At 63.8% G+C, this 57,533-nt stretch carries 46 protein-coding genes and 1 tRNA gene (1 of these 47 only partly in view); 24 read left to right on the forward strand and 23 right to left on the reverse strand.

Annotated elements, in window-relative coordinates; translation table 11 throughout:
• A protein-coding gene (locus FVD38_RS18405; protein WP_308617034.1) for a cadherin-like domain-containing protein crosses the window boundary here: on the reverse strand, nt 1-543 show its 5' portion. It extends 10,677 nt beyond the left edge of the window; 543 of the gene's 11,220 nt are visible here — the first part of the coding sequence; it begins with the start codon at nt 541-543; the stop codon falls past the left edge of the window.
• Nucleotides 540-2,282, reverse strand: a complete 1,743-nt coding sequence (locus FVD38_RS18410; RefSeq protein ID WP_147936166.1) for a hypothetical protein — start codon at nt 2,280-2,282, stop codon at nt 540-542. Before FVD38_RS18410 ends, FVD38_RS18405 begins: the two co-directional genes overlap by 4 nt.
• A gap of 518 nt (nt 2,283-2,800) precedes the next feature.
• On the opposite strand from FVD38_RS18410, the gene dnaE reads away from it, so the two are divergent.
• Nucleotides 2,801-6,295: a DNA polymerase III subunit alpha gene (gene dnaE / locus FVD38_RS18415; protein ID WP_147936167.1), complete on the forward strand. Its 3,495-nt coding sequence runs from the start codon at nt 2,801-2,803 to the stop codon at nt 6,293-6,295.
• Nucleotides 6,296-6,495: 200 nt separating this feature from the next.
• Here dnaE and FVD38_RS18420 read toward each other — a convergent pair whose 3' ends face one another.
• Nucleotides 6,496-7,329, reverse strand: a complete 834-nt coding sequence (locus FVD38_RS18420) for a glycosyltransferase family 2 protein (protein ID WP_147936168.1) — start codon at nt 7,327-7,329, stop codon at nt 6,496-6,498.
• Between the two features lie 87 nt (nt 7,330-7,416).
• On the opposite strand from FVD38_RS18420, the gene FVD38_RS18425 reads away from it, so the two are divergent.
• Nucleotides 7,417-8,658 (forward strand): O-antigen ligase family protein, encoded by a 1,242-nt coding sequence (locus FVD38_RS18425; RefSeq protein ID WP_229493807.1) that lies wholly within the window; start codon nt 7,417-7,419, stop codon nt 8,656-8,658.
• The gene (gene msbA, locus FVD38_RS18430) at nt 8,648-10,375 is read left to right on the forward strand and encodes a lipid A export permease/ATP-binding protein MsbA (RefSeq protein WP_147936170.1); all 1,728 of its coding nucleotides are present in this window, start codon (nt 8,648-8,650) and stop codon (nt 10,373-10,375) included. The genes FVD38_RS18425 and msbA overlap by 11 nt, the downstream gene beginning before the upstream one ends.
• A 150-nt stretch (nt 10,376-10,525) precedes the next feature.
• Here msbA and FVD38_RS18435 read toward each other — a convergent pair whose 3' ends face one another.
• Nucleotides 10,526-12,787: a family 1 glycosylhydrolase gene (locus FVD38_RS18435; protein WP_147936171.1), complete on the reverse strand. Its 2,262-nt coding sequence runs from the start codon at nt 12,785-12,787 to the stop codon at nt 10,526-10,528.
• Nucleotides 12,788-12,938: 151 nt separating this feature from the next.
• On the opposite strand from FVD38_RS18435, the gene FVD38_RS18440 reads away from it, so the two are divergent.
• A complete protein-coding gene (locus FVD38_RS18440; protein WP_123069351.1) occupies nt 12,939-13,175 on the forward strand; it encodes a hypothetical protein in 237 nt (78 codons plus the stop codon).
• Here the strand turns inward: FVD38_RS18440 and FVD38_RS18445 are convergent.
• Nucleotides 13,135-14,697 carry a class I adenylate-forming enzyme family protein gene (locus tag FVD38_RS18445; RefSeq protein WP_229493810.1) on the reverse strand — a complete coding sequence of 521 codons (1,563 nt, stop codon included), beginning with the start codon at nt 14,695-14,697 and terminating at the stop codon, nt 13,135-13,137. The genes FVD38_RS18440 and FVD38_RS18445 overlap by 41 nt on opposite strands.
• 186 nt (nt 14,698-14,883) lie before the next feature.
• Here FVD38_RS18445 and FVD38_RS18450 point away from each other — a divergent pair, with 186 nt between their 5' ends.
• Genes FVD38_RS18450 through FVD38_RS18465 form a run of 4 tightly spaced genes read left to right on the forward strand, consistent with a single transcriptional unit; the run spans nt 14,884 to nt 17,962 of the window.
• On the forward strand, nt 14,884-15,786 hold the full coding sequence (locus tag FVD38_RS18450; RefSeq protein WP_229493812.1) for a formate dehydrogenase accessory sulfurtransferase FdhD: 903 nt from the start codon (nt 14,884-14,886) through the stop codon (nt 15,784-15,786).
• Complete coding sequence (locus FVD38_RS18455) at nt 15,786-16,493, forward strand: ABC transporter permease (RefSeq protein ID WP_147936172.1); 708 nt, start codon at nt 15,786-15,788, stop codon at nt 16,491-16,493. The genes FVD38_RS18450 and FVD38_RS18455 overlap by 1 nt, the downstream gene beginning before the upstream one ends.
• Complete coding sequence (locus tag FVD38_RS18460) at nt 16,490-17,143, forward strand: energy-coupling factor ABC transporter ATP-binding protein (RefSeq protein ID WP_147936173.1); 654 nt, start codon at nt 16,490-16,492, stop codon at nt 17,141-17,143. The genes FVD38_RS18455 and FVD38_RS18460 overlap by 4 nt, the downstream gene beginning before the upstream one ends.
• Before the next feature lie 15 nt (nt 17,144-17,158).
• Nucleotides 17,159-17,962, forward strand: a complete 804-nt coding sequence (locus FVD38_RS18465) for an ABC transporter substrate-binding protein (protein ID WP_147936174.1) — start codon at nt 17,159-17,161, stop codon at nt 17,960-17,962.
• A 6-nt stretch (nt 17,963-17,968) separates the two neighbouring features.
• On the opposite strand, the gene FVD38_RS18470 is transcribed toward FVD38_RS18465, so the two are convergent.
• The 13 genes from FVD38_RS18470 to FVD38_RS18535 form a co-directional block, all read right to left on the reverse strand.
• Entirely contained in the window at nt 17,969-18,940 is a 972-nt protein-coding gene (locus FVD38_RS18470; protein ID WP_147936175.1) for a zinc ribbon domain-containing protein, read from the reverse strand.
• Nucleotides 18,941-19,058: 118 nt separating this feature from the next.
• Entirely contained in the window at nt 19,059-21,470 is a 2,412-nt protein-coding gene (locus FVD38_RS18475) for a catalase (protein WP_147936176.1), read from the reverse strand.
• Between the two features lie 245 nt (nt 21,471-21,715).
• Complete coding sequence (locus tag FVD38_RS18485; protein WP_147936177.1) at nt 21,716-23,422, reverse strand: LeoA/HP0731 family dynamin-like GTPase; 1,707 nt, start codon at nt 23,420-23,422, stop codon at nt 21,716-21,718.
• A complete protein-coding gene (locus tag FVD38_RS18490) occupies nt 23,422-25,617 on the reverse strand; it encodes a P-loop NTPase family protein (protein ID WP_147936178.1) in 2,196 nt (731 codons plus the stop codon). Before FVD38_RS18490 ends, FVD38_RS18485 begins: the two co-directional genes overlap by 1 nt.
• Nucleotides 25,618-25,735: 118 nt before the next feature.
• The gene (rng, locus tag FVD38_RS18495) at nt 25,736-27,199 is read right to left on the reverse strand and encodes a ribonuclease G (protein ID WP_147936179.1); all 1,464 of its coding nucleotides are present in this window, start codon (nt 27,197-27,199) and stop codon (nt 25,736-25,738) included.
• 87 nt (nt 27,200-27,286) lie between these two features.
• On the reverse strand, nt 27,287-27,904 hold the full coding sequence (locus FVD38_RS18500) for a Maf family protein (RefSeq protein WP_147936180.1): 618 nt from the start codon (nt 27,902-27,904) through the stop codon (nt 27,287-27,289).
• A 28-nt stretch (nt 27,905-27,932) separates the two neighbouring features.
• Nucleotides 27,933-28,403 (reverse strand): 23S rRNA (pseudouridine(1915)-N(3))-methyltransferase RlmH, encoded by a 471-nt coding sequence (rlmH, locus tag FVD38_RS18505; protein WP_071361491.1) that lies wholly within the window; start codon nt 28,401-28,403, stop codon nt 27,933-27,935.
• Between the two features lie 8 nt (nt 28,404-28,411).
• On the reverse strand, nt 28,412-29,134 hold the full coding sequence (gene rsfS, locus FVD38_RS18510; protein ID WP_147936181.1) for a ribosome silencing factor: 723 nt from the start codon (nt 29,132-29,134) through the stop codon (nt 28,412-28,414).
• Nucleotides 29,134-29,820, reverse strand: coding sequence for a nicotinate-nucleotide adenylyltransferase (locus FVD38_RS18515; RefSeq protein WP_147936182.1), 687 nt, complete (start codon nt 29,818-29,820; stop codon nt 29,134-29,136). Before FVD38_RS18515 ends, rsfS begins: the two co-directional genes overlap by 1 nt.
• Nucleotides 29,817-30,728 carry an oxygen-dependent coproporphyrinogen oxidase gene (gene hemF, locus FVD38_RS18520; protein WP_147936183.1) on the reverse strand — a complete coding sequence of 304 codons (912 nt, stop codon included), beginning with the start codon at nt 30,726-30,728 and terminating at the stop codon, nt 29,817-29,819. Before hemF ends, FVD38_RS18515 begins: the two co-directional genes overlap by 4 nt.
• A gap of 113 nt (nt 30,729-30,841) precedes the next feature.
• A complete protein-coding gene (gene purD, locus FVD38_RS18525) occupies nt 30,842-32,107 on the reverse strand; it encodes a phosphoribosylamine--glycine ligase (protein WP_147936184.1) in 1,266 nt (421 codons plus the stop codon).
• A gap of 12 nt (nt 32,108-32,119) precedes the next feature.
• A complete protein-coding gene (locus FVD38_RS18530) occupies nt 32,120-32,845 on the reverse strand; it encodes a YebC/PmpR family DNA-binding transcriptional regulator (protein WP_123069365.1) in 726 nt (241 codons plus the stop codon).
• Nucleotides 32,846-32,935: 90 nt separating this feature from the next.
• A complete protein-coding gene (locus FVD38_RS18535; RefSeq protein ID WP_147936185.1) occupies nt 32,936-33,748 on the reverse strand; it encodes a DUF2182 domain-containing protein in 813 nt (270 codons plus the stop codon).
• A 379-nt stretch (nt 33,749-34,127) separates the two neighbouring features.
• On the opposite strand from FVD38_RS18535, the gene FVD38_RS18540 reads away from it, so the two are divergent.
• The 6 genes from FVD38_RS18540 to FVD38_RS18560 all read left to right on the forward strand — a co-directional run bounded on the left by FVD38_RS18540 (nt 34,128) and on the right by FVD38_RS18560 (nt 39,204).
• Entirely contained in the window at nt 34,128-34,529 is a 402-nt protein-coding gene (locus tag FVD38_RS18540) for a methylglyoxal synthase (RefSeq protein ID WP_147936207.1), read from the forward strand.
• A gap of 22 nt (nt 34,530-34,551) precedes the next feature.
• Complete coding sequence (locus tag FVD38_RS18545) at nt 34,552-35,553, forward strand: quinone oxidoreductase family protein (protein WP_147936186.1); 1,002 nt, start codon at nt 34,552-34,554, stop codon at nt 35,551-35,553.
• A complete protein-coding gene (locus tag FVD38_RS26545; RefSeq protein WP_187271644.1) occupies nt 35,550-35,711 on the forward strand; it encodes a hypothetical protein in 162 nt (53 codons plus the stop codon). The genes FVD38_RS18545 and FVD38_RS26545 overlap by 4 nt, the downstream gene beginning before the upstream one ends.
• Before the next feature lie 4 nt (nt 35,712-35,715).
• The gene (locus FVD38_RS18550) at nt 35,716-36,636 is read left to right on the forward strand and encodes a TIGR03571 family LLM class oxidoreductase (protein ID WP_147936187.1); all 921 of its coding nucleotides are present in this window, start codon (nt 35,716-35,718) and stop codon (nt 36,634-36,636) included.
• A gap of 59 nt (nt 36,637-36,695) precedes the next feature.
• A complete protein-coding gene (locus FVD38_RS18555) occupies nt 36,696-37,757 on the forward strand; it encodes a LacI family DNA-binding transcriptional regulator (RefSeq protein ID WP_147936188.1) in 1,062 nt (353 codons plus the stop codon).
• Nucleotides 37,758-37,854: 97 nt separating this feature from the next.
• Complete coding sequence (locus tag FVD38_RS18560) at nt 37,855-39,204, forward strand: enolase C-terminal domain-like protein (protein WP_147936189.1); 1,350 nt, start codon at nt 37,855-37,857, stop codon at nt 39,202-39,204.
• A gap of 234 nt (nt 39,205-39,438) precedes the next feature.
• Here the strand turns inward: FVD38_RS18560 and FVD38_RS18565 are convergent, their stop codons facing one another.
• Entirely contained in the window at nt 39,439-40,092 is a 654-nt protein-coding gene (locus FVD38_RS18565) for a DUF4136 domain-containing protein (RefSeq protein WP_147936190.1), read from the reverse strand.
• A 185-nt stretch (nt 40,093-40,277) separates the two neighbouring features.
• Between FVD38_RS18565 and pepN the strand changes: the two genes are divergently transcribed.
• The 3 genes from pepN to FVD38_RS18580 all read left to right on the forward strand — a co-directional run bounded on the left by pepN (nt 40,278) and on the right by FVD38_RS18580 (nt 44,183).
• Complete coding sequence (gene pepN / locus FVD38_RS18570; RefSeq protein ID WP_147936191.1) at nt 40,278-42,935, forward strand: aminopeptidase N; 2,658 nt, start codon at nt 40,278-40,280, stop codon at nt 42,933-42,935.
• 31 nt (nt 42,936-42,966) lie between these two features.
• Entirely contained in the window at nt 42,967-43,968 is a 1,002-nt protein-coding gene (locus tag FVD38_RS18575; RefSeq protein ID WP_147936192.1) for a class 1 fructose-bisphosphatase, read from the forward strand.
• Between the two features lie 139 nt (nt 43,969-44,107).
• Nucleotides 44,108-44,183, forward strand: a tRNA-Thr gene (locus FVD38_RS18580).
• Nucleotides 44,184-44,396: 213 nt separating this feature from the next.
• On the opposite strand, the gene FVD38_RS18585 is transcribed toward FVD38_RS18580, so the two are convergent.
• A complete protein-coding gene (locus FVD38_RS18585; protein WP_229493814.1) occupies nt 44,397-44,705 on the reverse strand; it encodes a helix-turn-helix domain-containing protein in 309 nt (102 codons plus the stop codon).
• Between the two features lie 114 nt (nt 44,706-44,819).
• Here FVD38_RS18585 and FVD38_RS18590 point away from each other — a divergent pair, with 114 nt between their 5' ends.
• The 7 genes from FVD38_RS18590 (at nt 44,820) to FVD38_RS18620 (ending at nt 53,819) form a co-directional block, all read left to right on the forward strand.
• Nucleotides 44,820-45,311, forward strand: coding sequence for a hypothetical protein (locus FVD38_RS18590; protein ID WP_147936193.1), 492 nt, complete (start codon nt 44,820-44,822; stop codon nt 45,309-45,311).
• A gap of 13 nt (nt 45,312-45,324) precedes the next feature.
• Nucleotides 45,325-45,594, forward strand: coding sequence for a hypothetical protein (locus tag FVD38_RS18595; RefSeq protein WP_147936194.1), 270 nt, complete (start codon nt 45,325-45,327; stop codon nt 45,592-45,594).
• 408 nt (nt 45,595-46,002) lie between these two features.
• Nucleotides 46,003-46,437 (forward strand): hypothetical protein, encoded by a 435-nt coding sequence (locus tag FVD38_RS18600; protein WP_147936195.1) that lies wholly within the window; start codon nt 46,003-46,005, stop codon nt 46,435-46,437.
• A gap of 246 nt (nt 46,438-46,683) precedes the next feature.
• The gene (locus FVD38_RS18605) at nt 46,684-51,660 is read left to right on the forward strand and encodes a DEAD/DEAH box helicase (protein WP_147936196.1); all 4,977 of its coding nucleotides are present in this window, start codon (nt 46,684-46,686) and stop codon (nt 51,658-51,660) included.
• Nucleotides 51,661-52,082: 422 nt separating this feature from the next.
• Entirely contained in the window at nt 52,083-53,027 is a 945-nt protein-coding gene (locus FVD38_RS18610) for a hypothetical protein (protein WP_147936197.1), read from the forward strand.
• Between the two features lie 135 nt (nt 53,028-53,162).
• Complete coding sequence (locus FVD38_RS18615) at nt 53,163-53,537, forward strand: hypothetical protein (RefSeq protein WP_147936198.1); 375 nt, start codon at nt 53,163-53,165, stop codon at nt 53,535-53,537.
• Between the two features lie 96 nt (nt 53,538-53,633).
• Complete coding sequence (locus FVD38_RS18620; RefSeq protein WP_184237186.1) at nt 53,634-53,819, forward strand: diguanylate cyclase domain-containing protein; 186 nt, start codon at nt 53,634-53,636, stop codon at nt 53,817-53,819.
• A gap of 280 nt (nt 53,820-54,099) precedes the next feature.
• Here the strand turns inward: FVD38_RS18620 and FVD38_RS18625 are convergent, their stop codons facing one another.
• Genes FVD38_RS18625 through FVD38_RS18635 form a run of 3 tightly spaced genes read right to left on the reverse strand, consistent with a single transcriptional unit; the run spans nt 54,100 to nt 57,274 of the window.
• On the reverse strand, nt 54,100-55,476 hold the full coding sequence (locus FVD38_RS18625; RefSeq protein ID WP_147936200.1) for a Dyp-type peroxidase: 1,377 nt from the start codon (nt 55,474-55,476) through the stop codon (nt 54,100-54,102).
• Nucleotide 55,477: 1 nt separating this feature from the next.
• Nucleotides 55,478-56,176, reverse strand: coding sequence for a hypothetical protein (locus FVD38_RS18630; protein ID WP_147936201.1), 699 nt, complete (start codon nt 56,174-56,176; stop codon nt 55,478-55,480).
• A gap of 12 nt (nt 56,177-56,188) precedes the next feature.
• Nucleotides 56,189-57,274, reverse strand: coding sequence for a catalase family protein (locus FVD38_RS18635; RefSeq protein ID WP_184237189.1), 1,086 nt, complete (start codon nt 57,272-57,274; stop codon nt 56,189-56,191).
• Nucleotides 57,275-57,533 lie beyond the last annotated feature (259 nt).

Consider the following 57,533-nt stretch of genomic DNA (forward strand, 5'->3'; position numbering starts at 1 on the left):
GCCGTCGCTGGCAGTGACCTTGATGTACAGCGTGGCGCTGTCTTCGCGCGGATCGCCGCTGAAGGTGCGGCTGGCTTCGTGGAAGTCCAGCCATCCGGGCAGGTCGCCGCCGTTCACAGGCGCGCCTTCGGCGTCGACCAGTTCGACCGTGTAGTCGAGCGGGGTGCCGTCGGCATCGACGAAGGTGTCGGCTGGCAGCTGGTAGGTCCAGCGTCCAGGGCCGGAGAAGCTCTGGTCTGCCAGGGCTGCGTTCAATACCGGCAGGTCATTGGTACCAGTCAGGGTGATGGTCAGCGCCTGAATGCTGAAAGCGCCATTCGGATCGCTGACCTTGAAGTCGAAGGTATCGGTAGCAATCTTGCCTTCGCCGAGGGCATTGATGGCGGTGAAGTTGGTCGGTGCGTAAGTCCATTCGCCGCTTGCCGAATCGAGGACCAGGGTGCCATAGAAGCCGACCTTGGTCACAGTGGTGGCGGTGGTGGTGGCGCCGCGGATGCCAAAGACGAGGTCGGTGGCGTCGTGATCGACGTCGCTTGCGGTCAGCTTGCCATTGAGGGCCCAGAGGCAAGCTCGACCTGGCTTGGCACCAGGGCCGAGTCGAACGCTGCGGTTTCGGTCAGCGACGCCGCGCCGGCATCGCTGGTGAACACCGGCTTGTCGTTGACCGAGATGATTGCGGTGTCGATGTTGACGGGGTGGGAGCCTACGCCCGAGGTCGCTGCATCGGTGGTGCTGTCGAAGGTCACACGGGTATTGCCGTCGCTGAAGCCGCCGCCATAGGCATTGTCCACTGGCAAGACTTCCAGAGGAGCCGGCGTGCCGTGCCAGTCGGCTTCCGCTTCGAAACGCAGTTTGGCGCTGGCGGGAAGCACGAGTCCGGCGACATCGCTGACAGCGCCGACCGCATGCCAGGTGGTGCCATTATCAATGCTGTAGGTCCATTTGCCGTGGGCTGGATCCGCGTCATTGCCGATCACGACGACGCCGCCCAGGCTGGCGCCTGCGTCGACATCGCGGAAGCTTGGCGCCAGCATGGCGTCGATGGTCAAGCCGCGGGCGTCGATCGCGTCTTCAAGTACAGGCGTCAGTGTAGCGCCGGCCTTGAATGCAGGTGTGTCGTTGACCGGCGTAATGGTCACGGTAGCCTGGACCGGGGTCGCCGAGATGGCGCCCTCGGCATCCCTTGCCACGACCGTGAAGGCGTTGAGAACGCCATTGGCGTTCGCTGCCGGGGTCCAGAAGGCGTTGTTGTTGGCGTCGATGACATCGTTGCTGTTGACGGCCCAGGCTTTCGCCGTTTCGATAGTGGCGCCGATCAGGAGGGTGCCGCTGGTGATCGCCTTGACGACGAAGGCCGGCACGCTGCCGGCCGAGTCGTCGGCGTTCTTGTCGGCTTCGTTGCCGCGCGCGAGAAGGTCGGCGTAGGTGATCTTGACCTGGCTGTCTTCGTCGCCGGTGGTCAGCGCTGCATCGAAGGCGGTAAAGGTCGGGGCCGGATTGGAGGCCGGCACGGTGGCGATGACTTCCTTGATCTGGGCCGGGCTGGCGACAAACACGTAGGCGAAGTTGAAGCTCTTCGATTGGCCGGCGGGGATGTTGCCGAGATTGAAGCCGATATTGATGGTGTTGTCGCCCACGCCGTCGTTCTTGCCCGAGAGGGCGTCATCCGGGTCGAGCGACCAGCTGCGGGTGACGCTGGTGTTGTGCGCCATCGGGTCATTGGTGTAAAAGCCGATGATGCGATGACTGATCGGGCCTTCCGACAGGACGAGGTCGTTATTGCTGACGCCAGTCGTACCTTGAGTATTGTTGGTCGACGTGGTGCCCAGTGGCGAATCGACGTCCGGGTCGATGCCGCGCGAGTACTTGACGTTGTTAATAGTGGCGCCGGTCGTGTTCTTCACCGTGACCGACATGTTGATGATGGTGTCATCTGCGTCGACGCTATAGACCTGGGTGATCTCCAGGCCGTTGACGGTCGATACGGCAGTGATGCTGCCATACGTCTTGCCGTCGGCCTTGATCAGCGACTGGGAGACTTTGGTCGGAATCGACGGGTACATGAACGATTCGTTCTGGTTCGAATGCACGGTCGAGCCGATCTTGATACTGAACGATTCACGCGGGGAGCCTGGCGTCAGGAAGTCGGCGTTCTTTGGGTAGTTAAATTTTCCAGTCGCATCGTAGAAGATGCCCGGCGTTTGGTTGCTGCCATAGCCAAGCGTACCTGCATCGCTGAAACCAAATTTAATGAAACCGTTATCGATAATTCCGGAAGCCATTCTCTGTCCTGTGAAGTTTAAATCGGAAATTGGTGAATTTTGCAATTTCTCATGCCGGCAAATGATGTTTGAACAGCATCAAGTAGGCCAAATTCATGTCATGCACCGAGTGAATTTCTCGTGCTGAATAGAAACATCTTGAACAGTGTAGCAAGACAGCTCCTTGCTTCCCAGTAAAAATACTCTGTGGCAAGCCGCAAAGCCGATAAAAACAACAGAAACGATCCAAATCCCCTATTTAATTGTCTAGTAACTATTTTTTTTCACGAAGGGGAAGGGTTGAGGTTGTAGAAATGCCAAAAGTTTAATGGCCGGAGTCCGTTGCTGGTGTGTAATAGTCAAAAAAGTGTACCAATTGTCATGATGGCCTGTCTCCAAGCTTTCTTATTTTCCAGATTTGTCAAATTTGTCAAATTTGCGGATTGTGAATTTTCGTGCCAAGTACTTCGGTGTTGGATAACCTTTTTGAAGCCAACTGCGCCGGCATCGGAAGAGCGCACTCGCGGTAAAATACCCGGATGACTTCCCCGACTTTCACCCACCTGCGCGTCCACTCCGAATACTCCATCGTCGACGGCCTGGTCCGCATCGACGACCTGGTCAAGGCGGCCGTCAAGGACAACCAGCCGGCGCTGGCCGTGACCGACCTGGCCAATACCTTCTGCCTGGTGCGTTTCTATAAAGCGGCGCGCGGCAAGGGCATCAAGCCGATCGTCGGGGTCGACGCCTGGATCACCAACGACGACAACCGCGACAAGCCGCACCGGCTGCTGATCCTGGCCAAGAACCACACCGGCTACCTGCAGCTGTGCGACCTGCTGGCGCGCGCCTGGCTCACCAACCAGCACAAGGGCCGCGCCGAGCTGCGCACCGAGTGGCTGGAAGCGCTGGCCACGTCCGTCTCGACCTTGAACCCCGACGAGCCGCAGGATAACGCCCTGATCGTGCTGTCGGGCGCCCATTTCGGCGACGTCGGCCAGGCGATCGAGAATGGCGACCTGGCGAAGGCCGAGGCCAATGCCGAGCGTTGGGCGAAGATCTTCCCGGGCCACTTCTATATCGAGATCCAGCGCGCCGGCCAGCCCAACCAGGAGCAGCAGGTGCGCCATTCGGTGGCGCTGGCCGGCCGCCTGGGGCTGCCGGTGGTGGCGACGCATCCGGTGCAGTTCCTGGACAAGAGCGAATTCATCGCCCACGAAGCGCGGGTCTGCATCGCCGAGGGCGAGATGCTGGCCAACGCCAAGCGCGTGCGCCGCTTCAACGAGAACATGTGCTTCAAGTCGCAGGCCGAGATGGCCGAGCTGTTCAAGGACTTGCCGGGCGCGCTCGCCAATTCGGTCGAAATCGCCAAGCGCTGCAACGTCACGCTCACGCTGGGCAAGCCACAGCTGCCGAACTTCCCGACCCCGGGCATGACGATCGACGAATTCCTGGTCGCGGAAACGAAGAAAGGCCTCGAGGAGCGCCTGGTCCAGCTGTATCCCGACCCCGTCAAGCGAGAGCAGGAGCGCCCTCGCTACGAGGCGCGCCTCGAGTTCGAGAACAAGACGATCATCAACATGAAGTTCCCGGGCTACTTCCTGATCGTGGCGGAGTTCATCCAGTGGGGCAAGAACAACGGCGTGCCGATCGGCCCGGGCCGCGGCTCGGGCGCGGGTTCCCTCGTCGCGTATGCACTGAAGATCACCGACCTCGATCCACTGAAGTACAACCTGCTGTTCGAGCGTTTCCTGAATCCCGAACGCGTCTCGATGCCCGACTTCGACATCGACTTCTGCCAGGAAAAGCGCGAACTGGTGATCCAGCACGTGAAGGACCTGTACGGCCGCGACGCGGTGTCGCAGATCGCCACCTTCGGCACCATGGCGGCCAAGGGGGCGATCCGCGACGTCGGCCGCGTGCTCGATTTCGGCTACAACTTCTGCGACGGCATCTCCAAGCTGATCCCGTTCAAGCCGGGCAAACCGGTCTCGATCGCCGAGGCGATCGAAGAAGAGCCGCTGCTCAAGGAGCGCCTCGAGAACGAAGAAGAGGTCAAGCAGCTGCTCGACCTGGCGCAGCAGGTCGAGGGCATCACGCGCGGCATCGGCATGCACGCCGGGGGCGTGCTGATCGCGCCGGGCAAGCTCACCGACTTCTGCCCGCTGTACACCCAGGGCGGCGACGCCGGCGTGGTGTCGCAGTACGACAAGGACGACGTGGAGGCCGTGGGCCTGGTCAAGTTCGACTTTTTGGGCCTGACCACGCTCACCATCCTCGACCGCGCCGTCAACTACATCAAGGATCTCGATCCGGAGGAAAGCGAATTCGACCTGGCCAAGCTGCCGCTGGACGACCGCGCCTCTTATAAACTGCTGTCCGACGCCAAGACGGTCGCGATCTTCCAGCTGGAGTCGCGCGGCATGCAGGGCATGCTGAAGGACGCGCGTCCCGACCGCTTCGAGGACATCATCGCGCTGGTGGCGCTGTACCGTCCGGGCCCGATGGACCTGATTCCCGACTTCTGCAAGCGCAAGCACGGCGAGAAGTTCGACTATCCCGATCCGCGCACCGAGTCGATCCTGTCCGAGACCTACGGCATCATGGTCTACCAGGAGCAGGTGATGCAGATGGCGCAGATCGTGGGCGGCTACTCGCTGGGCGGCGCCGACATGCTGCGCCGCGCGATGGGCAAGAAGAAGGCCGAAGAGATGGCCGAGCACCGCGAGATCTTCCGCGCCGGCGCCGCCAAGGATGGCTTGTCGACCGAGAAGGCCGACGAGATCTTCGACTTGATGGAAAAGTTCGCGGGCTACGGCTTCAACAAGTCGCACGCGGCCGCCTATGCGCTGCTGTCGTACCACACGGCGTATTTGAAGGTGCACCACACCGCCGCGTTCATGGCAGCCAATATGTCGCTGGCGATGGAAGACACCGAGAAGATCAAGATCCTGGTCGAGGATGCGAAAGAGGTCTGCAAGCTCACGATCCTGCCGCCGGACGTCAACGAGTCGCAGTTCCGCTTTACGCCCGAGGGCGAGGCCAGGTCGAAGACCGGCAAGCAGGTGACCAATATCCGCTACGGCCTGGGCGGCGTGAAGGGCGCGGGGCAGGGCGCGATCGAGGCCATCATCGCCGCGCGTACCGAGGGCGGCAAGTTCAAGGACCTGTTCGATTTCACCAAGCGCGTGGACCGCAAGCAGATCAACCGCCGCACGATCGAATCGCTGATCCGCGCCGGCGCCATGGACGCGTTTGGCGTGGACCGAGCGATATTGCTGGCATCGGTGGCCTTTGCGATGGAGGCGGCCGGCCAGGCCGCCGCTGCCGCCAACCAGGTCAGCCTGTTCGGCGGCGACGATTCGGATCTTGTGGCGCCGCCCGAGTACGTCAAGGCCACGCCCTGGACCGACCGCCAGAAGCTGTCCGAAGAAAAGATCGCGCTCGGCTACTACCTGTCGGGCCATATGTTCGACTCGTACGCGCAAGAGGTGCGGCGCTTTGCCAAGACCAAGCTGAAAGACCTGGAACCGTCGCGCGACCCGCGCATGATGTGCGGCGTGATCTCGGGCATCCGCACCCAGATGACCCAGCGCGGCAAGATCCTGATCGTGGCGCTGGACGACAAGACCGCCGTGCACGAGGTGACGGTATATAGCGAGGTGTTCGAGGCCAACAAGAACGCCTTCAAGGAAGACGAGTTCCTGCTGGTGGTGGGCAAGGTGTCCGAAGACCGCTTCAATGGCGGCCTGCGCATCACGGCCGAGAAGGTATTCGACCTGGCGACCGCGCGCATCCATTATGGGCACAAGCTCGAGATGGATTTGGCGACCACGGTGGATCCGGCGAAGATCGCCGAGGTGCTGCAGCCGTACCGGGTGGCGGACGGAATGCCGGTGAGCCTGCGCCTGCTGACCAACGGCATTCCCTATGTCGTGCAGCTGGGCGACGACTGGCGCGTCGGGCCATCCGATTCGCTCAAGCAGGCGCTCGAGCTGACGCTGGGGGCGAAGGACGTGGCGGTCGAGTACTGACTATGAGCGGGCCGGCCTTGTCGCCGACCGCTCATAATCAGTACACCACCGCCCCTGAAACCGTCGTTCCCGCGCAGGCGGGAACCTAAGCTTGCGTGCGCAGTGGGCACATTTGACCGTTACGGCGGCGCACAGGACTTAGGTTCCCGCCTGCGCGGGAACGACGTGTTTGCGCTAGTGGCGGGGGCGAGGGACGGGGGCTAGTGTCCCGGATGCGCGTGCTCGTGCAAGCCAATCGTGGCCTGGGTCGTGCCGTTCGCGGCCCGCTCTAGCACCACCTTGCGGTTGCTCGATTCCTGGTCGCGCTGGGCCTCGCGGTGCCACAGGTGCAGCACCTCGGTGGCCAGCGCGCCGTCCTTGCGCAGCACGCCGGCGTGGAACAGCCGCACCACGAGATCCGAATCCTCGTGGCCCCAGCCGGTGAAGCTCTCGTCGAAGCCGTTCACCGTCAGCAGGTCCGACTTCCACACCGCCAGGTTGCAGCTCTTGATGCGGCGCCAGCTGAACTTGCGGCGTACGCGGCCGACATCGGGCCAGCGCAGCATCGTCTGGATCACCTTGTTCATGTCGCCGGCCAGGCGGTAGCGCAGACGCTCGCCCACTTTCATGCCCGCGACGTCGACGTGCTCGCGCAGGACGCGCTCGGTGAGCGCCTGGCTGAGCAGGATGCGGCTGCCCGAGACCAGGAAGCCCGGCTGCGCCAGGCTGCGGTGGCGGCGGATGAAGTCGCGCTGCGGGACGCAATCGCCGTCCAGGAAAATGATATAGTCGCCTGTTGCCGCCAGCGTGCCGCGGTTGCGCGCCATGGCGGCGCGAAAGCCGTCGTCCGGCTGCCATACATGTTTCAGGGGCACTGGCGAGCGCGCCGCCAGGCGCTCGATGCACTCCCGCGTGTTGGCAGTGGAGCCGTCATCGGCGATAATGATTTCGAAATTCTTGTCGTCCTGTAAAAAACAGGCTTCCACCACCGCCTCCAGGGCGTCGGGCCGGTTGTACGTGGTGATCACGACCGAAATTGTCTGTGTTTGCTGCATTGCTGTCCGATTCAATAGCCGACTAGGTCGCAAGAATATCCCACAAGAACCTGAATGAACAATAAGCCGCTGATGTCCCGGGAGCCAATGCAGGTTTGGATCGGCTTCCAGGTGTTCCTGTTTCCCTTCCTTAGCCTGACCACCCCATCCGGCATCGGATTTTCCAGCCTCCTGTTCCTGTTGTCGGCCCTGTGCGTGCCGCGCAAGGCCTGGGCCGCGTTGACGCCGCACTGGAAAGAGATCCGCTGGGTGGTCGCGGCGTTCTGGTTCCAGTTCGCGCTGGCCATTGTCGCCCTCCTGGTCCGGCCCGAGGCCGGCCTCGACTCGCTCGACAAGCCGTCGCGCATGCTGCTCGCGCTGAGCTCTATGGCCTTGGTGCTGCTGGCGCGGCCGTCGCCCGCCACCCTGTGGTGGGGCGTGGTGGCCGGCAGCGTGGCCGCGCTGCCCTTCGTGGCCTGGCAGCGCATCGTGCTGCAGGTCGAGCGGCCGGGTGGCTTCCTGAATGCGATCACCTTCGGCGACCTGGCCCTGGTGCTGGGCCTGGTGGCGCTGACGGCGGCGATCGATTATCGCCACCATACCCGCAAGGCGCTCCTGGCCGGGGTTGGGGCGATCGCCGGGCTGGCGGCCTGCATGCTCACCGGCACCCGCGGCGCGTGGGTGGCGCTGGCGCTGGCCGCGCTGCTGTTCCTCAGCTATGCCCAGCTGCTCAGGAGCCGCAAGGTGCGCCTGCTGCTGGCCGGCAGCTTCGCCCTGGTCGGCGCCGCCTTCTTCGTGCCGGCCACCGGCATGCAGGAACGCGCGCTGCAGGGGGTGGACGACGTCCAGACCTGGGTCGACGGCGGCAACGTCTTCACCAACGTCGGCACCCGCCTCGAATTGTGGAAGGGCGCCGCGATCCTGATCGAGGAACGGCCGCTGTTCGGCCTGGACCGCAACACGGTGCGCGCCGAGATCCGCCACCTGGTGGAGCAGGGCACGCTCGATCCGGCGATCCTGTCGCTCGAACACCTGCATAATGACGCCCTGCAGGCGCTCGCCACCGGCGGCGTGTTCGGGCTGGCGGCCTGGATCGGCATCCTGGCGGCGCCCTTCATCTTCTTCGCGCGCCAGATGGGCCGCGTCAGCGCCGACGCGAAGACCCGCTTCGCGCCGGCGCTGGCCGGCATGCTGGTGGTGCTGTGCTACTTCAGCTTCGGCCTGACCGAAGTCATTTTCTGGTCCCTCAAGGGCAGCATGTTCTATGCGCTGATGGTGTTCCTGCTCATGGGATTCTGCCTGGCCGCCCAGCCGGCAAGGGAAGCAAAGGTTGAACAACGTGGAAACTAACCTCATCATCCGGCGCCTGCTCGCGCTGGTCAAACCGTACCAATCGCGCGCCTGGATGGCGCTGCTGTCGATGGCCATCACGGCCGCCACCCAGCCGCTGCTGGGCGAGGCGCTCAAGGTCCTGCTCGACGACGGCTTCAAGGACAACGTCGGTTTCAGCCTGTGGTGGATCCCGACCATCCTGGTGTCGATCTTCATCCTGCGCGGCGTCGGCACCTTCGGCACCGCCTATTTCAATAACTGGGTGCTGTCCCGGGTCCTGAACGACATGCGTGCCATGGCCTTCGAAAAGGTGTTGCGGCTGCCGGTCGCGCGCTACCAGGACGAATCGACGGGCAAGATCATCAACACCGTGGTCAACGACGTGCGCCAGGTGGTGGACATGATCCAGTCGGTGTTCGTGGCCTGCGTGCGCGACGTGCTGGTGGTGATCGGCCTGCTCGGCACTTTGCTGTACCTGAACTGGAAGCTGACCCTGGTCGCCATCATCGTGATCCCGCTCACCGCCGTCATCGTGCGCACCACCACCAAGCGCCTGCGCAACCTGAACCGCGAGAGCCAGCGGGTCACCGCCGAGATGACCGGCGTGGTCGAAGAAGCCGCGCGCGGCCACCAGGTGATCCGCGTGTTCGCCGGCGAAAGGTACGAGCGCCAGCGCTTCCACCAGCGCAGCGAAGCCCTGCGCGGCTTCTCGCAGCGCATGACGGTGGCCTTCGCCGCCACCACTCCGGTGACCCAGATCGCCACGTCTCTGGCGCTTTCCCTCGTCATCGTGCTGGCGATCCAGGCCGATATGACGGTGGGCGAATTCACCCAGTTCGTGACCATGATGCTGATGCTGCTCACGCCGCTGAAATCGCTGGCCGAAGTGAACGGCCCGATGCAGCGCGGGATGGCCGCCGCCGAGACCGTGTTCGGGATCATCGACTCGGAACCCGAGGTCGACACCGGCAGCCGCGAACTCGGTCGCGCGCAAGGCCACCTGGTGCTGGAGGACGTGGTGTTCCGCTATCCGAACGCGCTGAGCCCGGCCATGAACGGCGTCTCGCTCGACGTCAAGCCAGGGCAGACGGTGGCGCTGGTGGGCGTGTCGGGCGGCGGCAAGTCGACCTTCGTGAACCTGGTCACGCGCTTCTACGATCCGGAAGCCGGCCGCCTGCTGCTTGACGGCGTGCCATACACCGACATCAAGCTGGCCTCGCTGCGCGGCCAGCTGGCGATGGTGAGCCAGAACGTGGTGCTGTTCGACGATACGCTGGCAGCCAATATCGCCTACGGCGCCGAGCAGGTCGACTACGAGCGCCTGGCGGCGGCGGTGCGCGCCGCGCATCTGACCGACGTGGTGGCGCGCCTGCCGGACGGCATCGACACCCGCATCGGCGAGAACGGCTCGCGCCTGTCGGGCGGCCAGCGCCAGCGGGTGGCGATCGCGCGCGCGATCTACAAGGATGCGCCTGTGTTGATCCTGGACGAGGCCACGTCGGCCCTGGACAACGAGAGCGAACGCGCGGTGCAGGCGGCGCTCGACACCCTGATGGCCGGCCGCACCACGATCGTGATCGCGCACCGCCTGTCGACCATCGAACGCGCCGACCGCATCGTGGTGATGGAGGCCGGGCGCATCGTGGAGCAGGGCACGCATGACGAACTGCTGGCGCTCAAGGGCATGTATGCCAATCTGTATCACCTGCAGTTCACGGCGGCCGAGGCGCAGTAAGACCTTCGGCTCGCGGCCTGAATACGTCGTTCCCGCGCAGGCGGGAACTTAAGTCTTTCGCGCAGCCACTACGTTTTGTGTAAGTGGTGCAGCATGATACTTGGGTTCCCGCCTGCGCGGGAACGACGTGCTGGGGCTGATGGTATTCGCTCAGCGCGCGTAATGCGCCGCCTCCCCCGCATGCTCGTGACCGAGGCTGACGCCATTGGCCCGTTCCTGCACCGCTTCCACATAGCGCTTGAGCGCATCGGCCAGCGACGGCAATAGCAGGCCGCGCTCGCTGCTCATGGCGCTGTAGCCCGGCCGGCGGGCGGCGTAGCCGCAGTCCTCGATCGAGACTTCCTGCAGCCTGTCGCTCGAGACCCCGGCCGCCGCGCAGGCGCGCCGTGCCAGCTCGGCCCAGCTCAGCGCTTCCCCATTCGTCAGGTGCCAGATCCCGCGCTCGCGGTCGATCAGGAGGTCCAGCGACACGTTGACCAGGTCTGGTACATAGGTCGGCGACACGGTCGCGTCGCGCGCCGCCTGGAACGGCATGCCAACGTCGAGCGCGTTCAGGGCCTGGGTCACGAAGTTGTGCTGGTCCCAGGGACCGAAGAAGGCGCTGGTGCGTATCACCAGCGCCTGCGGGTCAGCGTCCAGCGCGCGCTGCTCGGCTTCGAGCTTGCTGCGGCCGTACACGCCGAGCGGGTTGGCGGCGTCGGATTCCACGTAGGGCTGCTCTCTGGCGCCGTCGAACACCAGGTCGCTCGAGAAGGTCATGAAGCGCAGCGCGTGGCGGATAGAGGCCAGCGCCAGCACGGTCGGGCCCAGCGTGTTCTCGCGCATGCAGCGATCGACGTCGGCTTCGGCCTCGTCGACCCGCACGTAGCCGCCGGCATTGACGATCGCCCACGGCTTGAAGCGCACGATCGCCGCTTCCACCGAGGCCGGATCGGTGATGTCCATCTCCTGGCGCGTCAGCACGTGGCAGGCCAGGTTGCGCTTTTCGCAGATGCGCTTGAAGCTCGAGCCCAGCGTGCCGGTGGCGCCCGAGATCAGGATCGGCTGCACGTGGTTCGACTTGAACTGGCTGCGCACGGCGATGTCGGCCACCGCCGTGCGGGTTGCGACCGGTTTGCACAGGAAGCGGCCCGGCCGGCGCCACCAGCCTTCGCCCTGCAGCACCGGATTGGACAGCGGCCGCTTGCTGGCCAGCTCGCGCATCAGGGTGGCGAGCGCGGTCGGCCGCGGCGCCGGGCCGCGCACGTCGAACGGGCCCGGCTCGTAGTAGCCGCGGCATTCGGTCACCAGGCAGTTCCAGTCGAAGGAGCCGAGCAGGGCCCACACCGTGACCGCGCGCACGTCGGCGCCTTGCTGGCGCGCCTTGAGCGCGGCATTCCAGATCTCGAGCAGCCAGCGCATCTGGTCTTCGCGGTTGGCGTCGATATGGGCTTCGGTGACCGCGATCGGCAGGCCATAGCGCTCCCAGGTTTCCATCAGCAGCGGAGCGATGCCCGGCGTCGGCGTGGCCAGCGCGCGCGGCGCCTCGATGTCGGCATGCGGCACGCGGCGAAACACGTGGCGGTGGGTTTCCGGATAGCGTTCGGGACGATGGTCGAGCCAGCGCTCGCTGGTGATGTAGTAGTTCACGCCGATCACGTCGGGCGGGCAGGGATTATCGCGGAACCAGCGCAGCTCCTCCTCGCCGGCGCCCGATTCGCGCAGGTAGGTCCACAGCTGATGGTTCTCGTCGATCATCCCGCACAGCAGGTCCCAGGCCAGCCAGCGGCGCTCGTTGAAGAAGCCGCTGATCTCTTCCATCTCGGGGGTGCCATAGGTCTTTGACAGGTCGTCGGTCTGGACCAGCTTGGCCTCGGGATTGACGGCGCGGATCGCGCGCATCGACAGCACGGTGGCGCGGCACTGCACCAGCAGGGCGCGCACGAAGGTGGCTTCGTCGCCGCCGTGTGGATACCAGACCCCGGCCAGGCCCGAGAAGCGCGCCGTGGTGCAGATCTCGTTGACCGGCGTGTAGTACTCGACCCAGGGGTAGCGCGCCGCCACCGCGCCGGCGTAGTCGGCCAGCAGTTCGGGAAAGGCGTGATCGACCAGGCTGGTGTGGCGCGGGCCGCTGCCGTGGTGGACCAGGCCCACGATCGGATTGATGCCCAGTTCGCGCAGCGCCGGCAAGCGCTCGTCCGGCCAGGACCAGTCGGGTTTGTCGACGCCGTCGGGCGCGGTGCGTTCCCACAGCACCGGATAGCGGATCGCCTCGATGCCGAGCGAAGCGAAGCGTTCGATGTCTTGCAGGCGGCCGGCGTGGCCGTTGCGGTCCATCTGGCTGAAGTAATTGTCGCGTACGCGGTTGACCGTGCATTCGAGACCGCCCCACAGGGCAAGGTCCGGCGTGGAGGCGTCGGTTTGAATATTCATGAAGTCGGTACCTGCGTGATGAACACAGATCCCAGCCTAACGGCCCGATGCAACAGCTTATGTGAAGTGGCCCACATAACCGGCTTTTTTCGGACAAATCCTACTTTCTGTCGGCATTAAAATAGAGGCACGTTGAGCGAGGAGAAAAGCGATGTATATGGTGTACTGGACCGTCGTCGGCGACGCCACGAGCGAGCCCCATGCCCGGCCTTTCGACACCAGCGAGATGGTGCCGGCGATGCAGTTCATGGAAGAGCTGCGCCAGCGCCAGCGCGCCGGCGAAGGCGTGCGCTTCATCACCATGTGCTCGGAGCATCCGGACGTGGTCGGCCATCCCGGCGTCGACGTCACCGGCCCCGGTTACGACTGGAAGAAGCGACGCCGATGATGGAAACTTGGGTCCCCGCCTGCGCGGGGATGACGTAGGGAAGGCGGGACTTGAGGATCTTGCCGCTTGGCGCGGCCGGCAGCGCGTCCATGAACACGATGCGCGCCGGGCGCTTGTAGGGCGCCAGGCGCGGGAGCAGCCAGGCCTGCAGCGCCGCCTCGTCGACCCCATGCGCCTCGACGAAGGCCACCACTTCTTCTTCGGCCGCGGGCAGTGGCCGGCCCACCACGGCCGACTGCACGACCGCCGGATGCGCGTTCAGCGCCGTCTCGACCTCCAGCGGATAGACATTGAAGCCGGAGCGGATGATCAATTCGCGCGTGCGGCCCAGCAGGAACAGGGCGCCGTCGGGATCCTGGCGCGCCAGGTCGCCGGTCGCCAGCCAGCCGCCCGGCTGCAGCGCGGCCGCGGTGGCGGCCGGATCGCGGTAGTAGCCGCGCATGCGTCCCGGGCTGCGTGTCCATAGCTCGCCGGTTTCGCCCGGCGCCACGTCGAGACCATCGCGCGCCACGATGCGCACCTCGACGCCGGGGATCGGCAGGCCGACCGAGGTATCGGTGCGCGGGGTGTCGAGTCGGGTCTGGCTGACGGTCGGCCCGCCCTCGGTCAGGCCGTAACCGTTGTGCAGCGGCAGGCCGAACATGGCTTCGGCCGCGCGTTTCAGGGATGGATCGAGCGGCGAGCCGCCGGCGTAGCAGAAGCGCAGGCGCGACGCCAGCGGCGTATCAGCTTTCTCCATGATCGCCAGCAGGCGTGCATACATCGCCGGTACGCCCTGCACGATGGTCAGTTCGCCGGCGCGGATCGAGGCCAGCAGGGCCCCGGCATCGAAACGCGGCGCCAACTGAAGGCAGGCGCCCGCGTACAGGGTGCCGAGCAGCACCGAGGTCAATCCATAGACGTGCGAGACCGGCAGGCCGCCCCAGGCGCGGTCTTGCGGGGTCAGGCCGCGCAGCCGGCTCGAGGTCGCGGCCACGAACAACAGGCCGGCGTGGCTCAGCATCACGCCCTTGGGCTGGCCGGTGGTGCCGGTGGTGTACATCAGGGCTGCGACCTGGTCGGCGCCGGCCTCGATCGGCTCGGGCACGCAGGCCGTATCCAGGCCGCCGGCCAGCACGCCGTCCACGCCCGCGCAGGGCAGGGCGCCGGCGCGCGCCGCGTGACGGGCGGCGTCCGGTGAATTGCCCGTCACGTAGAGCACGCGCCGCGCGCCGCTGTGCGTGCGGATGGTTTCCAGCTCGCCCTCGCTCAGGCGCGCATTGACGATAACGCTCCAGGCGTCGATGGCGGCGGCGGCGAACAGCAGCGCCACCTGGACCACGCAGTTTTCGGCCACCAGCATCACGCGGTCGCCGGGACGCACGCCGAGTTCGCGCAGCAACGCAGCGTGCGTGTCGGCGACGGCGGCCAGCTGCGCATACGACCAGGTGCGGCCGTCGTCGACGAGGGCCGGGGCGTCCGGGCGCTGGGCGGCGCCGTGGCGCAGGATGTCGCTGATGCGGCGATAGTCAGTGGACTGCATGAGGCGGGCGATGAGTCGACAGGGGCGAACGTTATACCCCCTGGCGCGGTGCATCGCAAGCGAACTTGCATAAAAGTAAATGGTTTCAGCCGTGCGCCACTCTGGAGGTTTATACTGTTTTTGTAAAACCGCCAACAACCGACAGGAGATAGTGTCTTGGCCAGGAAGGACGCAAGCGGCGATAGTATGCACAGCGTGATGCGCCATGGGGAGCCAGCCGGGCGGCCGGTGCTGTCCGAGGCGCGCGCCGTCTTGACCCACGAGGTACTGGCCATCGACGAGCGCGGACGCCGCTCCGCCATTTCCATCCCGGCCGAACGGCCGCTGACGATCTACGTCGACCGGCGCGAGCTGGTTACCCTGATGACCCTGGGCGGTGCGCCCGAGGCGCTGGTGCTGGGCTACCTGCGCAACCAGCGCCTGGTGCGGGCGCTGGACGACATCGTGTCGATCCAGGTCGACTGGTCGGTGGACGCGGTGGCCGTGGTCACCCGCCACGGCATCCAGGACGTCGAGGCGCGCACCGCGAAGAAGGTGGTCACCACCGGCTGCGGCCAGGGCTCGGTGTTCGGCGGCCTGATGGACGAGGTGGACCAGATCGCGCTGCCGGCGGATGCGCGCCTGGCGCAGGCCGGCGTCTACCGCATCGTCGACACCATCCGCACCCAGCAGTCGGTGTACAAGCAGGCCGGCTCGGTGCACGGCTGCGCGCTGTTCACGGGCAACGGAGACTTGCTGTACTTCGTCGAGGACGTCGGCCGCCACAACGCGGTCGACGCCATCGCCGGCCTGATGTGGCTCGACGGCGTCGATGGCGCCGACAAGGTGTTCTATACCACCGGCCGGCTCACGTCCGAGATGGTGATCAAGGGCGCCCAGATGGGCATTCCCTTCCTGCTGTCGCGCTCGGGCACGACGCAGATGGGCCAGATGGTGGCCGAACGGGTCGGCATGTCGCTGCTGGCGCGTTGCAGCGGACGCCATTTCCTGCTGCTGGCCGGGCATGAGCGCCTGGTGTTCGAACCGCAGCTGCTGGACACGCCCTACGTTCGGCCCGACCTGCGCGCCGACACCGAACCCCGCGATTAATGGCCCTGCTGGACGCCACCACGCACGCCTTCGCGCTGCTGTTCAGCGGCGACCCGGCCCTGTGGCACATCGTCTGGGTCTCGATCAAGACCAGCCTGCTGGGCCTGATGCTGGCCACGCCGCCGGCGGTGCTGCTCGGCTACCTGATCGCCATGCACCGCTTTCCGGGGCGCCGCATCGCGGTCTGGCTGGCCCAGGCCGCGCTGTCGCTGCCCACCGTCCTGATCGGCCTGCTGCTCTACCTGATGCTGTCGCGGCGCGGGCCGCTGGGCGGACTCGAATGGCTGTTCTCGCAGCCGGGCATCGTACTGGGCCAGTTCATCATCGGCCTGCCGGTGCTGCTGGCCTTCACGCTGGCGGCGGTGCAGGCGCTCGACCCGCGCTACGCCGAGACCGCGATCGCCCACGGCGCGTCGCGCATGCGCGTGATGTTCACCGTGCTGCACGAGGCGCGCTATGGCGTGATGGCGGCCGTGATCAGCGGCTTCGGTCGCGTGATCTCGGAAGTCGGCTGCGCGCTGATGGTGGGCGGGAATATCGAGGGCGAGACCCGCACCATCACCACCGCGATCGCGCTCGAGACCAGCAAGGGCGAGTTCGCCCAGGGCATCGCGCTGGGCATCGTGCTGGTCACGCTGGCGCTGTTGATGAACGGCGTGCTGGTGCTGCTGCAGGGCGAGGCACACAACCCCGGGGCGCGGCTATGAACGCACTGCTCACGGTGCACGGCTTGCGCAAGGCCTACGGCGAACGCCTGCTGTTCGACGTCGCCCGGCTCGACATTGAAAGGGGCAGTGCCTGCGTGCTGACCGGCGCCAACGGCACCGGGAAAAGCACGCTGCTGCGCATGCTCGGCGGCCTGGAACGGTGCGACGCCTGCACGGTCGAATTCGAAGGCAGCCGCCTGCCACTGTACCCGTATCCGCAGGCGCTGCGGCGCGCCATCGTCTACGTGCACCAGCATCCGATCATGTTCTCGACCAGCGTCGGCCACAACATCGCCTACGGCCTGCTGGTGCGCGGCGTGGACCGGGGCCGGGTGCGCGGCCTGGTCGACGAGGCGATGGCCTGGGCCGGCGTTCTGCACCTGCGCGACAACGATCCGGCGCGCCTGTCGGGCGGCGAGAAGCAGCGCGTGGCGCTGGCGCGCGCGCGCGTGCTGCAACCGCGCCTGCTGCTGCTGGACGAACCCACGGCCAACCTCGACGGCGCAGCGCGCGAGCAGGTGATCGGGCTGATCCCGACCCTGGTCGGGCAGGGCAGCAGCGTGGTGATGGCCTGCCATGACCGCGACCTGATCAACCTGCCCGGCGTGCGGCGGCTCAAGCTGCGCGAAGGACAACTTGAAGTACGATAACCCTAGGAGATCAATATGCAACGCCGTTCACTGCTAGCCATCCTGTTGTGCGCCACATTCGCCTCGCCATTGGCACTGGCGCAGGAAGTGATCAAGCTGTCGACCACCACCAGCACCGAGAACTCGGGCCTGCTCAAGCACCTGCTGCCGGTGTTCGAAGCCAAGACCAATACCAAGGTCCACGTGATCTCGGTCGGCACCGGCAAGGCGCTCGAACTGGCGAAAAACGGCGACGTCGACGTGACCCTGGTCCATGCACGCGAGATGGAAGACAAATTTGTCGAAGAAGGCTGGGGCGTGGACCGGCGCGATGTGATGTACAACGACTTCATCGTGGTCGGCCCGGAATCCGATCCGGCCCGCATCAAGGGCTCGAAGGACGTGGTCGACGCCTTCAAGCGCATCGCGGCGACCAACGTCAAGTTCATCTCGCGCGGCGACAACTCGGGCACCGACGTGATGGAAAAGGGCTACTGGCAGCGCGCCGCCGCCCTACCGCAGGGCGCCAACTACGTGTCGGCCGGCCTGGGCATGGGAGAAGTGCTGAACATGGCCGCCGAAATGCGCGCCTATACGCTGACGGACCGCGCCACCTATGGCGCTTATAAAGCGAAGACGGGACTGGCGATCGTGGTCGAAGGCGACAGGCGCATGTACAACCCCTACGGCATCATCGCCGTCAATCCCGCCAAGCACGCGGGTGTGAACTACAAGGGCGCGAAACAGCTGATCGAGTGGATCACCTCGCCCGAAGGACAGGCGCGCATCGCCTCGTTCAAGCCGGCCGGCGAACAGCTGTTCTTCGCGCCGCTGCGCTGATCCCGCTCAGCGCGACGGATCGTTCATGCCGGTCAGGCTGACCACCTGGCCATCCTCGACCACGACGCCATTTTCGAGCACGATCGTCGAGGCGCCGTTGACGTCCGGTAGTTCGATCTCGATGGCGTCGCCGCGCTGCACGAAGCTGCCGCGCGCGGCGCAGGTGCCGAACATCGGCGTCGGCTTGACGCCGGACGCATCGGCGAGCAAAAAGAAGAACATGGTGTCGCAGCTGGCGCCGCGGCCGCCGCTGCTGGCCATCAGGATCGCCTCCTTGCCGCCCGACAGCGTAAAGCTGCGCAGCGGGAACTGCCAGCCGGCGTCCTCGCCGCTGAACAAGACCCTGCCGCCCAGGGTGACGGCGCGGCTGCCGTCGGCATTCGTGCGGCGGTCGAGGAGGCCAGCGACGGTCGACAGCGAGGCCGGCAGGTTGTCGGCATTGCTGTCGATGATGCCGCGCGCGGTGACGGCGGCGTCGTTCGCGGGCGCCGGCGCTTCGCTGCGCTGCACGGTGACGGTGCGGTCGGCATCCAGATCCATATCAACGACGTCGGGCGCGAACATGGCCGCCAGGATGGCCAGGACGATGGCGGCGATCGTGATGCCGATCCCCCACTGCGACCACTTTCTCTGGACCCGGTTGAAATGCTCCAGGCTGTCCCACTGCTTGTTCTTCCAGGCCATCTCGCGTCCCTTGAAGCCGAGCCAGAACGCGACGATCCAGCCGACGTAGGGAACCATGGCCAGCAGCCCGATCCAGCTGCGGTTGCCGATCGCCCAGATCCAGTTGAGCAGGAAGGCGCCCCAGCTCCAGCCCTTGACGCCATCGGGAATGCCATCGGGGGTGCCGGCATCCGTTTGCGGCGCTGGCGCAGACGGCTTATCCAGGTTGACCGGGCCGGCGCCGGCGGCCTTGCCGCAGACGGAACAATAAGCGGCGTCGGGCGCCATCTGCGCGCCGCAATGGGAACAGAACATCGGTAGTCTTTCCTGCTGGTTGACAAAATAAAGCGGCGCCGCGAACTTCGCGGCGCCGCTGGACGATTATAACGATCGACGCGGGTGGGAAACTAACTCTTTCCCACCGTGGCTGGGATCAGACGGACGGCGGATCGGTTTCGCGCGCGAACACGCGATGGCCGGCCAGCGCGGTCTTGAAGGCGTCGAGCGCCAGGTCCGCGTTGGCCGAGTCGCCCAGGACCAGGCCCGGATCGGCCGAGCCGTCCGGCAGCTTCTGCGGGATCATGGCTTTGGCCAGCAGATCGGAACCGGTGCCGTAGGCCAGGATCGGCTTGCCGTGGCGGTACTGCTCGCGCAGGAATTCCAGCACCTGGGCATTCTTCGCCAGCGCCTCGGCCGCCGGCGCGCCGTCCGGCACGATCACGGCGTCGTACATCACCGACGGCCCGGCCTCGACCGAGATCTCGACGTCGATCGGATCGCCGTCGGCCGCCTTCACCTTGCCCAGCATATTGCCGACCATGCGCGGCACCGCGCCGTCCTTGAGCAGGCTGGCGTACTGCTTCTTGACCGCCTTGTCGTCCACGCCGCTGGCGATCAGGACCGCGACACGGCGGCCCTTGATGCCGGTCTGGCCCGGACGGCTCAGCAGCGACAGCGACGGCGACGGCGGATAGGTCGGGATCGGTGCATCGGTCGCCAGCGGCAGCGGTTGCGGCACTTCCAGGCCCAGGCCCTCGGCCACGCGCGCCACCAGGGTGTCGTCGACGTTGGCCAGCAGGGCCAGCGTGCGGATGCGCACCGCCGGCGTCTGCACCCGGGTCAGCTCGAAGCGGAAGGCGTTGACGATGTGGTTCTGCTCGGCCGGGGTCTGGCTTTGCCAGAACAGGCGCGCCTGCGAGTAGTGGTCGGCGAACAGCTCGGGCTTGCCGCGCACCTTGTCCTCGCTGATGGGCTCGGGGAAGCTGGTGAAGCCCATCTTGCCGGCCTGGAAAGGACAGCCGCCGCCCAGCGAATTGGGCTCGTAGTTCACGCGGCCGCGGTTGATCGCCTGGCGGTGGAAACCGTCGCGCTGGTTGTTCTGGATCTGGACGATCGGCGAGTTGATCGGGATCTCGTGGAAGTTCGGGCCGCCCAGGCGGGTGAGCTGGGTGTCCTGGTAGGAGAAGTTACGGCCTTGCAGCAGCGGATCGTTACTGAAGTCGATGCCCGGCACCACGTGCGAGGTGCAGAACGCGACCTGCTCGGTCTCGGCGAAGAAGTTGTCGGGGTTGCGGTCCAGGACCATCTTGCCCACCGGCGTGAGCGGCACCAGTTCTTCCGGCACGATCTTGGTCGGGTCCAGTACGTCGAAGGGGAAGCCGGCGGCCTGCTCTTCGGTGAAGACCTGCAGGCCCAGTTCCCATTCAGGGAAGTTGCCGGCTTCGATGGCCTCCCACAGGTCGCGCCGGTGGAAGTCGGGATCGGCGCCCGAGATGCGCACCGCCTCGTCCCAGACCAGCGAATGGGTGCCCTGCATCGGGGTCCAATGGAATTTGACGAAGCGCGCTTCGCCCTGGGCGTTGATCAGGCGGAAGGTGTGCACGCCGAAGCCTTGCATGGTGCGGTAGCTGCGCGGGATGGCGCGGTCCGACATCGTCCACATCAGCATGTGCGCGATCTCGGGCGACAGCGAGGCGAAGTCCCAGAAGGTGTCGTGGGCGGTGGCCGCCTGCGGCATCGCGTGATGTGGTTCGGGCTTGGCCGCGTGGACCAGGTCGGGGAACTTCATCGCGTCCTGGATGAAGAACACGGGCATGTTGTTGCCCACCAGGTCCCAGTTCCCTTCTTCGGTATAGAACTTGACCGCGAAGCCGCGCACGTCGCGCGCGGTGTCGGTCGAGCCGCGTTCGCCGGCCACGGTCGAGAAGCGCAGGAACACCGGGGTGCGCTTGCCTTTCTTCGAGAACGGCACCGCGCGGGTCAGGCCGCTGAAGTCGTCATAGGCCTCGAAGTAGCCATGGGCGGCCGAGCCGCGCGCATGCACCACGCGCTCGGGGATGCGCTCGTGGTCGAAGTGGCTGATCTTCTCGCGCAGGATGAAATCTTCGAGCAGGGTCGGGCCGCGCAGGCCGGCCTTGAGCGAATGCTGGTTATCGGCCACCGGCACGCCCTGGTTGGTGGTCAGGTGACGCTTGGCCGGATCGACGCGCACGCGGTCGAGCGGGTCCGTGGTCGGATTCTCGCCTTCCGGCGGATTGCCCGAGCCGACCTTGTCGTTGGCGATGATCTCGCTGGCGGTGCTGCCGGTGGCGGCGTGGGTGGATGGCTTGAAGGTCTCGCCCTCGGTCGGCGTGCGCGCGGCGTCGCCGTATTCGCTGGCCTTGGTGGCGTTGTAGGGGCGGTCGGCCGCCAGCTCTTGCTCGGAAGGGATCTTGTCGAGCAGTCGGTCGGCGACCGGGTTGCTGACACCCAGGCTCTGCGGTGGATTGGCGTCCGAGGGACCGGCAACAGTGCTCAGGATCGAGCCGGCGCCATCGACCGGGCTGGAGTGGTTGGAAGTCGTCATGCTTTTCCTCTCAACTTGTAGGGTTAATTAATAACCTTAACAACATAGCCCAGCAGGAAAGGCGAGCACTGTGGGATGACACACACAGTGCAGTATTGGCATCAAATTATTTCTATCAAAATCATAGGTCAGGGCTATGGCTCATCTATTCGGCGACCTGGCGTACCTCGATCGCGCAAGGCATTCCCCGAGATGCAGCAGCGTATGGTAGTGGCGTTGTGGTTCGCTCTATGCCGCTGCTTGCTTCAGGCGGCGACCTCCCTGAACTGCACATCGATCGCTTCGCCCATCTCGCGCCACTCACGGAAGCGCTGACGTTGGGTGCGTTGCTGTTCCACATTTTCCCGGACGTTTTCCACGTCGGCCTTCAATTCCAGGAAGCCGGCGAAGAATTGTTCGATGAAACGGGGGCCATCGAGTAGTTGAACCAGCTCCTCGCGTTGCTTTTCGAAATTCTCGACCATCTTGGCCATGGCCTTCTGGAATTCCTCGCGACGCTTTGCCTGTTCCCAGCTATCCCACGCTTCCAGCGCCAGGCCGACGACCGCCAGCGCGCCGTTCACGCCCTTGGCGAGATTGGTCGCGCCCCAAGGCTTAAAGTTCAGCATCTTTCCAAGGTCGATGCCCATGTACCTGGCTGCGGTGACGATGCCGTCACGGGTCGCCAGTACGGTGGTGTTGTTGATCACCTTGCTCTTGACCAGATAGTCCAGGCCTTGCTTGCCGAACTGCGTCACGGTGGAATTGAAATGATTGACTTCGGCGTCGAAGCCGATTTTCATATTGCTGATCTCTTGCGTGACGGATTTGAGCTGGCGCTCGAATTCGTTCTGCAGGCGTGTCGACACCATGATGCCATTGCTGCCGACTTCGCGTTCGAAGAAGTCGGAGAAGGTGTCCATATTGACGCCCTTGGCCTGGAGGATCAGGTCAGCGAAGTAATCGATCACGAAGTCGCGCAGGCTCCTGCGCGCATCCGCGATCTGCGAATTGGCGCCGAGCAGTTGCTTTTGCAGCCGTACGCTCATGTTTTCCAGCTTGTCGACTTCGTTCGCGATGCGCTTGTCGTTTTCGATCGCAACCGGCAGCTGCTTGGAGAGTACGTCACGGATGACGCTCTTCTTGGTTTCGTCGACGATGGCCGGCGCACCGCCATTGGCCGCGATCTTTGCCGAAGTCGCGGCTTGCAGCAAGCCGATATGCGACAGCGCCTTGAATTGCTCGAGGTTCGAGAGCCAGTGCTCGGTTCCCAGGTCGAAAGGATTGGCGGCCACGCCGACGATCGACAACTGCGCCGCTTCATCTTGCCGCAGGTCGATCAGTTCGGCCAGGCGGCTGCGCACATTATCCTGCTTTACCGCCAGGTTCTGCATGTACTGGTGTTCGTCCTCGACGTCCGCCACTTCATCGAAACGGCTCAGCACGAATACAGTGCGTGGCAGCAGGTTCAGCGTGCGGAACAACCACATCAGGTCATCCTGATGGCTTTGCTTGATCGGGTTGGTCGGGTCCATGACGTACAGGATCAGGTGCGCCTCACTGACGTACTTCTTGGTGATGTCCTTGTATTTCTCGAGGGCGTGGGTTTCCGCATTTACCTGTTCCTTGAATCCGAACAGGCCCGGTGTATCGATCAGCACGAAGTCCTGCTGAACTTCGTAGACGCGTACCTCGTTCGACGATTCCTGGTGGCTGATCTTCATGGTGGACTTGTCGAGTTTTTCCATCCACGCGGCGGCGATCGACGTCTTGCCATCGGAGAAACCCCCAACCAGCGCCACTTTGAGCTTTTCGCCTGCGACGGCCTTGGCCGCAGTGTCGAGCTTGTGCTGCACGCTGGGGTCGATCTGCACGCCGACTTGCGCGCCCATCTGCAGGAAGTCTCCCAGCTTCTTCAAAATCTCCAGCGATTTCGATTGTTGTGCCTTGAATGCACCCAATGTGTTTTCCATTACAGAGTCCCCGCGGTTTCGATTTTTTTAGAAAGGTTCTTGAGTTGACGTTCGGACTTGCCGAGCATCGTGACGATGCCGGCAATCTGGGCGGCCGGCTTGTCCAGCGCCGCTTTCAGGGCCTCGATTTTCGGTTCGAGCTGCGGCAGGGCAGCACCGAGGCTGTCGCGCAACGACTCGCGCATCTTGTCGGCGATGTCGTCGAGATTCGAATTGGCCGCCTTGCGCTGCTGCGATTTCTTGTAGTCCGAACTGAAGAAGCCCATGACTGACTTGACCAGGCCAGCCAGCACAGTGATCGCGCCAAGCGCCAACACCACCCACCCAGCCGGGTTCCAGATCATGAGGACACCACCGACCACTGCACCGAGCAGTCCGGGAATATTGATGCCATTGTCGATATCGATCTTCAGATCGAGCCTGCTGCCAAGGCCAGTGACGCGAATGTTTCCATAGGCGTCCATCAGGTCGGCGGCGAAGGCCTGGAAGCGCTTGACGATATCGTCGATTTGTTCCTGGAATTTCTCGACTTCCTTTTGCATGAGGCCCGGCAGCTCGGCGACCAGCTTGGCTTGTTCGCGCGCGATGAAGCGTTCGAGCGCATCCTTGAAGTCGTCGTTGCTGATGTCCTTGTCGATCTCGGCGTAGATATTCTTGCGCACGTTGTTGCTGAATCTCGAGATCGCACTCTCGCCCTGCGATTCGAGCCGCGTCTTGAGCGCGTCGAGTGCGGTATCGAGCTGCAACTGCGCCTGCTCGGCATCCTTTTTCAGTTCCTTCCCGAGCGGCTTGAACGATTCGCGCAAGGTCTTCGATACCTCGCCGATGGTGCCGCAGACGACCTGGTTCGCCTTGTTGTAGTTCGACCGCGTAATCTTGCGCTTGAAGTCCTTGACCAGGTCGGTCAGCAGCAGCTCGCGAAAAGCGCTCATGCCCGACCTGTCGAGCAGCTCCGGTTGACTGAGCTTCGCCTGGAACTTGGCCTTGTTGGCCGCGCTCTGCGAGTCGGGCATGAGGCATGACGCCGCAGCCAGGAATGCCGGATAGGCGCTCAGCGCAACCGCGCCGCGATATCGCTCGCCCAGCACTTCATTCATGCGTCGGTCGAGATCCTGCAAACTGGCCATTTCATCATCGCTGGCAAGGCGACCCGATGTCAGCTGGATCGGGTTCGTGACACGCTTGTTATAGACGGTCCATACCTCGGTTTGCGCTCCCAGGTGCTGCTTGATCTTTTCCAGCGTGCCGGGCTGGCGCTCATCGCCTTTTTGCGGCGCAGCGGCTTTGTTGGTGACGTAGAAGACGGCGTGCGCCTTTTGCACGCCGGCCAGGATGGCGTCCATCACCCGGGTTTCCTTGCCTTCGATGCCGGGCACGTCGAGCAGGGCGAATTGCTGTTCGCCGTTCGAGAAATGGTAGGAGGTGGTGTCGAGTGTGAAATCCGAGGTGCCATTACCGATGATGGCGCCGTCGGCGCGGCTTGCAAGAAGCGCCAGCGACGCTTCGGCTTCTTTCAGCGATTGTTCGCGGCCCTCATAGGCCTGCTGTGCTGCGCGTTGCTGCTGTCCCAGGACGGCGGCTTCCTGTTGCTTGCCGGTTTCGGCATCCTGCAGTTCCCTGTCCAGGATCGCGGCTTCTTTTTGCTCCGGCCGTTTGATGAAGAGATCGAGCATCTTTTGCCATACCGACGCCGTTTCTTTATGCTCGGCGATTTGCTGCCGTAAGGCCTCGACACGCTCGCGTTGGACGCGGGTCTGGCGCAAGAACTTGTCGTCCAAGGCGTCCAGGCTAGCCTGGCATGCCGTACAGGCTTGCGAGGCCTGTTCGACGGCATGGCGCATTTGCGCCAGATGTTCTGCACTGATGCCGTATTTTTTCTCTAAATCCTTGAACTCTTGCTGCTGCGCCAGTTTTACGGGTTCGCTCAGCAGCATCCGCATGGTTTCGATAATCGTGGATTTGCCAGCATTCGTTTCGCCGTAGAAGGCGATCGTGAATGTATCCCATTCGGCGTTCTTGCTCAGCGACTCGATATTGCTGCGTAATTCCTTGCTGAGTTCGCTAAAAATCTGGACCGCTCTATCTTTGGCTTGCGAAGTGTCCTTATCTGCGGATAAGTCTTTCAAGCTTTGTAAAACAGTATTAACCTCTGATAAGACACTAATGTAAATATCTTTAGGCAACTGCAAATCCATCGTGCATATCCATTCAAACGGCCTGATTGAATGGATATTTTATTTCCAAATCAGAAAAAATGCTAATTGGAAATTTAATTTTCAGATTGGAAAGTGCTGGAGATTGAAGAGCAAGCCGCTACATCAAAATGACGTCGTACTGTTCCTGGTGATAGCCTTTCTCGACCTGCAGCGAAATGCGCTTGCCGATAAAGTCGCCCAGCATGGCGAGATGCTGCGATTCTTCTTCGAGGAACAGGTCGATCACCTCTTGCCCCGCGACGATGCGGAATTCGCGCGGGTTGAACTGCTTGGCTTCGCGCAGCAGTTCGCGCAGGATCTCGTAGCAGATCGTGCGGCTGGTTTTCACCTGGCCCTTGCCGGAGCAGGCCGGGCAGGGTTCGCACAGGATGTGGGCCAGCGATTCGCGGGTGCGCTTCCTCGTCATCTCGACCAGGCCCAGGGCCGAGAAGCTGCTCACCGAGACCTTGGTCCGGTCGCGCGCCAGGGTCTTCTTGAGCTCGGCCAGCACCGCATTGCGGTGCTCGTTGTTCTCCATGTCGATGAAGTCGAGGATGATGATGCCGCCCAGGTTGCGCAGACGCAGCTGGCGCGCGATGGCATGCGCCGCCTCCAGGTTGGTTTTAAAAATCGTGTCGGCGAAATTGCGTCCGCCGACGTAGCCGCCGGTATTGACGTCGATGGTCGTCATCGCCTCGGTCTGGTCGACGATCAGGTAGCCGCCGGACTTGAGGTCCACGCGCCGGCCCAGAGCGCGCAGGATTTCCTCTTCCACGCCGTACAGGTCGAACAGCGGCCGCTCGCCGGTGTAGTGCGCCATGCGCGACAGCACGCTCGGGGTGTAGATCTGGGCGAATTCGGCCAGTTTCAGGAAGTTCTCGCGCGAGTCGACCTGGATGCTGGCCGTCTCGTCGTGCACGAAGTCGCGCAGCACGCGCTGGGCCAGGCTCAGGTCCTGGTACAGCAGGGTGGTAGGCGGCAGGGTGCGGGCGCCCTGCACGATGGCGCCCCAGGTCTTGCGCAGGTAGTCGACGTCGGCGGCGATGTCGTCGCTCGAAGCTTCCTCGGCCATCGTGCGCACGATGTAGCCGCCTTTTTCCTCGGCCGGCAGCAGGCTTTGCAGGTGGGTGCGCAGGCGTTCGCGTTCGGCTTCCTTCTCGATCTTTTGCGAGATGCCGATGTGGTGGTCTTGCGGAAGATACACCAGCATGCGGCCGGCGATCGAGATCTGGGTGGAGAGGCGCGCGCCCTTGGTGCCGATCGGGTCCTTGATGACCTGCACGGTCAGCACCTGGCCGTCGAACAGCAGTTTTTCGATCGGGGTGGGTGGGGCGTTGCCGCCGTCGTGGCTGCGCGCTTCCCAGATGTCGGCCACGTGCAGGAAGGCGGCGCGTTCCAGGCCGATGTCGATGAAGGCCGACTGCATCCCCGGCAGCACGCGCACCACCTTGCCCAGATAGACGTTCCCCGCCAACCCGCGCGTGAGCGTGCGCTCGATGTGCAGCTCCTGTACCGCGCCCTGCAGGACCAGCGCCACGCGCGTTTCCTGCGGTGTGATGTTGATGAGGATGTCTTCGTTCATGGACCCTGCCGTGCGTATTGTTCAGGGTGACATGATACACGCCCGCTCAGGGTAGGGTGGGCGGCTTCGCCGCCCACGCGTCCAACGCTAAATGGCCAGCCCCGCCTTGCGCAGCAGGTTAGCCGTCTCGAACAGCGGCAGGCCCATGATGCCCGAATGGCTGCCCTCGATGTGCTCGATGAACAGCGCCGCCGGCCCCTGGATGCCGTAGCCGCCGGCCTTGTCATACGGCTCCAGCGTGGCGCAATAAGCCCTGATCTGGGCTGCGGTGAGCGTGGCGAAGCGCACGTTCGACACTTGCGTGACCTGCTCGGCCACGTGCTGGGAATGCACCGCCACCGAGGTCAGCACCTGGTGGGTGCGGCCCGACAGGCGCTCCAGCATGGCGACCGCCTCTCGGTTATCCGCCGGCTTGCCGAGGATCTCGCCGTCGATGGTGACGGTGGTGTCGGCTGTGAGCACCGGGCGCAGCGGCTGGCGTCGCTGCAGCAGCAGGTTGAAGGCGAAGGCGCCCTTGGCGCGGGCCACGCGCGCCACGTAAGCGTGGACGTCTTCGCCCGGCAGCACATCCTCGCTGACGTCGACCACGCGGCCCGGGTCGCTGCGCAGCAGCATCAGTTCGAAGTCGACCCCGATCTGGCGCAGCAGTTCGCGCCGGCGCGGGCTTTTGGAAGCGAGGTAGATTTTATTGTGCTGGTTTTTCATCGCTGTTCTTGATCGCTGCCAGGCCGGTTCAGACCCGGTGGTAAGGATGGTTCTGGGTGATCGACCAGGCGCGATAGAGCTGTTCCGCCAGCATGACCCGGACGATTCCGTGCGGCAGGGTCATGCTGGAGATGCGGATCAGTCCTTCGGCACGCGCCTTCAGTTCGGGATCGAGGCCATCGGCCCCGCCGATCAGGAAGGCGGTGTCGCGGCCGTCGCGCTGCCAGGTTTCCAGTTGCTGCGACAGGCCGACGCTGGTCAGGTCCTTGCCGCGTTCGTCCAGGGCGATGATGCGCACGCCCTTCGGCAGGGCGGCCTCGATGCGCTCGCGCTCGAGCGCCATCGCGGTGGCGGCGGTCTTGCTGCCGGAGCGCTCGACCGGCTTGATCTCCTTGAGCACGATGCGCAGCTCGGGCGGCATGCGCTTCGTGTACTCGGTGAAGCCGGACTCGATCCAGGCCGGCATCTTGTGGCCGACCGCGGCAATGATCAACTGCATGAGGACCCTTACTCAGCGTCCTTCTTGATGCGGCGGATCACCTTCTTGACCGGCGCATCGGCGACCGGGGCGGCCTTCGGTGCGGCAGCCTTGGTCACGCGCTTCGGCGGCTTGGCCTTGGTCGCTTCGACGGCGGCGACTTCGGTCTTGCTCGGTGCCACTTTCACGGTCTTACCGGTCGGGACTGCCTTGGCGGCGGCTTTCTTGGCAGGCGCTTTCTTGGCAGCAGGCTTGGCGGCGGTCTCGGCGGCGGCCTTGGTCGCGCGCTTGGCGGCCGGCTTGCGTTCGTTGACCGGCTTGGCTTCTTCCTGGGCCTGGTTGGCGGCCAGGTGCTTCGACTTCGGCTTGGCGGCGTCGGCGTCGATGCCCTCGACGGTCGACTTGCGCTTGGCGGCGCCCAGCTTGACCGGCTTCTCGCCCCAGATTTCTTCGAGGCGATAGTATTGACGGATGGCCGGCTGCATGATGTGGACGATCATGTCGCCCAGGTCGACCAGCACCCATTCGCCGGTGTCTTCGCCTTCCAGGCCGATCACGTCGCCGCCCGCAGCCTTGACCTTGTCGCGCACCGAGGCGGCCAGCGCCTTGGTCTGGCGGTTCGACGTACCGGAGGCCACGGCGATGCGGTCGAACAGGCTGGTCAGGTGGGTCGTGTCGAACAGGACGATGTCCTGGGCCTTCACGTCTTCCAGGGCGTCGACGACGAGGGTTTGCAGTTTCTTGATATCCATTAGTTTTTGTACAGGTTATGTTGTTGAATATAGTCTAGCACTTGCGCCATCCCGAGCGCGCTTGCATCCGCGCCGGATTGCAAGGCCGCACGGAGCTGGCTGGACGATAGGTCCACATCCAGCGTCGGCGCGAGGCAGACTTTTCCGTGCGCCAGCAGGCGCACGGTGTCGGGCGTTGCAAGCCGCGTCGACAGTTCTTGGGCCACCACCGGTGGCAATGCTTCTTGCGCCAGGTCGTAGCCGGGACGCGTCGCCACGCCCAGGTTGGCAAGGGCGAACAGTTCGCGCCACTCGTTCCAGCTATCGAGCTTGCGCAACTGGTCGGCGCCCATCAGGAACACGATCGAGGTGCGCGCGCCCAGTTCCTTGCGCAGCGCGCGCAGGGTTTCGACCGTATACGTTGGCGTGTTACGTTCGATTTCCTGCAGGTCGATCGTGACCGGCAGGCTCGGGCTCTTCAAGGCCCCGAAAGCCAGTTCCAGCATCGCGACCCGGTCGCGGTCGCTGGCCTGGAGGCCATTCTTTTGCCACGGCTGGCCGGCCGGCAGGATGCGCAAGGCGTCCGGCCGCAACAGGCCGGCGAACAGGCGCGCCAGCGCGACGTGACCCTGGTGCACCGGATCGAAGCTGCCGCCGAGGACGGCGATGCAGTGGTTGCGGCCCGGCGCGCCGACAGCCGCGGTCACGGCGCCAGCCAGTCCCGGTGCACCAGGAAGTCGGAATACAGCCGTGCTTCAGGGCTGCCGGGTTCGGGATGCCAGTCGTAGCGCCATTTGACGATCGGCGGCATCGACATCAGGATCGCCTCGGTCCGTCCGCCCGACTGCAGGCCGAACAGGGTACCACGGTCCCACACCAGGTTGAACTCGACGTAGCGGCCGCGCCGGTAGGCCTGGAAGTCGCGCTCGCGTTCGCCATATGGCTGGTCCTTGCGGCGCTGCAGGATCGGCAGGTAGGCGTCCAGGAAGCGCTCGCCCACGGTCCTGACCATGGCATACGATTGCTCGAAGCCGAGCTCGTTGAAATCGTCGAAGAAGATGCCGCCGACGCCGCGCGGCTCCTTGCGGTGCTTCAGGTAGAAATAGTCGTCGCACCAGGTCTTGAAGCGCGGATGCAAGACTTCTCCGAACGGCGCCAGCGCGTCGTGGCAGGCCTGGTGGAAGTGGCGCGCGTCCTCGACTTCGCCGTAATACGGGGTCAGGTCCATGCCGCCGCCGAACCACCAGACTGGCTCCTTGCCGGGCGCCGTCGCCTCGAAGAAGCGCACGTTCATGTGAACCGTCGGGGCGTAGGGGTTGCGCGGATGCAGCACCAGCGACACGCCCATCGCTTCCCAGGCGCGGCCCGCCAGTTCCGGACGCACGGCGGTGGCCGACGCCGGCAGCGTGGCGCCGCGCACGTGCGAGAAGTTCACCCCGCCCCGTTCGAGGACATTGCCTTCCTCGACCAGGCGCGAGATGCCGCCGCCGCCCTCGGGCCGCTGCCATTCCTCGCGCAGGAACGGCTTGCCGTCGACCTGTTCGAGACCGTGGACGATGCGCGCCTGGAGCTCGAGCAGCCAGGCCTTGATGGCGGCGGGATTGGGGGAAGACATGAAGAATGACCGACTTGGAATGAAAAGTGGGCCGATTGTACACCGGCCCACCGAATGTCTACATCTGGCGTTGGTTGGGAGAGGCTTGGAGCCTGCTATTGCAGGGGTTTACTTTACTTGACCCCGCGCCAGCCGATGTCGCGCCGGTACTGCGCGCCATTGAAGTGGATCTTTTCGACGCTTTCATACGCCTGCTTCTGCGCCATCTTGACGCTGTCGCCCAGGCCCACCACGCACAGTACGCGCCCGCCGCTGGTCTGCAGCTTGCCATCGACCAGTTTGGTGCCGGCGTGGAAGGTGACGCATTCCGGCACTTCCGCAGGGATGCCGTCGATGACGTCGCCCTTGCGCGGGCTGTCCGGATAGCCGGCGGCCGCCATCACGACGCCCACGGCGGTGCGGCGGTCCCATTCCAGCTCGACCGTGTCGAGGGTGCCGTTGCAGGCGTGTTCCAGCACGGTGGCGAAGTCGCTCTTCAGGCGCGCCATGATTGGCTGGGTTTCCGGGTCGCCCATGCGGCAGTTGAACTCGAGCGTGCGCGGATTGCCGTCGGCGTCGATCATCAGGCCGGCGTACAGGAAGCCGGTGAACGGGATGCCGTCGCGCGCCATGCCCTGGATGGTCGGGTTGATGATCTCGCGCATCACGCGCGCATGCATCGACGGCGTCACGATCGGCGCCGGCGAATAGGCGCCCATGCCGCCCGTGTTCGGGCCCTGGTCGGCGTCCTTCAGGCGCTTGTGGTCCTGGCTGGTGGCCAGCGCCAGCACGTTCCTGCCGTCGCACATGACGATGAAGCTGGCTTCCTCGCCAGCGAGGAATTCCTCGATCACGATGCGGGCGCCGGCGTCGCCGAAGGCGTTATCGGACAGCATGTGGTCGACCGCAGCGTGGGCTTCGTCGAGCGACATCGCCACCACCACGCCCTTGCCGGCCGCCAGGCCGTCGGCCTTGATGACGATCGGGGCGCCGTTGGCGTCGATGTAGGCGTGGGCCGCGGCGGCGCTTGAAAAGGTCTCGTACTTCGCGGTCGGGATGCCGTGGCGGTGCATGAAGGCCTTGGCGAAATCCTTCGAGCTCTCGAGCTGGGCCGCCTCGCGGGTGGGGCCGAAGATCTTGAGGCCGCGCGAGCGGAACAGGTTGACGATGCCGGCCGCCAGCGGCGCTTCCGGGCCGACCAGGGTCAGGGCCACGCCTTCGGCCACCACGAAGTCGGCCAGCGCCTCAGGATCGGTCACGTCGACCGTCACCAGGCGCGCATCGAGCGCGGTGCCGCCGTTGCCGGGCGCGACGAAGACCGTCTGGATGCGTTCCGATTGGGCCAGTTTCCACGCCAGCGCGTGTTCGCGGCCGCCCGAGCCGACTACGAGGATTTTCATATTCGCTACCAATTATTCTTCGATCACGGCGTTGGTGAAGACTTCCTGGACGTCGTCCAGGTTTTCCAGCGCATCGAGGAGTTTCTGCATCTTGACCGCTTCCTCGCCCGTGAACACGGTCTCGGTGGCGGGCTTCATGATGACTTCGGCCACTTCGGCCTTGAAGCCGGCTGCTTCCAGTGCTTCCTTCACGGAGGAGAAGGCGTGCGGATCGCACAGCACTTCGAAGCCGCCTTCTTCGTCGGCCATGACGTCGTCGGCGCCGGCTTCGAGCGCGGCCTCCATCAGTTTGTCTTCGTCGACGCCCGGCGCGAACAGGAACTGGCCGGTGTGCGTGAACATGAAGGCGACCGAGCCTTCGGTGCCCATATTGCCGCCGAATTTGCTGAAGGCGTGGCGCACTTCGGCCACGGTGCGGACACGGTTGTCGGTCAGGCAGTCGACGATGATCGCCGCGCCGCCGATGCCATAGCCTTCGTAGCGCACTTCCTCGTAATTGACGCCTTCGAGCTCGCCCGAGCCTCGCTGGATCGCACGGGTGACGTTATCCTTCGGCATATTCGCGTCCGCGGCCTTCTCGACCGCCAGGCGCAGGCGCGGGTTGGACGGGATGTCGCTGCCGCCCATGCGCGCGGCCACGGTGATCTCCTTGATCAGGCGCGTCCAGATCTTGCCGCGCTTGGCGTCGGTAGCGGCTTTTTTATGCTTGATATTGGCCCATTTGCTGTGTCCAGCCATGTCGAGGATTCCTTAGACGGTATGCAAGAGTGGCCGATATTCTAGCATAGGCCCCTCTTGCAAATTCGTCGTCCGGCTCAGGTTTGACTGTCATGGAAACAACAGTCTGGTCCCCAGGGCGAGCAGCGCCAGCCCGCCCGCGCAGGCGATCCAGTGGCCGCTGGCGAGGCGGATCTCGGCCAGCACGAACAGGCCGACGACGGCGATCGCGGCCGGGTTGTCCGGGCCGGCGGCCAGCAGCAGGAGCATCAGCAGCCAGCAGCAGCCCAGGCACTGGCGGGCGTGGGCGGCGCCGCGCCAGAACGCGCCGGGCAGGCCGTCGCGCCAGCCGGCCAGGATGCCGGGCAGGGGCGCCCGGCAGTGCTCCAGGCAGGCATGCTTGGTGGGTGTCCACTGGTAGACGCCGGCCGCCACCATGGCCAGGCCGAGCAGCAGAGGGTGGCGCACGGCGCCGCCGTGGTCGGATTCGTGCAGCGTCCATTGGGCGATCGCGGCCAGCAGCGCGAAACCGGTCCAGGCGCCCAGGTAGCCGAGCACGAACAGCCAGGTGCGCAGGCGCGCCCGCTGGGCCGCGTGCTCCCCGGCGATGCGCGCGAACAGTACCGTGGCGCGGCTGGCCAGGGGCAGCATCATGGCCGTGCACAGGCCGGCCCAGGTGAGGAAGACCAGCGCCAGCTGGCCGGCCTGGTAGGCCAGGGTGGGCGCGGCGATGGCCGGTGCGGCCGCACCGGCGGTGCCCACGCCGCCGGGTGCCGCGTCCGTGGCAAGGGGCGCGCTGCCGAGCACCAGGCCGCCCAGCACGAGGCCGGCCCAGCACAGGCTGGCCAGCAGCGATACCGCAATCAGGGCCAGCAGCAAGAAGCGGTCGCGGCCGAGACGTGCTTCGACGTCACGCAGGTTCATTGCGGCGCTCCCGGTGGCCCCGTGCGCTCTGTCTTCCTGGTCATGAGAGATTCTCCTGTTGGTTTGAGATGCATGGTTTCGACCACGCGCGCATCGATCCCGTTCGGCGGGCGCGGCGGGATGCTCCTTGTCGCCGAGGCCGTCGTCGCCGGATGAACCCCGGCGAAGGCGCCAGCGGTGCAACTCTCCTGCCACACGCGCGATGCCGCAGCGCCGCGATCGACCCCGTCGCGACGCCGAACTTCGGCGCTGCCGCCACAGCCATGCACAGATATTGATCGCTTTCAGAACGTTATTGCGCAGTTGGTGGTTTATATGACCGCTTGGTCGAATGCGGTATTCTTATGAGCGTCCCGACCACACCAACGCCGCCCACGACATGACCATCACGACCGCCGCCCCACGCATTGCCCTGATCGCCCACGACAAGAAGAAGGACGACATGATCTTGCTCGCCGCCGAGTACCGCGATTTCCTGCAGGGCTGCGCCCTGTCGGCCACCGGCACCACCGGCGGGCGCCTGATCAACGAGCTGGGCCTGAACGTCGAGCGCAAGCATTCGGGGCCGGTCGGCGGCGACCTGCAGATCGGTTCCCTGCTGGTCGACGGCCTGATCGATTGCGTGATCTTCCTGCGCGACCCGATGACGCCGCAGCCGCACGAGCCCGACATCAACGCGCTGGTGCGCGCCTGCGACGTGCACAATATTCCGTGCGCGACCAACGTCTCGACCGCGCGCCTGGTGCTGTCGCAACTGATAAGCGTGCGCAGCGCCGCCTGACCCACCTGAAAAAGGAGTAGCCATGCTCGCCAAAGCGATCCGGATCGCCGCCACCGGCGGCCCAGAAGTAATGGAATACGTCGACGTCGAGGCGCCGGCGCCCGGACCGGGCGAGGCGCGCATCGTCCAGCACGCGATCGGCCTGAACTTCATCGACGTGTATTTCCGCACCGGCCTGTATCCGCAGCCGCTGCCCGGCTTTCTGGGCAAGGAGGGCGCGGGCGTGGTCGAGGCGGTGGGTGAGGGCGTGACCCACGTGCGGCCGGGCGACCGCGTGGCCTATGCCGGCGGACCGCTGGGTGCCTATGCCAGCGTGCGCACCATGCCGGCCCGCTTCCTGGTCAGGCTGCCCGACGCGATCGGCTTCGAGACCGCGGCGGCCATGATGCTGCAGGGCCTGACGGTGCAATACCTGCTGCGCCAGACGTATCCGGTCAAGGCCGGCGACACGATCCTGTTCCACGCCGCGGCCGGCGGCGTCGGCCTGATCGCCTGCCAGTGGGCGCGCGCGCTCGGCGTGCGCCTGATCGGCACCGTGGGCTCGAAGGAAAAAGGCGAGCTGGCGCTGCGCCACGGCGCGGCCCACGTCATCAACTACAACGACGAAGACATCGTGGCGCGCGTGCGCGAGCTCACCGGCGGCGAGGGCGTGCCGGTGGTGTACGACTCGGTGGGCAAGGACACCTTTACCGCCTCGCTCGACTGCCTGCGCCGGCGCGGCCTGATGGTCAGCTTCGGCAATGCCTCGGGCGCGGTGGAGCCTTTTGCCCCGGCCGAGCTGTCGAAGCGCGGCTCGCTGTTCCTGACCCGGCCGACCCTGTTCGACTACATGAGTAACCAGGAAGAGCAGGAAGCGATGACGGCCGAGCTGTTCGAGATGGTCGGCAGTGGCAAGGTGAAGGTCGAGGTGCGCCAGACCTTTGCCCTGGCCGAGGCGGGCGAGGCGCACCGCGCGCTGGAAGCGCGCCGCACGACCGGTTCGACGGTGCTGCTGCCGGAGTTGTCGTCGGAGTTGGCGTCATGAGGGATGCGCGCGACGACGACCCGCTGCCGCAGTTGCCGCCGTCCGTGCCGCCATCCGGCGACGGCGCGCCGAAGTTCGGGCGCCTGCTGATCGTGCTGGTGCTGGCGATGCTGGTGGTGGTGGCGCTCACCTTCGGCTCCGAAGCGTATTTCACCTGAGCCCATGGAGGACTTCAACCGCGCCTACGGGCAGGTCTTCGTCCCCGGCCGCCTGACGGTCGGGCTGATGACGCCCATGGCGGGACAGTCCGGCGCCCTGGCCGACCTCGCGCTGGCGCAAGAACATGCGCGCCTGGCCGACGCGCTGGGCTTCGCCGCTCTCTGGACCCGCGACGTTCCCCTGATGATCCCGCAGGGCAGCGCCAACGAGACCGCGGCGCTGGACGATCCCTTCCTGTGGCTGGCCGCGCTGGCGGCGGTGACGCAGCGGATCGTGCTCGCCACCGGCGCCATCGTGCTGCCGCTGCGCCATCCGCTGCACGTGGCCAAGGCGGCTCTCACCCTGGACCGGATCAGCCGCGGCCGCCTGCTGCTGGGCCTGGGGTCGGGCGACCGTCCTGAGGAATTCTCCCGTTTCGGGGCGGACCTGGAAGCGCGCGACGTGGTCTTTCGCGAGCACTGGAGTGCCCTGCATACCGCGCTTGCGCCGGCGCCGGTCGTGGACCCGGAACAGTACCGCGTCCTGCCCCCGCCGCAGGCGCGCATCCCGATGCTCGCAGTGGGCAGCGCGAGACAGTCGCTGCAGTGGATCGCCGAGCATGCCGACGCCTGGGCCAGCTATCACCGCGAGGAAGACCGGCAAAAAGGCCGGATCGCGCTCTGGCACATGGCGCAGGACCAGCGCTCGCCCGGCATGCGCAAGCCCTTCATCCAGTCGGTGCAGCTGGACTTGCTGGACGATCCGGCGGCGCCGGCCGAAGCGATTGAACTCGGCCTGCGCACCGGCCGCCATGCGCTGGCCGCCTATCTCGAACGCATGCGCGAACTCGGGGTCGCGCACATCCTGTTCAACCTGCAGCGGGGCGTTCGGCCGGTCGAGGACGTCCTGCGTGAAATAGGGACGGACATCCTGCCGCGGATCTAAGGCGAGCCCGGCGCGGCGCGGCATCCGCCGCCGCCAACCCCGGATGCTAGAATCGCCTGATGGAAAACCCCGCCCAGAAGGACGTCCCAGCCACTCCCCGCAAGAGCCGCAAAGGCGCCACGCCCACGGTGCGCGACGTCGCCCGCCTGGCCGGCGTGGCCCCGATGAGCGTCTCGCGCGCGCTGAACAATCCCGATTCGGTCTCGCCCGAGATCCTGCAGCGCGTGCGCGAGGTGGTGGACCGGGTGGGTTACGTGCCGAACCTGCTGGCCGGCGGCCTGGCCTCCAAGAAGAGCCGCATGGTGGCGGCCGTGGTGCCGACCATCAGCGGCTCGGTCTTCCTCGAGATGGTGCAGGCGCTCACCGACGGCCTGGCCGCGCGCGGCTACCAGCTGATGCTGGGCCAGGCCGGCTACGAGAACTCGCGCGAGGATGCGCTGCTCGAGGCCATCATCGGGCGTCGTCCGGACGGCGTGGTGCTGACCGGGATCATGCGCTCGGAGCAGGGCCGGCGCCGCCTGCTGGCCAGCGGCATCCCGGTGGTCGAGACCTGGGACCTGACCGACAGTCCGATCGACATGCTGGTGGGCTTTTCGCACGAACAGATCGGCAAGGCGGTGGCCGAATACCTGCATGGGCGCGGACGCCGCAGGATCGCCGCCATCAGCGCCGACGACGAACGCGCGGTGCGCCGCAACCGCCAGTTCGCCGACACCGTGCTGGCGCTGCAGCCGGGGCTGGGCACGGACCGCGCGGCGGTGCCGACCTGCATCGTGCCGGCGCCGACCTCGCTCGGCAGCGGCCGCGCGAGCCTGCGCGAACTGCTGGCGCGCGACCCCGGCATCGACGCCGTGTTCTGCAGCTCCGACATGATGGCCCAGGGCGTGCTGCTCGAAGCGCTGGCGCTGGGCGTCAGGGTGCCCGAACAGCTGGCCGTGGTCGGCCTGGGCGACCTGGCATTCTCGCGCGACCTGCATCCCCCCTTGACCACGGTGCGCATCGACGGTACCGCCATCGGCTCTACCGCCGCCCAGCTCATCATCGACCGCGCCGAAGGCCGGCCGGTGGAGGAACCGGTGCGCGACGTCGGCTTCGTCATCGTCGAACGCGGCAGCAGCTAGCCGTCAAAGCCCCCTCCAGCGTATTGACTTCAACGGCAAGATACCGGTATCATCGATCTCAATTGATACCGGTAACATAGCTTTTGGAGACAGATTGATGACCATGGAATCTTCGACGCCGGGCGGCACGCCAACGATCACCGCAATGCGTGTTGTGCCGGTTGCGGGCCGCGATGGCATGCTGCTCAACCTCAGCGGCGCCCACGCGCCGTGGTTCACCCGTAACCTGGTGATCCTCACCGACAGCAGCGGCCAGCAGGGTGTCGGCGAAGTGCCGGGCGGGGAGAGCATCCGCCAGACGCTCGAGGATGCGCGCGCGCTGGTCGTCGGCCAGCCTATCGGCGCCTGGAACGGCGTGCTGCGTTCGATCCGCACGACCTTCGCCGGACGCGATGCGGGCGGCCGTGGCCAGCAGACCTTCGACCTGCGCGTGACGATCCACGCGGTGGCCGGCGTCGAATGCGCCTTGCTCGACCTGCTGGGCAAGTTCATGGGCGTGCCGGTGGCCGACCTGCTGGGCGACGGCCGCCAGCGCGACCAGGTCGAGATGCTGGGCTATCTGTTCTACGTGGGCGACCGCAAGGCCACCGACCTGCCTTATGCCAGCGAGCCGGATGCGGATGACGCGTGGCTGCGCCTGCGCCACGAGCCGGCGATGGACACCGACGCCATCGTGGCCCAGGCCCGCGCGGCCCAGAAGCGCTACGGCTTCAAGAGCTTCAAGCTCAAGGGTGGCGTGCTGCGCGGCGAACAGGAAATCGAGGCGGCGCGCGCGCTCAAGGAAGCCTTCCCGCAAGCCGGCATCACGCTCGACCCCAACGGCTGCTGGCTGCTGCAGGATGCGATCCGGCTGTGCCGCGACATGAAGGGCGTGCTGGCTTATGCCGAGGATCCCTGCGGACCCGAAGGCGGTTACTCGGGCCGCGAGACGATGGCCGAGTTCCGCCGCGCCACGGGCCTGCGCACCGCCACCAATATGATCGCCACCGACTGGCGCCAGTTGGCCCACGCGGTGCAACTGGGGGCGGTGGACATCCCGCTGGCCGACCCGCATTTCTGGACCATGCAGGACACCGTGCGCGTGGCCAAGATGTGCGAAGCCTGGGGCCTGACCTGGGGCTCGCATTCGAACAACCACTTCGACGTCTCGCTGGCGATGTTCACCCATTGCGCGGCGGCGGCGCCGGGCGACATCACGGCGATCGACACCCACTGGATCTGGCAGGACGGCCAGCACCTGACCCGCAACCCGCTGCGCATCGTGGACGGCATGGTCACCGTGCCGACGACGCCGGGACTGGGCGTGGAACTCGATATGGAGGCGGTGGAGGCCGCGCACCAGCGTTACCTGGCGATGGGGCTGGGCGGACGCGACGATGCGGTGGGGATGCAGTACCTCGTTCCGAACTGGAAGTTCGATAGCAAGAAACCTTGCATGGTGCGCTAGGGCGCGCCGGCAGTACCGTTGTCTCTCGTTGTCTCTAGTTGGCCCGTCGCGCCAAGCGTGACGGGCCTTTTTTGCGTCGTTGCGGACCGCGTTCGTTTATTGAATCCGTGGCCCCAAAACGTCGTCCCCGCGCAGGCGGGGACCCAAGTAATGCTGGTGCTGTCGAAACGCTTAAGACTTGGATTCCCGCCTGCGCGGGAACGACGTGCTTACTGCAACTCAACTAACGAAGGATCAGCCCTTCGGCTCCTGCTTCACCTCGACCCGCCGCGCCACGCCCGACGGTCCCGGGAAGCCTTCGAAGGCGCTGTGCGCCAGCGCCGGCATGATTTCCGGCGTCGACATATTGCGGCTGGTGTTGTGCACCGTGACGTCGAACAGGCGCTTGCCGTCGCTCGCAGCCTTGATCGATACCTGCAGCTCGCGCCGGTAGTGGTGCTCGACCGAGGTCTGGTAGGCCGGATACGGACCCCAGAACGGATCGTAGAACGGGCTGTACCAGCCGCCCCAGTAGCGGCGATTGAAGCTGCGGTAGCCGTAGCCATAGCCGAAGCGTGCGCTCGGGTAGAAATACGGCGTCATGATCGGCTCCAGCACGCGCACCGGCAGGTCGGTGGTGGTGAAGCGCATCGCCACCGTCAGTGCCGGCGTGGCGCCTTCGGCGTCGCGGAAGCCCTGGCGCGCCAGCTGGGCGCGCACCAGTTCCTGGTAGCTGCGCCATTCCAGCGTGTCGTCCTGCGGCGACGGCACTTCGAACACATAACTCTTGTCTTGTATCTGCGCCGGCCATTGGTGGAAGGTCGTGACGTCGCTGCGGATGGTGGTCGCGCAACCGCCCAGGAGCAGTGCAAGCGCCGTGCCGGCGGCGACCATGATGAGGCGTTTCATACAGTCTCCAAAAATATTTGTGCGGAATTTCGTCGATGATCAAGCTTACCGCTTGTCCAAGATCAATGAACCGGGATTTACACCCCGTTACCGTGCATACACTGCGATACATGGAATCGAACGAAGCACCGGAAAAGCTTGTTGGTAAAATAAGCACTTCTCCACTGTGTTCTTGGACTCTTCCTATGCGCACCGATACGCCCCAGACCATTTACCGCAAAGACTATAACCCGCCGACTTACCTTGTGGATACTGTCGAGCTCGGCTTCGACCTGGATCCCGCGCGTACGGTCGTGGCCAACCGCCTGACCTTGCGCCGCAACCCGGCGGCCAGCGGGCGGGCCATCGAGCTGCATGGCGAGGACATCGAGCTGGTGGCGCTGCGCCTCAATGGCAAGACCCTGGGCGGAGCTGATTACACGCTGGCCGACAATCGCCTGGTCATCCACGAGGCGCCCGACGACGTCGTGCTCGAGATCGAATCGGTCTGCGTGCCCGAGCAGAACACGACGCTCAGCGGCTTGTATGTATCGAATGGCAACTTCTTCACCCAGTGCGAGGCCGAAGGCTTCCGCCGCATCACTTATTTCCCGGACCGCCCGGACGTGATGGCCAAGTACACGGTGATGCTGCGCGCCGACAAGGCGCGCTACCCGGTGCTGCTGTCGAACGGCAACCTGATCCAGGAAGGCGAGCTCGACGACGGGCGCCACTATGCGCTGTGGGAAGATTCGTTCAAGAAGCCTTCCTACCTGTTCGCGCTGGTGGCGGCCAAACTGGTGTGCCAGGAAGAGACCTTCCGCCTGGCGGACGGCCGCGACGCCCTGCTGCAGGTGTGGGTCGAAGACGGCAACCTGGACAAGACCGACTATGCGATGCAGTCGCTCAAGCACAGCATCCGCTGGGATGAGGAAAAATACGGCCTCGAGCTCGATCTGGACCGCTTCATGATCGTCGCCACCAGCGACTTCAACATGGGCGCGATGGAAAATAAAGGCCTGAACATCTTCAACACCAAGTTCGTGCTGGCCAACCCGCGGGTGGCGACCGACGTCGACTTCCAGGGCATCGAGGCGGTGGTGGCGCACGAATACTTCCACAACTGGACCGGCAACCGCGTGACTTGCCGCGACTGGTTCCAGCTGTCGCTGAAAGAAGGCCTGACGGTATTCCGCGACCAGGAATTCACGGCCGACATGATCGGCACCGACACCGGCCGCGCCGTGACCCGCATCGACCAGGTGCGCACGCTGCGCCAGCACCAGTTCCCCGAGGATGCCGGCCCGATGGCGCACCCGGTGCGTCCCGACTCCTTCGTGGAGATCAATAATTTTTATACGGTGACGGTGTACGAGAAGGGCGCCGAAGTGGTGCGCATGTACCAGACGCTGTTCGGCGTCGAGGGCTTCCGCAAGGGCATGGACCTGTATTTTGAACGCCATGACGAGCAGGCGGTCGAGTGCGACGATTTCCGGCGCGCGATGGCCGACGCCAACGGCCGCGACCTGACCCAGTTCGAACGCTGGTACAGCCAGGCCGGCACCCCGGTGCTGCGCTTCGAGGGCCGTTGGGACGAGACCGCCCACACCTACACGCTCAAGCTGATCCAGTCCTGCCCGCCGACGCCGGGCCAGCCGCAGAAGCTGCCGTTCCACATCCCGGTCGCGGTCGGCCTGCTCGACGCCGCCGGCAACGACATGCGCCTGGTGGTCGATAGCGTCGACCGCGGCACGACGGCGGTGCTCGAACTGACCCAGGCCGAGCAGACCTTCGTCTTCACCGACGTCAAGGAGCAGCCGGTGGCGTCGGTGCTGCGCGGCTTCTCGGCGCCGGTGGTCCTGCAGGGCAGCTATACCGATGCCGACCTGCTGCACCTGTTCAGCCATGACAGCGACCCGGTCAACCGCTGGGAAGCGGGCCAGCGCCTGGCCATGAGCCGCCTGCTCAAGCTGGCCGGCGAGGCCGCGGCCAAGGGCAATAGCGGCGCCAGCCTGAACCTGGACGAGACCTTCATCGAAGCGATGCGCAAGGTGCTGGTCGACGAGACCCTCGACCCGGCCTTCCGCGAACAGGCGCTGCTGCTGCCGTCCGAGGGCATGGTGGCCGAGCAGATCGACGGCGTCGACCCGCTGGCGGTGCACATCGCGCGCCAGTTCATCCGCGCCGACATCGGCGCGAGATTGCGCAGCGAGCTGCTGGTGCAGTACGAGGCCAACCTGACGCCGGGGGCCTACAGCCCGGATGCCGCATCAAGCGGCAAGCGCGCGCTCAAGAACATCGCGCTGTCCTACCTGAACGCGGCGCCCGACGACGAGAGCGTGGCGCTGGCCCAGCGCCAGTTCGATGACGCCGACAATATGACCGACCGCGCCGCCGCGCTGAGTGCGCTGATCGCATCGCGCGTGCCCGAAGCCGCCGACGCGCTGGACGTGTTCTACCAGGAGTTCCAGAACGAGGCCCTGGTGGTGGACAAATGGTTCATGATGCAGGCCGCGGCCCCGACCACCGACGTGGCGGCCGTGCGCGCGCTGATGCGCCATCCGGCCTTCACGCTGCGCAACCCGAACCGCGCGCGCAGCCTGGTCGCCGCCTTCTGCATGAACAATCCGGTGCAGTTCCACGCGCCGGACGGCAGCGGCTACGCCTTCTGGGCCGAGCAGGTGATCGCGCTCGACGCGCTCAACCCGCAGGTCGCAAGCCGCCTGGCGCGCGCCATGGACCGCTGGCGCCGTTACGCGCCGGCGCTGCAAGAGCAGATGAAGGCCGCGCTGCAGCGGGTGGCGGGGCAGGGCAAGCTGTCGAACGACGTGCGCGAAGTGGTCACCAAAGCGCTCGCGAATTGATAACAATATTTAACCCAAACCTGAGGAAGTCATGAAACGCGTAAGTCTGACGCAATACCTGGTCGAAGAGCAGCGCCTGCACCAGAACATCAACGCCGAGCTGCGCCTGCTGATCGAGGTCGTGGCCCGCGCCTGCAAGCGCATCAGCTATTCGGTGAGCAAGGGCGCGCTGGGAGAAGTGCTGGGCAGCGCCGAGACCGAGAACATCCAGGGCGAAGTCCAGAAGAAGCTGGACGTGATCTCCAACGAAATCCTGCTGGAGGCGAACGAGTGGGGCGGCCACCTGGCGGCAATGGCGTCCGAAGAGATGGAAACCATCCGCCAGATCCCGAGCCGCTATCCGATGGGCGAATTCCTGCTGCTGTTCGATCCGCTGGACGGCTCGTCGAACATCGACGTCAACGTCTCGATCGGCACCATCTTCTCGGTGCTGAAGGCGCCGGAAGGCATGAACCAGCCGACCGAGCAGGACTTCCTGCAGCCCGGCACCGCCCAGGTGGCGGCCGGCTATGCGGTCTACGGCCCGCAGACCATGCTGGTGCTCACCACCGGCAACGGCGTGCACTGCTTCACGCTGGACCGCGAGATGGGTTCGTGGGTGCTGACCCAGAGCGATATGCAGATCCCGGCGTCGACGAAAGAATTCGCCATCAATATGTCCAACAAGCGCCACTGGCATCCGCCGGTGCAGCGCTACGTGGACGAGCTGCTGGCAGGCGAGACCGGCCCGCGCGGCAAGGATTTCAATATGCGCTGGATCGCCTCGATGGTGGCCGATGTGCACCGCATCCTGAACCGCGGCGGCGTCTTCATGTATCCGGCCGACCTGCGCGACCCGCAATCGCCGGGCAAGCTGCGCCTGATGTACGAAGCCAACCCGATGGCGATGATCGTCGAGCAGGCCGGCGGCGCCGCCACCGACGGCAAGGGCCGCATCCTGGACATCCCGCCGACCAAGCTGCACCAGCGTGTGCCGGTGTTCCTGGGCTCGAAGGAAGAAGTCGAGGTCGTCACGGGCTACCACGGGGCCTGAATTTCTACTTTTCGGCCGATAATGCGGCACGCTAGCGATACACACTAGCAAGTTTGCCGCATTGTTTGCTAGAATATGGTTCTTTCGTCACGGCGGCTACGTTGTCGTGCGCCGAAAGGCAAGGCGAAGCACAGGTTTCGCCGCTGTAGCTCAGTCGGTAGAGCAGCGCATTCGTAATGCGAAGGTCACCAGTTCGATTCCGGTCAGCGGCACCAAGAATTTGCAGTAAGATCAAAGGGTTACATGATTTTTCATGTAACCCTTTTTTCTTTCGTGGCGCTGTAAGCGAGTTGTGTAACCGCTGTGTAACCCGGCTTACTCAACATTAGCCTTGCAGGTTGAGTGCCCGCATCCTATCGATTGGGAGCCTGCCTTGCTTTATGGGCGCGCTAGAGGTGGTCGTAGATTCATCCACAGCAGGCAGCATGCTACTGCGCTTCCTCGACGTTCCCAGTCTCTGATAGGAGCCGCTCGACCGCGCCGATAACACCTTGTCTCTCGTGCGCAGGGATGCGGTGCAAGCGAATGAGAATCAGGGCCATGTCATCTTCCTTGCAATAGAAGTAGCATTCCGGGACATCCAGTACTTGGGCGACTCGCTCGACCAATGAGAAGTCCGGCACATGCTTCCCCCGCTCGTACTGGTTCATACGCGCGCTCGAAGACATCTCATCGATCCCCGCCAAGACACCAAGTTTTTCTTGAGACAGGCCGGCCCGTAAGCGAGCCTCCTTCATTCGCTTCCCAAACAAAGACATCCATAGCCCCTAAAGGCTAAGATATTCTTAGTATTTTATTGACGTCACACTAAGGAATCCTTAGGATTGCTGACCTAGAATAGGAGGCAATCAATGATTCACACCCGTATTCCACCTGCGTCAACCCAGGACGATCGTATCGATGATTTTTTGGCCAAGACGGAGCGCGACCTGTTCATCCTGGAGGAAGCGGCGACACGCCGGGTACTCTTCGATAGCTTGAACAAGCGGCAGCTCATGGAGGTTGTGTGGACCCTCCAGGGGCGTGACTACCGCATTGAGCGACGTATGGGCACCGCACTCGACGACATCGGTAGGGATACTGGGGCAACTTACCAGTTCGGCGATCTTTTCGGCCTTGAATGGGATGTCTACTTCAAGAACGGCGCAGAGCAACCGTGGCGGAAATCCCGCCTTACCGCGTTCGGAGCGAACGAGCGCGAGGCAATCCTGAATCTGTTGGACGATGGCTTTCGACGCGCCGCGTGGGACGACTACTTCTACGTCCGGCTACGAGGCGTGACCGACCTGCGCGAGATGGGCACTACGTGTTTAAACACCAGAAGCCGACTGGGCTTCTATTAAAGAAGAAAAGAAAATGAAACCTGAAAAAATCTGGCTGGTGGTGTTTTTAGCTGGTTGCGCTTCCACGACGGGCGTGATCTCGACGGGTAGTAATCAGTACATGGTTTCGCGAGAAGATAACGGTCCGGCTGCCTCACTGGGCCAGCTCAAGGCCGCGACGATGAAGGACGCAGGCGCGCACTGCGCTGGTCAAGGTAAAACGATGCTGATCCTGAGGGAGACTGATACGCCACGCTCGCTCGGCCAGTTCCCGCAAACCACGCTGCATTTCACCTGTACTTGAGCCGCATGGCTCCTAGCAGCTCCACGGCAGACAGTGCCATGCCGCTAGTCGCCCTATTTATTGTCGAGCTGGCATTGCGGCGTTACGATACTGGCCATGACGAGTTTCTCAGCCCCCTCAGTTCACGCCTGTCCCGGTTGCGGTGCCTTTTACCTTCGCCGGCGACTTCGTAGCTTTAATTTCTTCGGTGCCCGAGATTGGTCGGACGGTGTGCCAAGCATGTGGTGGCGCCAGGAACCATTGGTCCGTTGCAGTGCGTGCGCTGCGCTCTTTTGGCTGGAGGATATCGAGCCTGTCGGAATCATGCCCGACGCCCCACGGCCGATTGGCCAGTTTAAACGCGCGTGGCTTCGTTGGCGCCGTGACCCGCATGGGCTGCTTCACGGCGAAGAGGAGTGGAGCCGGGCCATGGCATCCTGGGGCCAGGCAGACTACATCGGCAGCGTGAAGTTTGAGGACGTCATATATGTCTTAGCCCGCTCCAAAGGGATAAGCAGGACCCGGCTGCTATGGCTGCGCAAGCGCATCTGGTGGGGGTTGAACGACCGCTACCGCAGCTGTCAGGATGGCTCTCCCATTCCCGATGTGCCAATTTGGCCGCAGGCTTTGGAGCGGTCCAACATGGAGGCTATCCTGGACATGCTGCGCGACGGCGATGGGAATCCATCGGACATGATCGAGCAAGGCGAATTGCTGCGCCAGCTTGGCCGTTTCGACGAGGCGATCGCGGTGCTAAAAGCTGTGCCGGCTGACGGACATAGCGAGGTCAGGGCAGTCAAGATCGAACGGCTCGCAAGAAGCGGCGATTCACAGGTGCGGGAGTTACACCCCGCGACATGGTGAGATGCAGTTAGTCGGGCTCTATACCTTGGTACAGCCACCAAGCATAGCGGGCATAAATCAGCGTCGATGTTTGCGGCGGTAATCCGCTCGCCCCAATAGGCGTGCGCTGTCCTTCTGTGTCTCGGGAGGCAACAGCATCACCACATTTTTAGCTGAGATTTCCCTTTGGTAAGGTAAAGTATCGCCCAACTCTTGACGATCAAGCCGGGCGTTGCTCGCTCGTGTATTAAAAGGAAATTATCAAGCATGTCCGCCCTGTCAAATCTTCTCGCTACCTTTCGCAACGCGGCCGTTAGCGAGCGCGAAAAAGGAACCTACTTTGAAGAGCTGATCGTCGCTTACCTACGGAATGAGGCAACCTACCGGGACCTCTACAGTGATGTCTGGACCTATGCGGAGTGGGCCAAGCTACAGGGCGTGGATGGGCGCGATGTGGGAATCGATCTCGTAGCCAAGACAGCGGGCACCAACGAATTCCACGCGATCCAGTGCAAGCTGTACGCCGAGGACTACCGGCTGCAGAAGGCCGACATCGACAGCTTTTTCACTGCTTCGGGCAAAAAACCGTTTGTTCACCGCATCATCGTTTGCACCACAAACCACTGGAGCACTCACGCCGAGGAGGCACTGCGAGACCAGCAGCCGCCCGTCAGCAAAATAGACCTAAACGATTTGGAGAACAGCCAGATTGAGTGGGGCAAGTACCAGCCGAAGACCGCGCCTGTGCTGAAGGTCAAGAAGGAGCTTCGGCCCCACCAGCAACAGGCGCTGGACGCCGCGCTGTCGAGGTTGCAGACCGTCGATCGAGGGAAGCTCATCATGGCCTGCGGCACTGGCAAGACGTTCACCAGCCTAAAGATCGCGGAAGCCCTGGCTGGTGCCGGCAAACGCGTATTGTTCTTGGTGCCAAGCCTGTCCTTGCTCTCGCAGACCTTGACCGAGTGGACACAAGAGAGCGCCACGCCGCTGCACAGCTTCGCAGTCTGTTCGGACAGCGACGTTGGCAAGAAGCGCCAAAAGGACGACGATACCGTCCAAACCTTCACCCACGAGCTGCGTTACCCGGCCACGACCCAACCAGCCCGCTTGGCCACCGAGATGGCCAAGCGGCACGACGCGGCGCACATGAACGTGGTGTTCAGCACCTATCACTCCATTGATGTCATCAGTCGTGCTCAGCAAGAGCATGGCCTGGCCGACTTTGATCTCATCGTCTGCGACGAGGCGCACCGCACCACCGGCGCCACTTTCGGCGATGACGACGAGAGCAACTTCGTCAAGGTGCATGACGCAGCCTTCATACGGTCAGAAAAGCGCCTGTACATGACAGCCACACCGCGCATCTACGGTGACAATGCGAAAGCGAAGGCCGAGGCGGGCAGTGTAGCGTTGTGCTCGATGGACGACGAGACCCTCTACGGCCCCGAGCTCCACGTCATTACCTTCTCCGAGGCAGTCCGGCGCGGCTTATTGGTAGACTACAAAGTCATCGTTCTATCCGTGGAAGAGAGTCACGTCAGCCGTCGCATCCAATCCCTGTTGAAGGACGAGAACAACCAGCTCAAGGTGGATGACGCCGCCAAGATCATCGGTTGCTGGAAGGCCTTGGCAAAACAAGGGCTCACGGGGGACCTGAGCGGCGATCACGAGGCCATGAAGCGCGCCGTGGCCTTCTGCCAGGTCATCGAGGTAAGCAAGGGCGCAAAGTCCCACAAGGTCAGCTCCAAAAATATCGCCGGTATGTTCCAGGCGGTGGTCGAGGCTTACCAGGAGTCCGAGGAGGACGACGCGGCATCGACGCTGGCCTGCGAAGCCGAGCATGTGGACGGCAGCATGAACGCCAGCGAGAAGGAGACCAAGCTCGCGTGGTTGAAGGCGGATGCCGCTCCCGACACCTGCCGAATCCTGAGTAACGTGCGCTGCTTGTCCGAAGGTGTCGACGTACCGGCCCTGGACGCAGTGCTGTTCCTGACCCCGCGCAACTCCCAGGTTGACGTGGTGCAGTCGGTCGGCCGTGTTATGCGTAATGCGCCGGGCAAGAAACGCGGTTACGTCGTCCTGCCGGTGGTTGTCCCGGCCGGCGTAGAACCCCACGAGGCTCTGAACGACAACAAGACCTACGCAGTGGTGTGGCAGGTACTGCAGGCGCTGCGCTCACATGATGACCGCTTCGATGCGATGGTCAACAAGCTGGACTTGGTCGGTAAGGACACCAGCAAGATGGAGGTCGTCGCCATCACGGACAAGGTTCAGCGGAAGCAGGACAAACCCAAAAAACCAAAGAACAAGGACACGGGGAAGGGCAGCTTCATCGTAGGCGAGTCGCCAGCCAAGCCTTACTACAAGCAAGAGCAGGCCTCTTTGTCTTTCGAAATCGGTGAAATTGAGAAGGCCATCTACGCCAAGCTGGTGCAGAAGGTGGGCAACCGCCACCATTGGGAGGACTGGGCCAACGACATCGCCAAGATCGCCCGCACCCATATTGACCGCATCACTGCCATCGTTGAAGACCCGGCCCACGAGAAGGAGCGAGCCGCCTTCAATGCCTTTGCCCATGAACTGCGCGATGACCTCAACGGCAGCATTAGCGACGGCGAAGTCATCGAGATGCTGGCCCAGCATCTCATTACCAAGCCGGTCTTCGATGCCCTCTTCGAAGACTACAGCTTTGCTCAGCACAACCCTATGTCGCTGGCTATGCAGGCTGTACTCGACGTGCTGCAAGAGCACCGGCTGGACAAGGAGGTCGACACCCTTCAGCGCTTCTACGACAGTGTGAAGATGCGCGCACAGGGCATCGACAACGCGACTGGGAAGCAGAAGATCGTCGTCGAGCTCTACGACAAGTTCTTCCGCAATGCCTTCCCCAAGATGACCGAGCGGCTGGGCATCGTCTATACACCGGTGGAGGTGGTGGACTTCATCATCCACAGCGTCGCACACATCCTGAAGACCGAATTCGGGCAGACACTGGGCAGCGAGGGCGTGCATATCATCGACCCGTTCACCGGGACCGGCACCTTCATCACCCGGTTGTTGCAGAGCGGCCTTATCGCGCCCCAGCATCTGCCGCACAAGTACAAGCATGAAATCCACGCCAACGAGCTGGTGCTGCTGGCCTATTACATCGCTGCCATCAACATCGAGGCGGTCTATCACGGCATCGTGGGCGGCAGCTACCAACCCTTCGAGGGCATCTGCCTGACCGACACTTTTCAAATGTATGAGAAGGACGACCTGGTCGACGCGCTGCTGGTGGACAACAGCGCACGACGCATGCGGCAGAAGAAGCTGGACATCCGCGTCATCTTGGGCAACCCGCCTTACTCGGTCGGTCAGCGCAGCGAGAACGACAATAACGACAACCTTGCATACCCACATCTGGACGCACGCATCCGCTCGACCTACGCCGAGCGCTCCGATGCGATCCTGGCAAAGGGGCTGTACGACAGCTACATCCGAGCTATCCGATGGGCTAGCGATCGGGTCGGTGAAAGTGGCGTTATCGGGTTTGTGACCAATGCCAGTTTCCTAGACACCGCAACATTCGACGGGCTGCGCCGGTGCTTGGCCGACGAGTTCAGCAGCATCTACGTCTTTCACCTGCGCGGCAATCAGCGCACGGCAGGCGAACTATCCCGTAGAGAGGGCGGCAAGATTTTTGGAAGTGGTAGCCGCGCTCCAATCGCCATCTCGCTCTTGGTGAAAAACCCGTCTGCAAAGGAGCACGGGAAAATCAGCTTCTGCGACATCGGCGACTACCTAAGCAGGGAGGAGAAACTAGCCAAAATCGAGTCCTTGGGCAGCATTGCCGGCATCACAGCTTCGCAGGGTTGGCAGACCATCACCCCGGACGCCCATGGCGACTGGCTGAAGCAGCGGGACGACGGCTTCCTAGAGCACATCGTGCTTGGCGACAAGAAAGGCGACGGCCCCAAGTTGTTCGAGAACTTCTCTCTGGGTGTGGTTACTAACCGCGATGCTTGGTGCTACAACGCTTCGAAGAAGGCCCTGGCGTCCAACATGACGCGGATGATTACCTTTTATAACGCAGAGGCGACGCGCTTGACTCAGAAGCACCCAGGGTGCGATAAGAAACAGCGCGAAACCATGCTGGATGATTTCATCAATCCCGATGCGACACAAATTGCCTGGACCCGTTCATTGAAACAAGAGCTGGCTAAAGACAAGCGCTTTGCATACGACAGTACCTGTATCGTTCCCGGCCTGTATCGACCGTTCAATAAACAGTGGCTGTATTTCAATCGCCGATTCAACGAGATGGTTTACCAGATGCCGCGCTTCTTCCCGGATCCAAAAGCCAAGAACGTGGTGATCGGCGTGTCTGCATCAGCTTCTCGCAGCGGTTATTCGGTGTTCATCAGCGACCATGTGACGAGCCTGCACGCAGTGGACATGGTGGGCTCTCAGTACTTCCCGCTGTACCTGTATGACGATCCCGAACCTGAGGCCAAAGAGGCCATCCCTGAGCAGTCCACATTATTTGATGAAGCAGGACCGTCGGCTCTAACCTCTGCAAACAGGCGCCGCGACGCCATCACAGCCGAGGGCCTGGCGCACTTCCAATCCGCCTACCCTAGCGAGACGATCAGTCGCGAAGATATCTTCTATTACGTCTACGGCCTTTTGCACTCGCCCGACTACCGCGAACGCTTCGCAGACAACTTGGGCAAGGAGCTGCCGCGTATCCCGTGCGTCAAGACCGCGGCCGACTTCTGGGCGTTCTCCCGCGCCGGCCGCAAACTAGCCGAGCTGCACCTGAACTATGAAAGCGTTGAGCCCTACCCGCTGAAGATCGACAGCTTAGGCAAGAAGCTCACCGATGCCGACTATCGTGTCGAGAAGATGCGCTACGGCAGAAAAGGAAAGGACAAGGACCTGACGACCCTGCACTACAACGACAGAATCACCTTGACCGGTATCCCAATGGAGGCCTATGAGTATGTCGTTAACGGCAAGCCAGCGCTTGATTGGGTAGTCGAGCGCCAAGGCATAAAGACCGACAAGGACAGCGGCATCGTCAACGACGCCAACGATTGGGCGAACGAAACTGTATACGACTCGAAGTATCCGCTTCAACTGTTCCAGCGGGTTGTCACGGTTAGCTTGGAGACGATGAAAATAGTTCGCGGACTGCCGGCACTCGTGCTGGCTGACGGTAACGCTCAAGCAGCATTAGAAGTGATGAAATCAGCGGCATGACGAACAGGCACAAGAAATCGACGCAAATAAGAAAGCATCGCGCTATTGCCAGCTGCATCGAGGCAGTCTGGTGGTCTTGCGTTCGGCGCCCACGGCGCGCGCCTAACCGCTGACGCTAAGCGAAGTGCTTGTCTTCCTCAGACCAGCTGATTCTTTCCTAGGGCGCGCCAAAAAAAATTTTGAGGGCCCGACCTATATGGACGCGCGAGACGGGGGCCATGGCTTTGGCCCCCCCGGCAGGTCCCCCCTCGCGTGAAGGCTTCCACCGCTCGCACGTTCTGCGCACCACCGCCTTTAACGAGCTGAAGGTGCCGCGAGTCCTTGACGTGGAATTTACCCAGCAGGGCAGGCGGCTGCCTCCCTCAGGCTGACTGCGCCTCAACAGGCTGGTAGCCTAGGTATGATGTTCAGCACATAATAACTTGGAGGAGGCGCCTGGCGCCAAGCACATAAACGAACAACGATTTCTAGGCGCTTTTGGATCCGCCGTTCCTGGCGAACACTACGGCGAACTGACCGTCAACGGGTCGAACACGGCGATCCGCCTCATCGGGCAAAACCTGACCAACATGTCGACGGCAAAAACGGTCATCAATCGCGTGGAAGAGATTGAGCGTGTGCTTAAAGAGAACGAGCTGCTCATCAACGAGTGGGCCCCGATTCACTTGGCCAAAATGCTCCAGACCTGGTTCTGGAAGGACGACACGCCGACCGCCGGCGCGTTGGATGTGTGGCAGAAGACGTGCTGCTATCTGTATCTGCCGCGGCTGCGCGACTCCGACACTATCCGCTCGACGATCGCCGCGGGCCTCTCATCGCGCGATTTCTTCGGCATCGCATATGGGGTCGAGGAAGAGCGCTATCAGGGGTTCCACTTCGGAGAGAACACGACCCCAATTTTCGACGAGTCGCTTTTGCTAATCGATCCCAATGCGTCGTCGATCTTTGCCGCGCGGCTTGCAGAGGAGGCGGCCGAGCGTGAGGCGAAAGCCAAAGGCGAAGCGGCTGGGGCGGCTAGCGTCGAGGGACAACCGACGCCGAGCGGCGCCGCCACATCTAAGGCGGAGGGAGCCTCGGCGTCCGGCTCGACGACAAGTGCCGCTGGGTCGGGTCCAGGCGGATCGAGCGCATCGGCTAAGAAGCGCATGTTTTTCGGTTCGGTAGAGCTCAATCCGAACCAAGCAAAATTGCAGTTTTCAGATGTGGCTGAAGAGGTACTGATGCTGTTGAACAAGCCGGGCGTTAAACTACGTATAGCTGTTGAGATCGAGGCCGAATTGCCGAGCGGGTTCGACGAAAGTGTCCAGCGGGCTGTGCGTGAAAACTGCGACCAGTTGAAATTCAAGAACCGTTCATTTGAAGAGTGAACGGCCTTTGAGTCCGTAGGCGGCGGTGGTCTCCTTGCTGGCGTAAAGTCGGGACGACCACCCCGCGGATGATGAAATTTGAGGTACCGCGCATGAGATATTCATGACGTATCTTTAGTATGGCGAGAGGGAAAAATGACCGCAGACGTAGTAGAACTGGCTTATAAGGGAGAGTGGCCCGAGCTCCTGCGTCATTTGGAAAGCCAACCCCATCTGGTGAACTCCATCAGTGCCAAGGGCTACACCCCTTTGCACCAGGCAGCGTGGCACGGCGCGAGCCCTCGCGTGATCGGCGCACTGCTTGTGCTGGGAGCCAACGCCTCGGCCCGCACTTTCAATCGGGATCAGTCTGCAGCTGACATTGCCTTAGAAAAGCATCCGGAACGAGAGGATTTGCACTTTCTCTTAAGCGACCGCAGCCGGTCTCTCGCTCCGTTACTTCGCAAGCTAGTAGCGGAGATGCCCGAACTCTTTACTGACTACGACGGCAACCAACTGGCGACCATTTGATTCGTCATCTTCTCGTTCATCCATACGCAACCCTGAGATTTCATGTGCATCCATGCATGACATGCCTCGTGGGCAGTGTAGGCGATATGGACAGCATTGCGGCGCAAGATCGCGGTCGAGGGGCGCGAGCTGTACCTGACGCTCAGCATGGGCATTGCCCTGTTCCCACAGGACGGGCTGGATTACCATGCCCTGGTGCGCAACGCCGACACCGCCCTGTACCGCGCTAAGGCCGCCGGGCGCAACGGCTGGCAGTTCTTCGACAGTTCCATGGCGCGCTAGGTCGAGCATCGGCTGGACATGGAAACCGCCCTGTGGCAAGCCATCGAACACGAAGAATTCCGCCTGTACTACCAGCCCAAGCTCTCGCTCAGGACGCATTCGTTCTTCTTCGACATTAGAAACCATATTATCGGGTTCTCTAGTGTATGGAGTTTAAATTCGAGGTATTCACTAGAATCCTCTTCAAGAGTGGCTGCAAGCCGACGGTTGGCGGCGCATCCGTGAAGCAGTCTTCCTACGCCTGCGGGCCAACGGTTACAGCTTCCTGTTCCGCAGATTATTAACGTGCCCAACCGGCCTCGCCGATCCAGCGTAGCGCTGCCAGCGAGGGCATGAACAGGTACTCGCCGCCCTTGAGCTGGTTGAAAGTAGTCACGCCGTCCAACCGGCGCCGCACTGGCGACTGTGGCAGCGTGAAACTGCCAGGCGTCTCGTGCAGGCCGACGATAGCGTCGCGCTCCGTGCCCAAGTCGATGAAATTGCCGCGGTTGATCCATTCCTGTTGAAGAAACTCGATGGTGTCATAGGCGCGTGCACTGATGAAGATGAAGAAGATGCCGCGTTCACTCCGTGCATCGTCTGCCGCCGTTACCTCGCGACTCCATTTGGGGCCGAAGGTCGAGGACCGCCGGATAATGCGGTGGATGTTCACATCGGTCAGGATCGTTAGCCTGCTGTCGCGCGGATTCAGGCGCCGCATGTGGGACGCATGCGGGCAGACCAGGCCGCGCGGATCCGTCGAAAAATCGAAATCGTTGTTGCGGTTCGGGTCGGCGCCCAGTGCCGGATCGTCGCGCCCCGGCGCCAGGATCAGTGGCGCCCCGCTACGCCAGCGGCCGACCAGCTTAGCAGCAAGCAGCTCTTCCTCCTGTTCGCCGGAGGCATGGCTGCGCACGAAATCATTGAAGGCGCCGACCTGGCTGGCGTACTTGCGCAGCACCACGAAGGAGCCGTTGCGCCCCAGTTCAGGCGGATCGGGCATCGCCACCGGCGCCCCGTTCTCGCTGTCTTCGCCGAGGATGAATTCGCCGGCCGCGATCGCACGCTCCTGGCCCGGCACCGGATCGACGCCGCTGCCGGCGACTGCCGGCTGCGAAATCGAATCGCGGAAGCCGAAGGGATTCTTGGCGTCGGCATCGGCGCCGAAGGCATGGGTGCCGACCAGGGTCACGCCGTGCGAGCGCGCCAGTTCGCCCATGGCCTTGGCGCGTGCGACGTCGAGCGCGGCCTCGTCGCGCGCGTAGATCGTCAGCGCGAGGTGGCAGGCGCCGGGGCGGAAGGCCTCGTCCCAGTGTTCGGGCGCATTGCCGCCGATGTCGCGCAGTTGTTCGGCGCGTGCCGCCATGCCTTGCTGGAAGGGCAGGGGAAAACTCTTCAGCGAGGATTCCGGTAGGCCCAGCGCCTTCAGGCCCTGGAAACTGAGCGCCGCGCCAATCCAGGCTTCGCGGTCGTCGGTCCAGCCAGCCGCGGAGGGGATGTGGGCGGCTAGGCGGCGCACAAGGTCCCGTCCTCCTTCCGCCTCGTCGATATGCAGCATCGCGTGGATGCCGACATAGGGTTCGGGGCGCGAGCGCAGGATCAGGGCCTGGATGTCGTCCAGGGCCAGCGTGACCCGTTCGCGCCGGAAGCGCGCCTTCAGATCGGTGAGCAGGCTCATGTCAGTAATCCACCCCTTCCGGCTGCGAGATCGCGGCCGTGAGCGTATCGAGCGCCTTGCGCGTCGTCTCGTCTGCGGGCGGATGCGCGGCCATGGCGTCGAAGAAGGCATCCAGCGCCTTTTCCATGCGCTGGTAGCGGCGGGTGTCGACCACTGTCACCTGCGGATTGGCGACGAACCAGCCGGCGGCGTCGATCTGGTGCGAGGCGATGAAGTCCTTCACTTGCGGACTGGCGATGCCGGGCCAGCCTTCCACGTTCGCGAACAGCAGGTCCATCAGTTCCGGGATCTTGGTCGCGAAATCGTTGATGTAGCTGTCCCAGTCGCCGTCATAGGTGGTGGCGAACAGGATGCGGGTGTCGTTGTCGAAGAAGACGAAACGCATGTCGTGCAAGGTGGAGACGCGTTGGGCGCCGTCCATATTGCCGTTGGTGAGATCGAAAATGCGGCGCAGGCGGTCGGCGCCGCCCGGCTTGAGCTGCGCGATGGCGGTCAGCTCGGACACGTTGCCGGATTGCTTGCCGGCGCGCCCGGCCGACCTGGCGCTGCCCTTCAGGTCGGGATTGTGCTTTCGCACCATCGCTTCCAGCGCGATCTTCGCAAGATGCGGCGCGTCGTGCGCCACCGCGTCGATGCGGCGCCTGACTTCCTGCAGCCAGGTTTCGTCGTCCAGGCGCGGGTCGGTGGTTTTCTCGGTCATGGTTCTGGCTCCTCAATCGGGAATGTCGGAAGGCTGCGATGGCTCCGTGCGCGGCCGCGCGTTCATCGTGTGGCGATATGCGCTCGAACGCTCATAGGCCGCGCGCCGGATGCGCATGATGCCGCCCAGCGGCCGGTGTGCCTCGATGCCGTTCCAGGGGTTGAAGGAAAGGACATCGTCGCCATACACTTGGCGCTGCGGCGTCGCCGTCGGTTGCGGAGGGAAGCGCAGCGTGGCGATAGGGCAGTGTGGCGAACGCGCCTCGCTCCATCGTACGGCGGCGTCTTCGACCGGCATCGCCGCCAGATCGACGCACAACTGCGCCGACAGTTCGTATTCGGCGCCATGCTCGGCAAAGAAGGCGCTGACGGCGTCGCGCATGCAGGCATCATGCACCTCTGTCAGAGGCTGCCCTGTTAACGTACGCACCTCCGCAGACTTGGGCGCGAGCGCGAGCTTGGCAATGTAGTCGCCAAAGCGGATCGCCGCCTGCGTGTGGTAAGTCTCGCCGAGCGGATGGTAATTATCGCGCGCCAATCCTTCGAGCGTTGCGCCTGGTTCCATACCCAGTGCCTGCACTAGCTCTTTCGCGCCACGCGCGGTGCCAGCCACCAGCCGTTGGAAGGTATCCGGCGCATGTGAATTGGCTTCGAGCAGCGCTAGCATCTGCTTGTACTTGGGGATGGTGCCGAAGGCGAGCACCGGAAAGTTCACCATCAGGAAGTCTTGGTTGGCGCCAGCAATGCCGGGCGACAGGCGCTCGCCCTCCACGCCCATCACCTTGAGCGCAAAGCCGCGCGGTGCCGGAATCTTGTCGGAGTGGATGTCGCCGGGTGCCGAGGATAGGCGCGCGACAACGTGGTAGCTGCGCGCCTCGGCGAAAATCCCCTGGCGCAGCTCGGGCGGCAAATTCGCATGCACCGCTAGTTCGCCAATCAGCAGGCCATTGGACTTGGCATGGGCGTCGCGGACTGCGTGACGGTGGCGCTCGAACGCGCAGCGGTTGGCGGCCGCCATCTGTTCGACGATCTGGTCTGTGAGGTGTGCTTCGTCTTCAGAAACCGTTTCTACATCAGGGGCATAGGGCAAAGGACGCACAGCGACACTCCTTAAAAAGTTGCATTAAAAGCATCATGAAAGTGTATGTTAGGAGATAATTTGTTGCAGTGCAACCGAGTGAACACTCTATCGTAAAGCTTGACACAACTGCTGCCTGATCTTTCGGCCAAATTTGCCACGCGTAGACGACAGGGAGGACGGTCTACACTCTGAATCGCCCCGGGTTTTGTAGAGGCTCCATTCTTTGAGAAAATGGAGCCATGAAGAAGCAACCCAAGTATTCCCCCGAAGTCATTGA

The organism is Massilia arenae (assembly GCF_008014745.1).
In the GTDB taxonomy this organism is placed as follows: domain Bacteria; phylum Pseudomonadota; class Gammaproteobacteria; order Burkholderiales; family Burkholderiaceae_D; genus Telluria; species Telluria arenae.

Bases quoted from the DNA above. Each gene is read 5' to 3' on its own strand.
- FVD38_RS18410 (WP_147936166.1), bottom strand. From the start codon at position 2,282: ATGGCTTCCGGAATTATCGATAACGGTTTCATTAAATTTGGTTTCAGC.
- dnaE (WP_147936167.1), top strand. From the start codon at position 2,801: ATGACTTCCCCGACTTTCACCCACCTGCGCGTCCACTCCGAATACTCC.
- FVD38_RS18420 (WP_147936168.1), bottom strand. From the start codon at position 7,329: ATGCAGCAAACACAGACAATTTCGGTCGTGATCACCACGTACAACCGG.
- FVD38_RS18425 (WP_229493807.1), top strand. From the start codon at position 7,417: ATGCAGGTTTGGATCGGCTTCCAGGTGTTCCTGTTTCCCTTCCTTAGC.
- FVD38_RS18435 (WP_147936171.1), bottom strand. From the start codon at position 12,787: ATGAATATTCAAACCGACGCCTCCACGCCGGACCTTGCCCTGTGGGGC.
- FVD38_RS18440 (WP_123069351.1), top strand. From the start codon at position 12,939: ATGTATATGGTGTACTGGACCGTCGTCGGCGACGCCACGAGCGAGCCC.
- FVD38_RS18445 (WP_229493810.1), bottom strand. From the start codon at position 14,697: ATGCAGTCCACTGACTATCGCCGCATCAGCGACATCCTGCGCCACGGC.
- FVD38_RS18450 (WP_229493812.1), top strand. From the start codon at position 14,884: ATGCACAGCGTGATGCGCCATGGGGAGCCAGCCGGGCGGCCGGTGCTG.
- FVD38_RS18455 (WP_147936172.1), top strand. From the start codon at position 15,786: ATGGCCCTGCTGGACGCCACCACGCACGCCTTCGCGCTGCTGTTCAGC.
- FVD38_RS18460 (WP_147936173.1), top strand. From the start codon at position 16,490: ATGAACGCACTGCTCACGGTGCACGGCTTGCGCAAGGCCTACGGCGAA.
- FVD38_RS18465 (WP_147936174.1), top strand. From the start codon at position 17,159: ATGCAACGCCGTTCACTGCTAGCCATCCTGTTGTGCGCCACATTCGCC.
- FVD38_RS18470 (WP_147936175.1), bottom strand. From the start codon at position 18,940: ATGTTCTGTTCCCATTGCGGCGCGCAGATGGCGCCCGACGCCGCTTAT.
- FVD38_RS18475 (WP_147936176.1), bottom strand. From the start codon at position 21,470: ATGACGACTTCCAACCACTCCAGCCCGGTCGATGGCGCCGGCTCGATC.
- FVD38_RS18485 (WP_147936177.1), bottom strand. From the start codon at position 23,422: ATGGAAAACACATTGGGTGCATTCAAGGCACAACAATCGAAATCGCTG.
- FVD38_RS18490 (WP_147936178.1), bottom strand. From the start codon at position 25,617: ATGGATTTGCAGTTGCCTAAAGATATTTACATTAGTGTCTTATCAGAG.
- rng (WP_147936179.1), bottom strand. From the start codon at position 27,199: ATGAACGAAGACATCCTCATCAACATCACACCGCAGGAAACGCGCGTG.
- FVD38_RS18500 (WP_147936180.1), bottom strand. From the start codon at position 27,904: ATGAAAAACCAGCACAATAAAATCTACCTCGCTTCCAAAAGCCCGCGC.
- rlmH (WP_071361491.1), bottom strand. From the start codon at position 28,403: ATGCAGTTGATCATTGCCGCGGTCGGCCACAAGATGCCGGCCTGGATC.
- rsfS (WP_147936181.1), bottom strand. From the start codon at position 29,134: ATGGATATCAAGAAACTGCAAACCCTCGTCGTCGACGCCCTGGAAGAC.
- hemF (WP_147936183.1), bottom strand. From the start codon at position 30,728: ATGTCTTCCCCCAATCCCGCCGCCATCAAGGCCTGGCTGCTCGAGCTC.
- purD (WP_147936184.1), bottom strand. From the start codon at position 32,107: ATGAAAATCCTCGTAGTCGGCTCGGGCGGCCGCGAACACGCGCTGGCG.
- FVD38_RS18530 (WP_123069365.1), bottom strand. From the start codon at position 32,845: ATGGCTGGACACAGCAAATGGGCCAATATCAAGCATAAAAAAGCCGCT.
- FVD38_RS18535 (WP_147936185.1), bottom strand. From the start codon at position 33,748: ATGAACCTGCGTGACGTCGAAGCACGTCTCGGCCGCGACCGCTTCTTG.
- FVD38_RS18540 (WP_147936207.1), top strand. From the start codon at position 34,128: ATGACCATCACGACCGCCGCCCCACGCATTGCCCTGATCGCCCACGAC.
- FVD38_RS18545 (WP_147936186.1), top strand. From the start codon at position 34,552: ATGCTCGCCAAAGCGATCCGGATCGCCGCCACCGGCGGCCCAGAAGTA.
- FVD38_RS26545 (WP_187271644.1), top strand. From the start codon at position 35,550: ATGAGGGATGCGCGCGACGACGACCCGCTGCCGCAGTTGCCGCCGTCC.
- FVD38_RS18550 (WP_147936187.1), top strand. From the start codon at position 35,716: ATGGAGGACTTCAACCGCGCCTACGGGCAGGTCTTCGTCCCCGGCCGC.
- FVD38_RS18555 (WP_147936188.1), top strand. From the start codon at position 36,696: ATGGAAAACCCCGCCCAGAAGGACGTCCCAGCCACTCCCCGCAAGAGC.
- FVD38_RS18560 (WP_147936189.1), top strand. From the start codon at position 37,855: ATGACCATGGAATCTTCGACGCCGGGCGGCACGCCAACGATCACCGCA.
- FVD38_RS18565 (WP_147936190.1), bottom strand. From the start codon at position 40,092: ATGAAACGCCTCATCATGGTCGCCGCCGGCACGGCGCTTGCACTGCTC.
- pepN (WP_147936191.1), top strand. From the start codon at position 40,278: ATGCGCACCGATACGCCCCAGACCATTTACCGCAAAGACTATAACCCG.
- FVD38_RS18575 (WP_147936192.1), top strand. From the start codon at position 42,967: ATGAAACGCGTAAGTCTGACGCAATACCTGGTCGAAGAGCAGCGCCTG.
- FVD38_RS18585 (WP_229493814.1), bottom strand. From the start codon at position 44,705: ATGAAGGAGGCTCGCTTACGGGCCGGCCTGTCTCAAGAAAAACTTGGT.
- FVD38_RS18590 (WP_147936193.1), top strand. From the start codon at position 44,820: ATGATTCACACCCGTATTCCACCTGCGTCAACCCAGGACGATCGTATC.
- FVD38_RS18595 (WP_147936194.1), top strand. From the start codon at position 45,325: ATGAAACCTGAAAAAATCTGGCTGGTGGTGTTTTTAGCTGGTTGCGCT.
- FVD38_RS18600 (WP_147936195.1), top strand. From the start codon at position 46,003: ATGGCATCCTGGGGCCAGGCAGACTACATCGGCAGCGTGAAGTTTGAG.
- FVD38_RS18605 (WP_147936196.1), top strand. From the start codon at position 46,684: ATGTCCGCCCTGTCAAATCTTCTCGCTACCTTTCGCAACGCGGCCGTT.
- FVD38_RS18615 (WP_147936198.1), top strand. From the start codon at position 53,163: ATGACCGCAGACGTAGTAGAACTGGCTTATAAGGGAGAGTGGCCCGAG.
- FVD38_RS18625 (WP_147936200.1), bottom strand. From the start codon at position 55,476: ATGAGCCTGCTCACCGATCTGAAGGCGCGCTTCCGGCGCGAACGGGTC.
- FVD38_RS18630 (WP_147936201.1), bottom strand. From the start codon at position 56,176: ATGACCGAGAAAACCACCGACCCGCGCCTGGACGACGAAACCTGGCTG.